52 protein-coding genes and 1 riboswitch (1 of these 53 cut by a window edge) are annotated in these 57,289 nt (G+C 72.0%); of the genes, 20 read left to right on the forward strand and 32 right to left on the reverse strand.

Features of this window, described 5'->3' with window-relative positions; translation table 11 throughout:
• Nucleotides 1–107: 107 nt before the first annotated feature.
• From AB0K02_RS00005 to rsmH, 16 genes are all read right to left on the reverse strand, one after another.
• Nucleotides 108–1,187, reverse strand: coding sequence for a DivIVA domain-containing protein (locus tag AB0K02_RS00005; RefSeq protein WP_365990031.1), 1,080 nt, complete (start codon nt 1,185–1,187; stop codon nt 108–110).
• Nucleotides 1,188–1,236: 49 nt separating this feature from the next.
• The gene (locus tag AB0K02_RS00010; RefSeq protein ID WP_177148724.1) at nt 1,237–1,533 is read right to left on the reverse strand and encodes a YggT family protein; all 297 of its coding nucleotides are present in this window, start codon (nt 1,531–1,533) and stop codon (nt 1,237–1,239) included.
• A gap of 69 nt (nt 1,534–1,602) precedes the next feature.
• Nucleotides 1,603–2,208, reverse strand: coding sequence for a cell division protein SepF (sepF, locus tag AB0K02_RS00015; RefSeq protein ID WP_365990032.1), 606 nt, complete (start codon nt 2,206–2,208; stop codon nt 1,603–1,605).
• A gap of 125 nt (nt 2,209–2,333) precedes the next feature.
• Nucleotides 2,334–3,053 (reverse strand): YggS family pyridoxal phosphate-dependent enzyme, encoded by a 720-nt coding sequence (locus AB0K02_RS00020; RefSeq protein ID WP_365990033.1) that lies wholly within the window; start codon nt 3,051–3,053, stop codon nt 2,334–2,336.
• Complete coding sequence (pgeF, locus tag AB0K02_RS00025; RefSeq protein WP_365990034.1) at nt 3,050–3,847, reverse strand: peptidoglycan editing factor PgeF; 798 nt, start codon at nt 3,845–3,847, stop codon at nt 3,050–3,052. The genes AB0K02_RS00020 and pgeF overlap by 4 nt, the downstream gene beginning before the upstream one ends.
• Nucleotides 3,844–5,043 (reverse strand): cell division protein FtsZ, encoded by a 1,200-nt coding sequence (gene ftsZ / locus AB0K02_RS00030; protein ID WP_365990035.1) that lies wholly within the window; start codon nt 5,041–5,043, stop codon nt 3,844–3,846. Before ftsZ ends, pgeF begins: the two co-directional genes overlap by 4 nt.
• Nucleotides 5,044–5,327: 284 nt before the next feature.
• Entirely contained in the window at nt 5,328–6,143 is an 816-nt protein-coding gene (locus tag AB0K02_RS00035) for an FtsQ-type POTRA domain-containing protein (RefSeq protein ID WP_365990036.1), read from the reverse strand.
• A 13-nt stretch (nt 6,144–6,156) separates the two neighbouring features.
• On the reverse strand, nt 6,157–7,251 hold the full coding sequence (murG, locus tag AB0K02_RS00040; protein WP_365990037.1) for an undecaprenyldiphospho-muramoylpentapeptide beta-N-acetylglucosaminyltransferase: 1,095 nt from the start codon (nt 7,249–7,251) through the stop codon (nt 6,157–6,159).
• A gap of 6 nt (nt 7,252–7,257) precedes the next feature.
• Entirely contained in the window at nt 7,258–8,649 is a 1,392-nt protein-coding gene (ftsW, locus tag AB0K02_RS00045) for a putative lipid II flippase FtsW (RefSeq protein WP_365990038.1), read from the reverse strand.
• A gap of 209 nt (nt 8,650–8,858) precedes the next feature.
• A complete protein-coding gene (gene murD / locus AB0K02_RS00050) occupies nt 8,859–10,286 on the reverse strand; it encodes a UDP-N-acetylmuramoyl-L-alanine--D-glutamate ligase (protein ID WP_365990039.1) in 1,428 nt (475 codons plus the stop codon).
• Nucleotides 10,268–11,338, reverse strand: coding sequence for a phospho-N-acetylmuramoyl-pentapeptide-transferase (gene mraY, locus AB0K02_RS00055; RefSeq protein ID WP_307715951.1), 1,071 nt, complete (start codon nt 11,336–11,338; stop codon nt 10,268–10,270). The genes murD and mraY overlap by 19 nt, the downstream gene beginning before the upstream one ends.
• Nucleotides 11,335–12,762: a UDP-N-acetylmuramoyl-tripeptide--D-alanyl-D-alanine ligase gene (gene murF / locus AB0K02_RS00060; RefSeq protein ID WP_365990040.1), complete on the reverse strand. Its 1,428-nt coding sequence runs from the start codon at nt 12,760–12,762 to the stop codon at nt 11,335–11,337. Before murF ends, mraY begins: the two co-directional genes overlap by 4 nt.
• Nucleotides 12,763–12,766: 4 nt before the next feature.
• Nucleotides 12,767–14,335, reverse strand: coding sequence for a UDP-N-acetylmuramoyl-L-alanyl-D-glutamate--2,6-diaminopimelate ligase (locus AB0K02_RS00065; RefSeq protein WP_365990041.1), 1,569 nt, complete (start codon nt 14,333–14,335; stop codon nt 12,767–12,769).
• A 105-nt stretch (nt 14,336–14,440) separates the two neighbouring features.
• On the reverse strand, nt 14,441–16,396 hold the full coding sequence (locus AB0K02_RS00070; RefSeq protein WP_365990042.1) for a penicillin-binding protein 2: 1,956 nt from the start codon (nt 16,394–16,396) through the stop codon (nt 14,441–14,443).
• 4 nt (nt 16,397–16,400) lie between these two features.
• Nucleotides 16,401–17,012: a septum formation initiator family protein gene (locus AB0K02_RS00075; RefSeq protein ID WP_365990044.1), complete on the reverse strand. Its 612-nt coding sequence runs from the start codon at nt 17,010–17,012 to the stop codon at nt 16,401–16,403.
• Between the two features lie 71 nt (nt 17,013–17,083).
• Nucleotides 17,084–18,040, reverse strand: coding sequence for a 16S rRNA (cytosine(1402)-N(4))-methyltransferase RsmH (gene rsmH, locus AB0K02_RS00080; protein ID WP_365990045.1), 957 nt, complete (start codon nt 18,038–18,040; stop codon nt 17,084–17,086).
• A 281-nt stretch (nt 18,041–18,321) separates the two neighbouring features.
• On the opposite strand from rsmH, the gene AB0K02_RS00085 reads away from it, so the two are divergent.
• The 4 genes from AB0K02_RS00085 to AB0K02_RS00100 all read left to right on the forward strand — a co-directional run bounded on the left by AB0K02_RS00085 (nt 18,322) and on the right by AB0K02_RS00100 (nt 23,999).
• Nucleotides 18,322–18,867, forward strand: a complete 546-nt coding sequence (locus tag AB0K02_RS00085) for a carbonic anhydrase (protein ID WP_365990046.1) — start codon at nt 18,322–18,324, stop codon at nt 18,865–18,867.
• Between the two features lie 199 nt (nt 18,868–19,066).
• The gene (locus tag AB0K02_RS00090; protein WP_365990047.1) at nt 19,067–20,113 is read left to right on the forward strand and encodes a MoxR family ATPase; all 1,047 of its coding nucleotides are present in this window, start codon (nt 19,067–19,069) and stop codon (nt 20,111–20,113) included.
• A complete protein-coding gene (locus tag AB0K02_RS00095) occupies nt 20,113–21,483 on the forward strand; it encodes a DUF58 domain-containing protein (protein WP_365990048.1) in 1,371 nt (456 codons plus the stop codon). The genes AB0K02_RS00090 and AB0K02_RS00095 overlap by 1 nt, the downstream gene beginning before the upstream one ends.
• Entirely contained in the window at nt 21,480–23,999 is a 2,520-nt protein-coding gene (locus tag AB0K02_RS00100) for a DUF3488 and transglutaminase-like domain-containing protein (protein WP_365990049.1), read from the forward strand. Before AB0K02_RS00095 ends, AB0K02_RS00100 begins: the two co-directional genes overlap by 4 nt.
• Before the next feature lie 467 nt (nt 24,000–24,466).
• Here the strand turns inward: AB0K02_RS00100 and AB0K02_RS00105 are convergent, their stop codons facing one another.
• The 3 genes from AB0K02_RS00105 to AB0K02_RS00115 form a co-directional block, all read right to left on the reverse strand.
• Complete coding sequence (locus AB0K02_RS00105) at nt 24,467–24,862, reverse strand: DUF3040 domain-containing protein (protein WP_365990050.1); 396 nt, start codon at nt 24,860–24,862, stop codon at nt 24,467–24,469.
• 246 nt (nt 24,863–25,108) lie between these two features.
• On the reverse strand, nt 25,109–25,897 hold the full coding sequence (locus AB0K02_RS00110) for a methyltransferase domain-containing protein (protein WP_365990051.1): 789 nt from the start codon (nt 25,895–25,897) through the stop codon (nt 25,109–25,111).
• 100 nt (nt 25,898–25,997) lie between these two features.
• A complete protein-coding gene (locus tag AB0K02_RS00115; RefSeq protein WP_365990052.1) occupies nt 25,998–26,579 on the reverse strand; it encodes an SAV_6107 family HEPN domain-containing protein in 582 nt (193 codons plus the stop codon).
• A gap of 176 nt (nt 26,580–26,755) precedes the next feature.
• On the opposite strand from AB0K02_RS00115, the gene AB0K02_RS00120 reads away from it, so the two are divergent.
• The 4 genes from AB0K02_RS00120 (at nt 26,756) to AB0K02_RS00135 (ending at nt 32,649) form a co-directional block, all read left to right on the forward strand.
• Nucleotides 26,756–27,802: an ATP-binding cassette domain-containing protein gene (locus AB0K02_RS00120; RefSeq protein WP_365990053.1), complete on the forward strand. Its 1,047-nt coding sequence runs from the start codon at nt 26,756–26,758 to the stop codon at nt 27,800–27,802.
• Nucleotides 27,774–29,861, forward strand: coding sequence for a YhgE/Pip domain-containing protein (locus AB0K02_RS00125; protein WP_365990054.1), 2,088 nt, complete (start codon nt 27,774–27,776; stop codon nt 29,859–29,861). The genes AB0K02_RS00120 and AB0K02_RS00125 overlap by 29 nt, the downstream gene beginning before the upstream one ends.
• Nucleotides 29,862–29,890: 29 nt before the next feature.
• Nucleotides 29,891–30,505 (forward strand): TetR/AcrR family transcriptional regulator, encoded by a 615-nt coding sequence (locus AB0K02_RS00130; protein WP_307715937.1) that lies wholly within the window; start codon nt 29,891–29,893, stop codon nt 30,503–30,505.
• A gap of 647 nt (nt 30,506–31,152) precedes the next feature.
• The gene (locus tag AB0K02_RS00135) at nt 31,153–32,649 is read left to right on the forward strand and encodes an NAD(P)/FAD-dependent oxidoreductase (RefSeq protein ID WP_365990055.1); all 1,497 of its coding nucleotides are present in this window, start codon (nt 31,153–31,155) and stop codon (nt 32,647–32,649) included.
• 75 nt (nt 32,650–32,724) lie between these two features.
• Here AB0K02_RS00135 and AB0K02_RS00140 read toward each other — a convergent pair whose 3' ends face one another.
• The 6 genes from AB0K02_RS00140 to AB0K02_RS00165 form a co-directional block, all read right to left on the reverse strand.
• A complete protein-coding gene (locus AB0K02_RS00140) occupies nt 32,725–33,573 on the reverse strand; it encodes a hypothetical protein (protein WP_365990056.1) in 849 nt (282 codons plus the stop codon).
• A gap of 51 nt (nt 33,574–33,624) precedes the next feature.
• Nucleotides 33,625–34,542: a methylenetetrahydrofolate reductase [NAD(P)H] gene (gene metF, locus AB0K02_RS00145; protein WP_365990057.1), complete on the reverse strand. Its 918-nt coding sequence runs from the start codon at nt 34,540–34,542 to the stop codon at nt 33,625–33,627.
• Between the two features lie 146 nt (nt 34,543–34,688).
• Complete coding sequence (thiE, locus tag AB0K02_RS00150) at nt 34,689–35,339, reverse strand: thiamine phosphate synthase (protein WP_365990058.1); 651 nt, start codon at nt 35,337–35,339, stop codon at nt 34,689–34,691.
• Nucleotides 35,340–35,475: 136 nt separating this feature from the next.
• Nucleotides 35,476–35,841: an Rv2175c family DNA-binding protein gene (locus AB0K02_RS00155; RefSeq protein ID WP_177152789.1), complete on the reverse strand. Its 366-nt coding sequence runs from the start codon at nt 35,839–35,841 to the stop codon at nt 35,476–35,478.
• A 44-nt stretch (nt 35,842–35,885) separates the two neighbouring features.
• The gene (locus tag AB0K02_RS00160; RefSeq protein ID WP_365990059.1) at nt 35,886–37,115 is read right to left on the reverse strand and encodes an FAD-dependent oxidoreductase; all 1,230 of its coding nucleotides are present in this window, start codon (nt 37,113–37,115) and stop codon (nt 35,886–35,888) included.
• Between the two features lie 9 nt (nt 37,116–37,124).
• On the reverse strand, nt 37,125–37,484 hold the full coding sequence (locus tag AB0K02_RS00165) for a hypothetical protein (RefSeq protein ID WP_365990060.1): 360 nt from the start codon (nt 37,482–37,484) through the stop codon (nt 37,125–37,127).
• An 82-nt stretch (nt 37,485–37,566) separates the two neighbouring features.
• Nucleotides 37,567–37,678: riboswitch (TPP riboswitch) on the forward strand.
• Here AB0K02_RS00165 and thiO point away from each other — a divergent pair.
• The 6 genes from thiO (at nt 37,676) to AB0K02_RS00195 (ending at nt 43,545) form a co-directional block, all read left to right on the forward strand.
• Nucleotides 37,676–38,854 carry a glycine oxidase ThiO gene (gene thiO, locus AB0K02_RS00170; protein WP_365990061.1) on the forward strand — a complete coding sequence of 393 codons (1,179 nt, stop codon included), beginning with the start codon at nt 37,676–37,678 and terminating at the stop codon, nt 38,852–38,854. Its footprint overlaps the riboswitch before it by 3 nt.
• Nucleotides 38,851–39,051, forward strand: coding sequence for a sulfur carrier protein ThiS (thiS, locus tag AB0K02_RS00175; protein ID WP_365990062.1), 201 nt, complete (start codon nt 38,851–38,853; stop codon nt 39,049–39,051). Before thiO ends, thiS begins: the two co-directional genes overlap by 4 nt.
• A gap of 5 nt (nt 39,052–39,056) precedes the next feature.
• The gene (locus AB0K02_RS00180) at nt 39,057–39,851 is read left to right on the forward strand and encodes a thiazole synthase (protein WP_365990063.1); all 795 of its coding nucleotides are present in this window, start codon (nt 39,057–39,059) and stop codon (nt 39,849–39,851) included.
• A gap of 231 nt (nt 39,852–40,082) precedes the next feature.
• Entirely contained in the window at nt 40,083–42,017 is a 1,935-nt protein-coding gene (gene pknB / locus AB0K02_RS00185; protein WP_365990064.1) for a Stk1 family PASTA domain-containing Ser/Thr kinase, read from the forward strand.
• Between the two features lie 5 nt (nt 42,018–42,022).
• Nucleotides 42,023–42,871 (forward strand): deoxyribonuclease IV, encoded by an 849-nt coding sequence (locus AB0K02_RS00190; RefSeq protein ID WP_365990065.1) that lies wholly within the window; start codon nt 42,023–42,025, stop codon nt 42,869–42,871.
• A gap of 92 nt (nt 42,872–42,963) precedes the next feature.
• Nucleotides 42,964–43,545 (forward strand): DUF4396 domain-containing protein, encoded by a 582-nt coding sequence (locus AB0K02_RS00195; RefSeq protein ID WP_365990066.1) that lies wholly within the window; start codon nt 42,964–42,966, stop codon nt 43,543–43,545.
• Between the two features lie 27 nt (nt 43,546–43,572).
• Here the strand turns inward: AB0K02_RS00195 and AB0K02_RS00200 are convergent, their stop codons facing one another.
• A complete protein-coding gene (locus AB0K02_RS00200) occupies nt 43,573–44,205 on the reverse strand; it encodes a sulfite oxidase-like oxidoreductase (RefSeq protein ID WP_365990067.1) in 633 nt (210 codons plus the stop codon).
• Between the two features lie 153 nt (nt 44,206–44,358).
• On the opposite strand from AB0K02_RS00200, the gene bfr reads away from it, so the two are divergent.
• Nucleotides 44,359–44,838 (forward strand): bacterioferritin, encoded by a 480-nt coding sequence (gene bfr, locus AB0K02_RS00205; protein ID WP_365990068.1) that lies wholly within the window; start codon nt 44,359–44,361, stop codon nt 44,836–44,838.
• A 40-nt stretch (nt 44,839–44,878) separates the two neighbouring features.
• Here the strand turns inward: bfr and AB0K02_RS00210 are convergent, their stop codons facing one another.
• Nucleotides 44,879–45,136, reverse strand: coding sequence for a (2Fe-2S)-binding protein (locus tag AB0K02_RS00210; protein ID WP_365990069.1), 258 nt, complete (start codon nt 45,134–45,136; stop codon nt 44,879–44,881).
• Between the two features lie 165 nt (nt 45,137–45,301).
• Complete coding sequence (locus AB0K02_RS00215; RefSeq protein ID WP_365990070.1) at nt 45,302–46,654, reverse strand: class II 3-deoxy-7-phosphoheptulonate synthase; 1,353 nt, start codon at nt 46,652–46,654, stop codon at nt 45,302–45,304.
• Between the two features lie 230 nt (nt 46,655–46,884).
• Here AB0K02_RS00215 and AB0K02_RS00220 point away from each other — a divergent pair, with 230 nt between their 5' ends.
• The 3 genes from AB0K02_RS00220 to AB0K02_RS00230 all read left to right on the forward strand — a co-directional run bounded on the left by AB0K02_RS00220 (nt 46,885) and on the right by AB0K02_RS00230 (nt 51,920).
• A complete protein-coding gene (locus AB0K02_RS00220; protein ID WP_365990071.1) occupies nt 46,885–49,620 on the forward strand; it encodes an N-acetylmuramoyl-L-alanine amidase in 2,736 nt (911 codons plus the stop codon).
• Nucleotides 49,621–49,720: 100 nt separating this feature from the next.
• Nucleotides 49,721–49,780, forward strand: a complete 60-nt coding sequence (locus tag AB0K02_RS00225) for a trp operon leader peptide (RefSeq protein ID WP_177152834.1) — start codon at nt 49,721–49,723, stop codon at nt 49,778–49,780.
• A gap of 97 nt (nt 49,781–49,877) precedes the next feature.
• A complete protein-coding gene (locus AB0K02_RS00230; RefSeq protein ID WP_365990072.1) occupies nt 49,878–51,920 on the forward strand; it encodes an anthranilate synthase family protein in 2,043 nt (680 codons plus the stop codon).
• A gap of 57 nt (nt 51,921–51,977) precedes the next feature.
• On the opposite strand, the gene AB0K02_RS00235 is transcribed toward AB0K02_RS00230, so the two are convergent.
• From AB0K02_RS00235 to AB0K02_RS00250, 4 genes are all read right to left on the reverse strand, one after another.
• Entirely contained in the window at nt 51,978–53,006 is a 1,029-nt protein-coding gene (locus AB0K02_RS00235; RefSeq protein ID WP_365990073.1) for a 6-phosphofructokinase, read from the reverse strand.
• Nucleotides 53,007–53,163: 157 nt separating this feature from the next.
• Nucleotides 53,164–53,838 (reverse strand): response regulator transcription factor, encoded by a 675-nt coding sequence (locus AB0K02_RS00240; RefSeq protein WP_365990074.1) that lies wholly within the window; start codon nt 53,836–53,838, stop codon nt 53,164–53,166.
• Nucleotides 53,835–55,082 carry a DUF5931 domain-containing protein gene (locus tag AB0K02_RS00245; RefSeq protein ID WP_365990075.1) on the reverse strand — a complete coding sequence of 416 codons (1,248 nt, stop codon included), beginning with the start codon at nt 55,080–55,082 and terminating at the stop codon, nt 53,835–53,837. Before AB0K02_RS00245 ends, AB0K02_RS00240 begins: the two co-directional genes overlap by 4 nt.
• Before the next feature lie 32 nt (nt 55,083–55,114).
• Nucleotides 55,115–55,852 (reverse strand): lysophospholipid acyltransferase family protein, encoded by a 738-nt coding sequence (locus AB0K02_RS00250; RefSeq protein WP_365990707.1) that lies wholly within the window; start codon nt 55,850–55,852, stop codon nt 55,115–55,117.
• 207 nt (nt 55,853–56,059) lie between these two features.
• Between AB0K02_RS00250 and AB0K02_RS00255 the strand changes: the two genes are divergently transcribed.
• A complete protein-coding gene (locus tag AB0K02_RS00255) occupies nt 56,060–56,866 on the forward strand; it encodes an alpha/beta fold hydrolase (protein WP_365990076.1) in 807 nt (268 codons plus the stop codon).
• Nucleotides 56,859–57,289: the 5' portion of a hypothetical protein gene (locus AB0K02_RS00260; protein WP_365990077.1), read on the forward strand. The gene runs 133 nt beyond the window's last position; the window shows 431 of its 564 coding nt (coding positions 1–431); its start codon is at nt 56,859–56,861; its stop codon lies off the right edge, out of view. The genes AB0K02_RS00255 and AB0K02_RS00260 overlap by 8 nt, the downstream gene beginning before the upstream one ends.

Consider the following 57,289-nt stretch of genomic DNA (forward strand, 5'->3'; position numbering starts at 1 on the left):
AGTGGACGCCCCCCGCGCACGCACCGGGCCGGGCCCGGAGCGCATACGCACTCCGGGCCCGGCCCCGCAGTCTGCCGACGGCTACGCGCGCTGCGCGCGCGGCCCCGTCAGTTGTCGTCCTCGTCGATCAGGAAGCCGCGCATCGGCGACGGCGCCTGCTGCATCGGCTGCGGCGCCTGCGGCCGCACCGGTGCCATCGGCTGGGTCATCGCCGGCGACATCTGCTGCTGACCGCCGTACGACGGGCCCGACGGCGAGGGGCCGTGGCCGCCCATCGTCTGGTTGCCGCCGTAGGACGGCGCGCTCGCACCGGCCGGAGCCATGGAGGGCGCCGGGGACGGCGGCAGCGACGCGGTCGCCGGAGTGCGCGGCGGCGCCAGCGAGTCGTCGGACTGGGTCTCCAGCTGACGCAGCTGGCTCTCCAGGTACGACTTCAGACGCGTGCGGTACTCGCGCTCGAAGCCCCGCAGGTCCTCGACCTTGCGCTCCAGCGTGGCGCGCGCGGACTCCAGCGAGCCCATCGCGACGCGGTGCTTCTCCTGCGCGTCCCGCTCGAGGGCGTCGGCCTTGGCCCGGGCGTCACGCTCGAGACCCTCGGCGCGCGAACGCGCCTCTCCGACGATCTTGTTGGCCTCGGAACGGGCCTCGGCGATCGCCTGGTCGGCCGTCTGCTGGGCCAGCGAGAGCACGCGCGCGGCGCTGTCGCCGCCGGGACCCTGACCCATCGGACCACCCTGCGGGCCGCCGTGACCCATGGGGCCGCCCATCGGGCCACCCATGGGACCGCCCTGCATCGGACCGGGGCCCATGGGGCCGCCGGGACCCTGCGGGCCGCCGTGGCTGGGACCGGCCGGCAGCTGGGGAGCACCACCGGGCAGCTGGGGGGGACCCATCTGCGGGGGCTGCTGCTGGACCGGCGGTCCGGATATGGCGGCGGGGACGGGAGCGCCCGGACCGCGGCCGTCCTGCGGCTCCGGCGGCTTGCGCATCCCCTGCTGCTGGTTCTGCGCCGCCGCACGGGTCGCCGCGGCCAGCTTGGCGCGCAGGTCCTCGTTCTCGCGGAGCAGGCGGGTCAGTTCGGCCTCGACCTCGTCGAGAAAGGCATCGACCTCGTCCTCGTCGTAGCCTTCTCGGAGGCGGACGGTTGTGAACTGCTTGTTCCGCACGTCCTCGGGGGTCAGCGGCATCTCTTCTTCACCTCTACGTAGTCGTCGGCAGTCGGCAGGACCGTATCGCTCACATCGAGTTCCCCACTCCACGAACGATGGAGATCAGGATGTAGACGATGATCATCAGAACGAAGAAGGACAGGTCGAGTGCCACGCCCCCGAGACGCAACGGCGGGATGAACCGCCGCAGAAGCTTGAGCGGTGGATCGGTGACAGTGTAGGTGGCCTCCAGAACGACCACCATCGCCTTACCGGGTTGCCATGAACGGGCGAACTGGAAGACGTAGTCCATGACAAGCCGGAAGATCAGGACAACGAGGAAGCACATCAGAGCGATGTAGACCACCTGTAGTGCGACGCTCATCCCGCGCTTCCCTCTCCCCTGGATCCCATCTCAGCCGGCCCCTCGGCCGGGTCGTTCCCGGTGTCGTTCTCAGCTCTGGTTGAAGAATCCGCCCTCTGCGATGCGGGCCTTGTCCTCCGCCGTGACATCGACGTTAGCAGGAGACAACAAGAACACCTTCTGCGTGACCCTCTCAATGCTGCCATGGAGACCGAAGACGAGACCCGCGGCAAAGTCGACAAGTCGCTTCGCATCGGTGTCGTCCATCTCCGTCAGATTCATGATCACAGGGGTGCCCTCGCGGAAGTGTTCCCCGATGGTACGGGCCTCGTTGTAGGTCCGCGGGTGCAGCGTGGTGATGCGGTACGGCTCCCGCTCGGACACGACCTTGGGCATGATCACCGGTGCGTTCTTCTCCAGGTTCGGACGTTCGGATGTGATGGATGCCACGGGCGCGATGCGCGCCGGGCGTCCGCTCTCGACGGGCAGCGGCGCGGGCTCGCGCTGGGCGGGCGGCGCCGTCACTCGAACCGGTTCCTCCCGTTCGACCTGGTGCGGGGCCTGGTGCCGCCGGTGCTCCCGCTCCGGCTCCGGCTCGGGTTCGAAGTCGTCATCGGGGTCGAAGCCCCGGCCGTCGTACCCATCGTCCTCCACGAGGCCGAGGTAGACCGCCATCTTGCGCATCGCGCCGGCCATTCTCTGAGTCCTCCGCTCTGTGGTGGATCGGCTTGCGTCACCAAGTGCCCGCGATCCACTGGGTCAGCCCGCTTTGGGCGGAAATGACCATATTTTCTAACTGTGGTCCGACTTGCTTCGCGACGTTACCGGAGCCTGGGTCGGACTCCGAGTACCGCCGTACCGACGCGCACATGTGTCGCTCCGGCCGCCACGGCCTGTTCGAGGTCCGCACTCATGCCTGCTGACACCATGTTCGCAGCCGGATGGGCCACGCGCAGGCCGGATGCGAATTCCATCAGCCGCTCGAACGCCGCCTGTTGCCGTCCCGCGTACGGTCCGGCGAGCGGCGCGACGGTCATCAGTCCGTCGAGCCGCAGTCCTGGTGAGTCCGCGATCGCCGCCGCCAACTCGTCGATGCGGTCCGGCGCGACACCGCCCCGGGCGCCCTGCTGCCCCGACTCGGCGTCCAGCGCCACCTGCACGAGGCAGCCGAGTTCGCGCTCGGCACGCACGGCGGCCGCCGACAGGGCGGAAACGAGCTTGAGCCGGTCGACAGACTGCACGACATCGGCATAACTCGCGACAGAACGGACCTTGTTGGTCTGCAACTGCCCCACGAAGTGCCAGCGCAGGTTCAGATCCGCACAGGCGGCGGCCTTCGGCGCGGCGTCCTGGTCACGGTTCTCCGCCACATGACGCACGCCCAGTTCATGGAGGAGGCGAACATCACTGGCCGGGTAGGTCTTGGTGACCACGATGAGGGTCACCTCCTCCCGCTCGCGGCCGGCGGCCGCACAGGCGGCGGCGATCCGTTCCTCCACCTTCGCGAGATTCGCGGCGAGTTCGGTCCTGCGGTCCGTCATGCCTGTTCCCGGTCCTCTTCTTCCCGGCCCTCGAGCCAGACGTATCCGGCGAGCCGTCCTGTGGTCCGGTCACGGCGGTACGAGTAGTGGTCGCGCGACTCGAGGGTGCAGACCCGCGATCCGCGCAGGTCCTTCACTCCGAGTGCGGTCAGCTGGGCGTGCACCGCGGCGGTGACGTCGACGGCCGGTGTGCCCCAGCTGGTCTCGGACCAGGCGGCGGGTTCCACTTCGGCCACTTCCGCCCGCATCTGCTCGGGTACTTCGTAGCAGCGACCGCATACGGCAGGTCCGGTGCGGGCGATGATCCGTTCCGGTTCGGCACCGAGCGAGACCATCGCCTCGACGGTCGCGGGGACGACGCCGGCGACCGTGCCGGGCCGGCCCGCGTGCGCCGCGCCCACCACACCCGCGACCGGGTCGGCGAGCAGAACGGGCGTGCAGTCGGCGGTGAGCACCGCGAGGGCGAGTCCGCGCCGGGCGGTGACCACACCGTCCACCTTGGGGGCACCTCCCGGGCCGCCAGGCCCAGGGGAAGGGATCTCCGCGTCCCCCCACGGTGCGTCGACCCGGGCCACGTCCCTGCCGTGGACCTGGTTCATCCAGACGACCCCGGCCGGGTCGAGTCCGAGCGCCCTCGCGGCGATCGCGCGGTTGGTCCGCACGGCCTCGGGGTCGTCGCCTACCGCGCCGCCGAGGTTGAGCTCCTCGTACGGAACGGCGCTCACCCCGCCCCACCTGTCGGTGAAGGCGAAGTGCGCGCCGCTCTCGTCTATCGCGTCGTGCTGCACTGTCACTTCAGGAAGTCCGGAACATCCAGCTCTTCGGCCTGGGTGTCGTACGGACGGGCCGAGGGCACCTGCGGCGAGGACGTCGTGAGGTCCTGTGCGACGGGGGCCGGCTCGGCGGGGACCTGGGGCTCCTCGCGTACGGGCACGGTGCCGAGGCCGCTCGCCGGGCGCGAGCTCTCGGTGCGCTGCGGGGCCGCGGGCTCCTCGCGCTTGGCGGACGCGGAGCCGATCACGTTCTCCCGGCGGGCCGGGGGCTGGCCGCCGTCGAAGCCGGCCGCGATGACGGTCACGCGGACCTCGTCGCCCAGCGCGTCGTCGATGACCGCGCCGAAGATGATGTTGGCCTCGGGGTGGGCGGCCTCGCTCACCAGCTGGGCGGCCTCGTTGATCTCGAAGAGGCCGAGGTCGCTGCCGCCGGAGATGGACAGCAGCACGCCGCGGGCGCCGTCGATGGACGCCTCCAGCAGCGGCGAGGAGATCGCCATCTCGGCCGCGGCCACCGCGCGGTCGTCGCCGCGGGCCGAGCCGATGCCCATGAGCGCCGATCCGGCCTCCGACATCACGGACTTGACGTCGGCGAAGTCGAGGTTGATCAGACCGGGCGTGGTGATGAGGTCGGTGATGCCCTGGACACCCGACAGCAGCACCTGGTCCGCGGACTTGAAGGCGTCGAGGACGCTCACCTGGCGGTCCGAGATGGACAGCAGCCGGTCGTTGGGGATGACGATGAGGGTGTCGACCTCTTCGCGGAGCTCGGCGATGCCGTCCTCCGCCTGGTTCGCGCGCCGGCGGCCCTCGAACGTGAAGGGGCGGGTCACGACGCCGATGGTCAGGGCGCCGAGCGAGCGGGCGATGTTGGCCACGACGGGCGCGCCGCCGGTGCCGGTGCCGCCGCCCTCGCCCGCGGTGACGAAGACCATGTCGGCCCCCTTGAGGACCTCCTCGATCTCCTCGCGGTGGTCCTCTGCCGCCTTGCGACCGACTGCCGGGTTGGCTCCGGCGCCGAGGCCTCGGGTGAGTTCACGGCCCACGTCGAGCTTGACGTCGGCGTCGCTCATCAACAGCGCTTGCGCGTCCGTGTTGATGGCGATGAACTCGACGCCCTTGAGACCGACCTCGATCATTCGGTTGATGGCATTGACACCACCGCCGCCGACACCGATGACCTTGATGACTGCGAGGTAGTTCTGCGGTGCTGCCACGTCGAAGGCCTCTCGCCTCGATTTACGTGTCGCCGCCTCGCGAGGCTGCGCTGCGACGACTGATGTCGAATGGGGACGGCCCGACCAGCCTGCTGCCGACCCGAACCCTAACGGTGAAGTTTAGGGTTACCAGTGTGTCTGTTCCCTTGACTCTTCCGAACAGGACACTAAGTCGACAAGTGGCGCGCGTTCAACGAACACGCCGAACCTCCCGTTTTTCTTTTCACCCTATGTGATCACGCTCAGCCATGCCCAACCAGGGTGCTGGCCTGCGCATATGTGCGTCAACTCCCCGATACCGCAGGGGCGGTGGGGGCACTCACGTCGAAGTGCCGCGCGGTGGGCGCTGCTTTCAACAGCGCCGCGAGTGTGCGAGCCTTCGCCTCGCCGTCCTCGGCACTGCCCCACACCACGGTCCGATCCCCCTTGAGCTCAAGGGAGATGTGATCGTACGACCGCACCTCGACGGTGGTCAGGTCGCGGACGACCCGGTCGGGCAGATCGCCCCGGACCCGTACGGCCTCCGCGAGCAGCCGGTCGGCCCCGAAACGCTTCAGGCTCGGAGACGCGGCCGTCGTCAACTCCAGTCGCGGGACACCCCTCGGGGCCTTGTCGACGGTGGCGAACCGGACGCTCTCGGCGTCCACTTCGATGAACTTTCCGCCCTTTTCGAGAACCAGGACCGGTCGCCGCTCGGTCACCTTCAGACCGATTCCGTGCGGCCACGACCGCACGACCTCGACCGCGCCGATACGGGGCAGTTCGCGCAGCAGCCGCGCCTCGACGGCGTCCGTGTCGACGGCGATCAGCGGTGCGCCGATGGGCACCGCCGCCGCCTCCTCCACCTGCCGGGGTGTGAGCACCTGGGTGCCGGTGGTCGACACGTGTTCGGCACGCAGCCACTTCGAGCCGTAGAGGAGCCAGATCGCGCCCCCGACGAGGAGGACGGCGGCGACGGCGACGGCCAGGGCGCGCCGGCCCGGCCTCGGTGACCGGCCGGCGCCGTCGTCCGGGCGGGGCGGGCGGGCCGGTCCCTCGGACCCGGCGGATCCGTCACGGGGGTTTCGCGCACCGCGCTCGGCGGTGGTCGGTCCGGCCACGCTCCCTGCCTTCTCACGCCTGGCGGCGTGCAGCAATCGCCTCGTACACCATGCCGACGAGGAGGTCGTCGGCGTCCCGGCGGCCGAACTCCGCGGCCGCGCGGGACATCTCGTAGAGCCGGTGCGGATCGGCGAGCACCGGGAGGACGTTGCCCTGGACCCACTCGGGGGTCAGCTCGGCGTCGTCGACCAGCAGTCCACCGCCCGCCTTCACCACCGGCTGGGCGTTCAGCCGCTGTTCGCCGTTGCCGATCGGCAGGGGGACGTATGCGGCGGGCAGGCCCACGGCGGAGAGTTCGGCGACGGTCATCGCGCCCGCGCGGCAGAGCATCATGTCGGCCGCGGCGTACGCGAGGTCCATCCGGTCCACGTACGGTACCGGCACATAGGGCGGCATCCCGGGCATGTTGTCCACCTGCGGCAGTTCGTTCTTGGGACCGACCGCGTGGAGGATCTGGATGCCGGAGCGCTGGAGCACCGGAGCGATCTGCTGGATGACCTCGTTGAGGCGCCGGGCGCCCTGCGAGCCGCCGGACACCAGCAGCGTCGGCAGGTTGGGGTCGAGACCGAAGGCGGCGCGGGCCTCGGGCCGCACCCGGGCGCGGTCGAGGGTCGCGATGGAGTGGCGCAGCGGGATGCCGATGTAGCGGGAGTTGCGCAGCTTGCTGTCCGGGGTGGCGACGGCGACCCCCGCGGCGTACCGCGAGCCGATCTTGTTGGCGAGGCCGGGACGGGCGTTGGCCTCGTGGACGACGATCGGCACACCGAGGCGCTTGGCCGCGAGGTAGCCCGGCAGGGCGACGTAGCCGCCGAAGCCGACGACGCAGTCGGCCTTGGTGCGCTCCAGGACCTGCTCGGCCGCCTTGATGGTGCCGCGCAGCCGTCCGGGGACGGTGATCAGCTCGGGGGTGGGCGTGCGCGGCAGCGGAACGGCGGGGATGAGCGCCAACTCGTAGCCGCGCTCGGGGACGAGCCTGGTCTCGAGTCCGCGCTCCGTGCCGAGGGCCGTGATCCCCACGGTCGGGTCCTGCCTGCGCAGGGCGTCCGCGAGGGCGAGCGCGGGCTCGATGTGGCCGGCGGTCCCCCCGCCGGCGAGTACGACATGCACCGAAATTCACCGCTCTCCGGACGGACGCTTCTTGACGCGCCGTCTCATCGACTTCCATCTCACCCCGGGCCTCCGCGTGGCCAGGGCCGCTTTCGCGGCGGGATCCTGTCGCGCGAAGGCGATCAGGAGCCCGACGGCGAACATCGTCGGCAGCAGGGCCGACCCGCCGTAGGAGAACAGCGGGAGCGGAACGCCGGCGATCGGCAGCAGACCGAGCACCGCACCGATGTTGACCACGGCCTGGGCCGTGATCCAGGTGGTCACACCTCCCGCTGCGTACCTCACGAAGGGGTCCTCCGTGCGTCCGGCAACGCGGATACCCGCATAGCCTAGAGCCGCGAACAACGCGAGCACCGACAGCGTCCCCGCGAGGCCCAGTTCCTCCCCGGCGACGGCGAAGATGAAGTCGGTGTGCGGTTCGGGCAGTTGGCCCCATTTTTCCACACTTGCACCGAGACCGGAACCGAACCATCCGCCGGAGGCAAGAGCATAGATGCCGTGCACGGCCTGCCAGCACTCGCCTTTGGGTCCGAGGTCGGTGGCACCGATGCACGCGAGCCGTGACATGCGGTTCTCGTTGGTCCTGATCAGCAGCAGACCGACGAGCACCGCGATGCCGAGCACCCCGGCGAACAGGCGCGTGGGAGCCCCCGCGAGCCACAGCAGGCCGAACAGGACGGCGGTCAGGATGATCGCCGTCCCCATGTCGCCGCCGAGCATGATCAGGCCGAGGAGCAGGAACGCGACGGGGACGAGCGGGACGAGCAGGTGCTTCCACTGGGTCAGCAGCCGCCTCTCCTGCTTGCGGGCGAGCAGGTCGGCGCCCCAGAGGATGAGCGCGAGCTTTCCGAACTCGCTCGGCTGGAGCTGGAAGGGTCCGCCGAGGTAGATCCAGTTCTGGTTGCCGTTGACCGCATGCCCTATCCCGGGCACCTGCACGAGGACCATCAGGAACACGGCGGCCAGCAGCAGCGGGTACGACAGGGCGCGGTGCAGCTTGACGGGCATGCGGGAGGCGAGCAACAGCAGTCCCGCGCCGATGAGGGCGGCGACGAACTGCTTGCGGAAGAAGTACGAGGCGGGCAGGGAGTACTCCAGCGCCTGGATCATGGACGCGGAGTAGACCATGACGAGGCCGAGCACGGTCACGAGAAGGCTGCTGCCGAGGATGAGGTAGTACGCGGTCAGGGGCCGGTCCCAGGCCCGCCGCGCCTGCTCGTACAGCCGTCGCGGGCCGCGGGGTCCGCCGCCGAGGGGCGCCTTGGGGGTGCGGGAGCTCCCGCCCGCCCGCACCAGCCTCGCCCGGGGCGCCTCGGCCCGGCTCCGCAGCGCGACGCCGGCTGCGCCGGCGACGGCGGGGACGGGCCCCGCGAGGCCGGCCCACAACACCGCCGTCATGTGCCGGATCCGCTCCAGGGGCGCGCCCGTGGGGCGGGCGCCGGCTCCACGACGGCCGGCCGGCGCGGCCGAGGCGCGGCCGTCGGCCACGGGGCGGGCGCCGGGAACGCGCGGGGCGCTCCCCCGCGGGGGTACGGACCCGGTCGTGCTGGGCGGCATCGTCGCTGTCCCCTCCAGTCGTGCCCGGCGGCAGCCGGACCTGGCGGCTGTCAGCCGTGCTCGGCGGCGAGTGCGCGGACCGCTTCCGCGAAGGCCTCGCCTCGCTCGTTGTAGTTGGTGAACATGTCCATCGAGGCGCAGGCGGGGGCCAGCAGAACCGTGTCGCCGGGCCGGGCGAGCGAAGCCGCCTCCGCCACCGCCGCGGACATCGCCCCAGTGTCGGTCCGGTCGAGGTCGACGACCGGGACCTGGGGGGCGTGTCGCGCGAGGGCGTCACGGATCAGGGCACGGTCCGCGCCGATCAGCACGACACCGCGGAGGCGAGCCGCCGACCTGGCGACCAGCTCGTCGAACGTGGCGCCCTTGGCAAGCCCCCCGGCGATCCACACGATCGGCTCGTACGCGGCCAGAGACGCTTCCGCGGCATGGGTGTTGGTGGCCTTGGAGTCGTCGACGTACACGACGCCCGCGACGTCCGCCACGCGCTCGATGCGGTGCGCGTCGGGGCGGAAGGCCCGCAGACCGTCGCGTACGGCCGCCGGGGCCACGCCGAAGGCGCGGGCGAGTGCCGCGGCCGCCAGCGCGTTGGCGATGTTGTGCGGCGCGGGCGGGTCGACGTCGGAGACCTCGGCCAGCTCCTGCGCCTGCTTCTGCCGGTTCTCGACGAACGCGCGGTCCACCAGAATGCCGTCCACGACGCCGAGTTGGGACGGCCCCGGCGTGCCCAGCGTGAAGCCGATGGCGCGGCAGCCCTCCTCCACGTCCGCCTCGCGCACCAGGTCCTCGGTCGCCGGGTCGGCGGCGTTGTAGACGCAGGCGACCGTGTTGCCCTCGTAGATCCGGCCCTTGTCGGCGGCGTACGCCTCCATGGAGCCGTGCCAGTCGAGGTGGTCCGGCGCGAGGTTGAGGACCGCGGCGGAGTGCGCGCGCAGCGAGGGCGCCCAGTGGAGCTGGTAGCTGGAGAGTTCGACGGCGAGCACGTCGTACTGCTCGTCGCCGGTCACCACGTCGATGATCGGAGTGCCGATGTTCCCGATGGCGGCGGTCCGCAGACCGGCGGCCGACAGGATGGAGGCGAGCATCCGCGTCGTGGTCGTCTTGCCGTTGGTGCCGGTGACGGCGAGCCACGGCGCCGCGTCCGGGCCGCGCAGCCGCCAGGCGATCTCGACGTCGCCGACGACGTCGACGCCCGCCTTGGCCGCCGCCTCGAAGAGCGGGCTGGAGGGCTTCCAGCCGGGCGAGGTGACCACCAGCTCGGTGCCCTCGGGCAACGTCTCGGCGTCGCCGAGGCGCACCGTGACCCCCAGCTCGGCCAGTTCCGCGGCGCGCGCCCGGTGCGCGTCGCTGTCGCCGCCGTCCACGACGGTGACGGCCGCGCCGAGGCCGGCCAGGGCGCGGGCGGCGCTGATGCCGCTCACCCCGAGGCCGGCGACGGTGATGTTCCTGCCCTGCCACTCGCTCACTTGTCGGCTGCCCATCCGGCGTAGAAGAGGCCCAGACCCACGATGACGCACATGCCCTGGATGATCCAGAAGCGGACCACCACAAGGACTTCGGACCACCCCTTGAGTTCGAAGTGGTGCTGCAGCGGCGCCATCCGGAAGACCCGCTTGCCGGTCATCCGGAAGGAACCGACCTGGATCACCACGGACATGGTGATGAGGACGAACAGTCCGCCGAGGAGGGCGAGCAGGAACTCGGTGCGCGAGCAGATCGCCAGACCCGCGAGCGCGCCGCCGAGCGCGAGCGAGCCGGTGTCGCCCATGAAGATCTTGGCGGGCGAGGTGTTCCACCACAGGAAGCCGAAGCAGGCTCCCATGAGGGCGGAGGCCACGACCGCGAGGTCGAGTGGATCTCGTACCTCGAAACAGGCGTTGGGGTTGGTCAGGGTCTCCGCGTTGGCGCAGGACTCCTGGAACTGCCACAGGCCGATGAAGGTGTACGCGCCGAAGACCATCACCGACGCGCCCGTCGCGAGGCCGTCGAGGCCGTCGGTCAGGTTCACGCCGTTCGACATCGCGAGGATCATGAACAGCGCCCAGACCACGAACAGCACGGGTCCGATGGACCACCCGAAGTCGGTGATGAACGACAGCTTGGTGGAGGCCGGGGTGTTGCCGCGCTTGTCGGCGAACTGGAGCGACAGCACCGCGAAGGCGATGCCGACGATCAGCTGCCCCGCCATCTTCGCCTTGGCCCTCAGACCGAGCGACCGCTGCTTGACGATCTTGATGTAGTCGTCGAGGAAGCCGACGAGGCCCATGCCGGCCATCAGGAAGAGCACGAGGACACCCGAGAAGGTCGGGTCCTCACCGGTGATGACCTTGGCGAGCGCGTACGCGATCAGCGTGGCCAGGATGAAGGAGATGCCGCCCATGGTGGGCGTGCCCTTCTTGCTGCCGTGCGTACGGGGGCCGTCGTCCCGGATGAACTGCCCGTATCCCTTGCGGGCCAGCAGCTTGATCAGCAGCGGGGTCCCGATCAGGGTCAGGAAGAGACCGATGGCTCCCGCGAAGAGGATCTGCCTCATCGGACGGCACCCTCACCCTCGGAGCTGTCGAAGCCCTCGAGCAGAGCCTGTGCGATCCGCTCCAGACCGACCGACCTGGAAGCCTTCACCAGCACGACGTCTCCCGGGCGCAACTCTTTGCGCAACAGGTCGACCGCCGCCTGCGCGTCGGACACGTGCACCGACTCCTCACCCCACGAACCCTCGTTGTATGCGCCCAGTTGCAACCAGGACGCTTCCCTGCCCCCGACCGCGACGAGCTTGCCGACATTGAGCCGGACGGCGAGCCGTCCGACCGCGTCGTGCTCGGCGAGCGCCTCGTCCCCGAGCTCGGCCATCTGCCCGAGCACCGCCCATGTGCGACCTCCCTTTGCCCGTGCGGCTTCGCCCATGGCGGCCAGTGCCCGAAGCGCGGCACGCATGGACTCGGGGTTCGCGTTGTAGGCGTCGTTGACGACCGTCACGCCGTCCGGACGCTCGGTGACCTCCATCCGCCAGCGGGAGAGGGTGCCCGCCTCGGAGAGCGCGAGGGCGATCTCGTCCACAGGCATGCCCAGCTCATGGGCGACGGCGGCCGCGGCGAGCGCGTTCGACACGTGGTGCTCACCGTACAGCCGCATGGTCACGTCACTGCACCCGGTGGGTGTGTGGAGCGTGAAGGAGGGCTGTCCGTGCTCCGTGAGCCGGACATTCTCGGCGCGTACGGCGGCGTCGGCGGCCTCTCCGAAGAGCAGCACACGGGCCTCGGTGCGCGACGCCATGGCGCGGACCAGCGGGTCGTCGGCGTTGAGTACGGCGACGCCGTCCTTCGGCAGGGACTCGACGAGTTCGCCCTTGGCCTGGGCGATCTGCTCGCGGCCGCCGAACTCGCCGATGTGCGCGGTCCCCACGTTGAGGACGAGGCCGATCCGGGGCGGGGTGAGCCCGGTGAGGTACCGGATATGGCCGATTCCGCGCGCCCCCATCTCCAGGACGAGGTGCTGGGTCTCCTCGGTGGCGGTCAGTGCGGTGAGGGGCAGGCCGATCTCGTTGTTGAGGGAGCCCGGGGTCCAGACCGTGGGCGCCTTTCGCTGGAGCACCTGGGCGATCAGGTCCTTGGTGCTCGTCTTGCCGGCGGAGCCGGTCAGCGCGACGACCTGGGTGCCGAGCCGCTCGACCACGGCGCGGGCGAGCGCGCCCAGGGCCCTTTGGACGTCGTCCACGACGATGGCGGGCGCCTGGACCGGACGGGTCGCGAGGACGGCCACCGCACCCGCGTCCACGACCTGGCGCGCGTAGTCGTGTCCGTCGACGCGTTCGCCCACGAAGGCGACGAAGAGGCTGCCGGGCTCGATCTCACGGGAGTCCCGGACGACGGGGCCGGTGACCTGGACGGCCGGATCCGGTATGTCGTACGTCTGCCCGCCGACGATTTCGGCGATCTCGGCGAGGGAGAGGGCGATCACTACTTCATCCCTGACTGTTCTGGATTGCTTCGCGCAGTACCTGGCGGTCGTCGAACGGGCGGACCACTCCGGCGATGTCCTGGCCCTGCTCGTGGCCCTTGCCGGCGACGAGGACGGTGTCGCCGGGCCGGGCACGGGCGACGGCGGCCGCGATGGCCGCGGCACGGTCGGCCTCGACCAGGACGTCGCCGCGCTCGTGGATCGGCACCTCGGCGGCGCCGGCGAGCATGGCGGCCAGGATCGCGAGGGGGTCCTCGGAGCGCGGGTTGTCGGAGGTCAGTACGGCGGTGTCGGCCAGGCGCGCGGCAGCGGCGCCCATCGGTCCGCGCTTGGTCACGTCCCGGTCGCCGCCGCAGCCGAGGACGACGTGCAGCCGGCCCTCGGTGACCTTGCGCAGGGAGCGCAGGACGGATTCGACGGCGTCGGTCTTGTGGGCGTAGTCGACGACGGCGAGATACGGCTGGCCCGCGTCGACACGCTCCAGCCGGCCGGGCACACCGGGCACGGCGGCGATGCCGTCGGCGGCGGTCTGGGGTTCGATTCCGGCCACGGCGAGCGTGACGATCGCCGCGAGCGTGTTGGCGACGTTGAACGGGCCGGGCAGGGGCGCCTGGGCGCGCACCCGCTCGCCCTTCGGGCCGACGACGGTGAACGTCGAACCGATGGCGGTGACGTCGACGTCCTCGGCGCGCCAGTCGGCGTCCGGGTGGCCCTCGGCGGAGAAGGTGGTGACCGGCACGGTCGCCTCCTCGACCAGCCTGCGGCCGTACTCGTCGTCGAGGTTGACGACGCCTTCCCGGCTGCGGCGCGGGGTGAACAGCTGCGCCTTGGCCTGGAAGTAGTCCTCCATGCCGGAGTGGAACTCCATGTGCTCGGGGCTGAGGTTGTTGAAGACGGCGACGTCGAAGACGCAGCCGTCGACGCGGCCGAGCACGAGGGCGTGGCTGGAGACCTCCATGGCGACCGAGTCCACGCCGCGTTCGCGCATGACGGCGAACAGCGCCTGGAGGTCGGTGGCCTCGGGGGTGGTGCGCTCGGACTTGATGCGCTCGTCGCCGATGCGCATCTCGACCGTGCCGATCAGCCCGGTGGCGCGGCCGGCCGCGCGCAGGCCGCCCTCGACGAGGTAGGCCGTGGTGGTCTTGCCGGAGGTGCCGGTGATGCCGATCTGGAGCAGGCCCTCGCCGGGCCGGCCGTAGATCTCGGCGGCGAGTTCGCCCATCCGGCCGCGTGGGTTGTCGGTGACCAGGACCGGCAGTCCGGTGGCCGCGGCGCCTTCGGCGCCCGCCTCGTCGGTGAGGATCGCGGCGGCCCCGAGGTCGGCGGCCTGCGGCGCGAAGTCGGCTCCGTGGAACCGGGCGCCGGGCAGGGCCGCGTACACGTCACCGGGGCGCACCGCCCGCGAGTCGTGGGTGATGCCGGTGATCTCTCCCCGGGCCTGCGTCTGCACGCCCAGCCGGGCGGCCAGATCCCCGAGGTCTGTCGGGCGGGGCCGCGTCGGGCGTGGCGCCCCCGGCTGGTGTTTCGCGGGGTCGTCCTGCTGGGCGGTTCGGTACTGATCAGCGTGTGGCACGGCGGTGAGCGTACCGGGCCCGGGCGGCCCGGGGGAAAAACAGGGGGCGTCCCCGGCTCGGTTCCCGGGTCGTGGGGTGATCGTTGTCACTGGTGGTTCCTCCGGTCACTCGCCGGGGTCGAAGCTCACGGGCAGTCGGGCCGGTGCCTTGCCGGTCGGTGCGACCTGCAGGGTCTTCAGCGCGAACTCCATGACCTTTTGGTAGACGGGGCCGCAGATCTGGCCACCGAAGTAGCTGCCCCTGGTGGGGTTCTGGATGGCGCAGTAGACGGTGATCTCCGGGGCGTCGGCCGGGGCGAAACCGGCGAAGGAGGCGGTGTAGCCCTTGTAGCGGCCGAGTTCGGGGTCGACGCGGTTGGCCGTTCCGGTCTTTCCGGCGACGCGGTATCCGGGGATGCGTGCCTTGGTGCCGGTGCCCTCCTCGTCGTCGACGACGGATTCGAGCATGGTGGCGAGCGTCTTCGCGGTCTTCTCGCTGACCACGCGGGTCTTCTGAGGCTCGGGCGCCGCGGTGAAGTGCCCGTCGGGGCCCCTGGTGCCGCGGACGAGCGTGGGCTCGATGCGTACGCCGCCGTTGGCGATGGTCGAGTAGACGGAGGCGGCCTGCATCGCGTTGATGGACAGGCCCTGGCCGAAGGGGATCGTGTACTGCTGCGAGGTCGACCAGTCGGCGGGCTCGGCGAGGATGCCGGCGGTCTCGCCGGGGTAGCCGAGGCCGCTGGTGCTGCCGATGCCGAACTTGCGCAGGTAGGAGTGGAGCACCTGGTTGGCCTCGCGCTGGGTCTTCCCCAGCTGTCCGGTCGCGAGGATGGTGCCGATGTTGCTGGACTTCGCGAGGACGCCGTTGAGCGTGAGGTACCAGGTGGGGTGGTCGATGTCGTCCTTGAAGAGCCGGTCGCCGCGGTGCAGGCGGTTGGGGACGACGACATGGGTGCCCGGGGTGGCCTTCTTCTCCTCCAGCACGGCGGCCATGGACATGACCTTGGCGGTGGAACCCGGCTCGTACGCGTCCTGGAGGGCGGCGTTGCCCATGGCGGTGGCGTTGGCCTGAGCGAGGTCGTTCGGGTCGAAACCGGGGGCGTTGGCCATGGCGAGGATCTCGCCGGTGCGGGTGTTCTGCACGATCACATAGCCGCGGTCGGCCTTGGACTTGCCGACCTGGTCCTCGATGGCCTTCTGGGCGGCCCACTGGATGTCCCGGTCGATCGTGAGCTCGATGTCCGAGCCGGGGACGGCGGGCACCTCGCGGGAGCCGGCGGTCGGGACGCGCCGGCCGCCGGACTGGACGTAGGTGACCGTGCCGTCCTTGCCCGCGAGCGTCTTGTCGAGCATGGACTCGATGCCACCGCCGCCGCGGCCCTCGCCGTTGACGTAACCCAGTATCCCGGCGGCGAGATCACCGTTCGGGTACACGCGCTTGCTGCTGGGCTCCTGGAAGACTCCCGCCAGGACGTTGGCGCCGCGGCCGCCCCTGCGCTTGTCGGCTGCGGCCTTCTGCGCGTAGACGCTCTTGAGGTCCTTGATCTGGTTCCACACCTGGGGGGTCTGGCGGCGGGCCAGAACGGCGTAGCGTGAGCCGGGCTTTTTGAGCTTCTCGGCCAGCGTGGCGGCGTCGGCCTGGAGGATGGGGGCGAGCAGCGCGGCCGCCTGTTCGGGCGCGTCGGGGGCCTTGCTCTCCTTGGGCGTGAACATCTTGGGGTCCGCGGTGATGTCGTGCGCGTCGACGGAGGTGGCGAGCGCGATCCCGGCCCGGTCGGTGATCTCGCCGCGCTCGGCGGCGAGTGTGTAGCTGAAATAGCGGTTCTTGTCCGCCTTGGCCGCGTAGGCGCTGGCGTCGACGGCCTGTACCTGGAGCAGCCGTACGACGAAGGCCAGCATGACGAGCGTGAGGCCCAGGCTGACCAGCCGCAGCCGGGGCCGGGGGCTGCCCAGCGTGATGGTGCGCGGGGCGGGGCGTGCGCCGCGGGGCGCGGGGCGCCGGGCGGGCCGGCCGGAGGGCGGCCCGGAGGGACGCCGGGCGGGGCCCGGCACGCGCCGCCGCGGGGGCTGCTTGGAGGGCACTGCGTCACCTGCCGGTGGTCGTCGGGGTCGGCTGCGGGGACGTGCGGAACGGATCGGCGGCGGGGGCGGTCCCCTGAGGTGCGCTCTGCGGCGAGGACGGCGCGGGGGACGGTGCGGTCGGTGCGGGCGCGGTCGGTGCGGGCGCGGTCGGGGACGCCGCGGGCGCGGCCGTGGGCGACGCCGAGGGCCCGGCGGAGGGGGCCGCCGTCCCGGGGACCTGCTGCGGCTTGGGATCCGGCGAGGGCAGGGCGGTGGCCTTGCCGGGGACGCCGCGCACCGTGCCGTCCGGGCCGAGGAAGGCGGGGCTGCCGCCGGGGACCATGCCCAGCTCGCGTGCGCGGCGCTCGAGGGCGTCGGGGGCGGAGTAACTGTCGACGTCGCGCTGGAGCGCCTGCTGCTGGTCGGTGAGCTCGGTGGTCTTCTTCTTCAGCTCGCTCAGCTCGAAAGAGCCCTGGCTGAGGGAGGAGTTGAGCATCAGCAGGGTGATCAGCCCGCCGGACAGGAGCAGTACGACCAGGAGGACGAAGGGGGTGCGGGCGGCGGTGCTCGGCCCCGACGGCATCAGCCGCGCGAGTCGCGCGGCCCTCCCTTTCAACTGCCTGGCCGCTGTGCTCAAGGTGTCCTCCGCATCGCTTCCGTGCCGCCGTTCACCCGCGTATGCCGCTCAACCGCGTCTGTGGACCCCGCTCACGCGACGTCCTCGCGGATGCGCTCCGCCGCTCTCAGACGCGCCGGCGCCGCACGGCGGTTCTGGGCGACCTCTTCGTCGGTGGGCAGCTCGGCGCCGCGCGTCAGCAGCTTCAGCCGCGGCTGGTACTCCTCCGGGACGACGGGCAGCCCGGGGGGCGCGGTGTTGGCGGCGCCGGCCGCGAACACCTGCTTGACCAGCCGGTCCTCGAGCGAGTGGTACGACAGGACCGCGATGCGCCCGCCGACGCCGAGCGCGGCGACGGCGGCGGGGACGGCGCGCTCCAGCACGCTCAGCTCACCGTTGACCTCGATGCGCAGGGCCTGGAAGGTGCGCTTGGCCGGATTGCCGCCGGTCCGCTTGGCGGCCTGCGGCAGCGCGTCGCGGATGAGCTCGACGAGCCGGGCGCTGTTGCTGAACGGCTCCTTCTCCCGCTCGCGCACGATCGCGGACACGATCCGCTTGGCCTGCTTCTCCTCGCCGTACGCGCGCAGGATCCGCACGAGCTCGCCGGCCGGGTAGGTGTTGAGCACCTCCGCGGCGCTCATCCCGGTCGTCTGGTCCATGCGCATGTCGAGCGGGGCGTCCTGGGCGTACGCGAAGCCGCGGTCGGCCTCGTCCAGCTGCATGGAGGAGACGCCGAGGTCGAACAGGACGCCGTCGACGCGGCCGACGCCGAGACGGTCGAGGACGCCGGGCAGCTCGTCGTAGACGGCGTGGACCAGGGTGGCGCGGTCACCGAACCGGGCGAGCCGCTCGCCGGACAGCCGCAGGGCCTCCTTGTCCCGGTCCAGGGCGATCAGCCGTACCTCGGGGAACTGCGTCAGCAGGGCCTCGCTGTGTCCGCCGAGGCCGAGGGTGCAGTCGACGGCGACCGCACCGGGCCTCTCCAGGGCCGGGGCCAACAGGTCCAGGCACCGCTGGAGCATCACCGGGACGTGTCGGGTCTGGCTCATGCGCCCTCTCAGGTCCGGCGCGGGCGGGTCAGGGCCGGGCCGTGCGTACGCCGCGCACGCGGGGAAGTGTGGGGAAATGTGCGGATGCCACCGAATGGGCTGGTGACGTCCGTGAACTCCGCGTCACTTTAGTCCACTGGTACGGCCGGTCAATCAACCCCTCCGCGCGTCGCACCTGCCTCGGAGCCACACTTGTGGGTTACCTCACAACAAGGCTCGTTGACGTTCTTTGTCCGGCCTCACAGCGGGCCCGCACCCCCCGTGACCGTTACCTTCGAGCCATGTCGACTTCTGCCAAGCAGTCCCCCGCCGAGGCCGTCCGCACCGGCGGAACCGTCACCGACCGTCTCGTCGAGGCGAACAAGCGCTACGCCGCCGACTTCCGCGACCCCGGAATGGACGCCCGTCCGGTCCTCCAGGTCGCGGTGGTGGCCTGCATGGACGCCCGGCTCGACCTGCACGCCGCGCTCGGCCTGGAGCTCGGCGACTGTCACACCATCCGCAACGCGGGCGGCGTGGTCACCGACGACGTCATCCGCTCGCTCACCATCAGCCAGCGCGCCCTCGGCACCCGCAGCGTGATACTCGTCCACCACACCGGCTGCGGTCTGGAGAGCCTCACCGAGGACTTCCGGGTCGAGCTGGAGGAGGAGGTCGGCCAGCGGCCGGCGTGGGCGGTCGAGTCCTTCCGCGACGTCGACCAGGACGTGCGGCAGTCGATGCAGCGGGTGCGCACGTCGCCGTTCCTGCTGCACAGCGACGACGTCCGCGGCTTCGTCTTCGACGTCACGACGGGTCTGCTCAGGGAGATCGACCCTGCTGAGTGACCGGTCGGCCGCCCGATAAACAGGTCAACCCCGGCATATCCCTCTCAGTTGTCCACAGGCAAGTGACACAACGCGGTGAGGCCAACAAGAATGCGGGTGTGACGCCATCCCGGAACTTTCCGGAGGCGGTGTCCGTGTTTCGGGGTGGGCCGTGCCGTGTCATGCGCACAGGCCCTATGAACGGGCCGAGGAGGGCCGGGTGACGACCTATGACGATCGAGCGAGCCTCACGGATCTGACCACGACGGCGGAGCGTGTCCGCAGGTCGGTGGAGAGCGTGATCGAGGGCAAGCCGGAGGTCGTACGGCTTTCGCTGACAGTGCTGCTCGCCGAGGGGCATCTGCTCATCGAGGATGTCCCCGGCGTGGGCAAGACGATGCTGGCCAAGGCGCTGGCGCGCTCCATCGACTGCTCGGTGCGGCGTATCCAGTTCACGCCCGACCTGCTGCCCTCGGACATCACCGGTGTGTCGATCTTCGACCAGCAGCGGCGCGAGTTCGAGTTCAAGCCGGGCGCGATCTTCGCGCAGATCGTGATCGGCGACGAGATCAACCGCGCCTCGCCCAAGACGCAGTCCGCGCTGCTGGAGTCCATGGAGGAGCGCCAGGTCACCATCGACGGGCACAGCTACGAGCTGCCCGACCCGTTCATGGTGGTCGCCACGCAGAACCCGGTGGAGATGGAGGGCACGTACCCGCTGCCCGAGGCCCAGCGCGACCGCTTCATGGCGCGCGTGTCCATCGGGTACCCGAGCGCGGCCGCCGAGGTGCAGATGCTCGACGTGCACGGCGGTGTCTCACCGCTCGACGACCTCCAGCCGGTGGCGCACGCCCACGACATCGTGAAGCTGATCGAGGCCGTGCGCGCGGTGCACGTCGCCGAGTCCGTCCGCAGGTACGCGGTGGACCTCGTCGCGGCCACCCGCAGCCATCCCGACCTGAGACTGGGCGCGTCGCCGCGCGCCACCCTGCACCTGCTGCGCGCCGCCAAGGCGTCCGCCGCGCTCAGCGGCCGGGAGTACGCCCTGCCGGACGACGTCCAGGCGCTCGCCGTGCAGGTGCTGGCCCACCGTCTGCTGCCCACCGCCCAGGCCCAGCTCAACCGGCGCACCGCCGAGCAGGTCGTCCTGGACATCGTGCAGCGCACCCCCGTGCCCACGACCGGCAGCGCCGACGGCGCGTACGTGACGGGCCCGCAGGGTCAGCGGCCGCTGTACGGGCAGCAGTCCGGCGCGCGGCGGCTGTGATGTCCGCCGCACGTCCCGCCGCTCCCCCGGGCCCAAAGGACGAGGACAAGGGCGGAGTACGGGCCGCGCTCGGCGGGCTCACCACGCGCGGCCGCTCCTTCCTCGCCGCCGGAGTGGCCGCAGCGGCCTGCGCGTACGTGCTGGGCCAGAGCGATCTGCTGCGGGTCGGGCTGCTCCTGGCCGCCCTCCCGCTGATCTGCGTCGCCGTGCTCTACCGCACCCGCTACCGGGTCGCGGCGAGCCGCCGGCTGTCCCCCTCGCGGGTCCCGGCCGGCGCGGAGGCGCGCGTGCATCTGCGCATGGACAACGTCTCGCGGATGCCGACGGGCCTGCTGATGCTGCAGGACCACGTGCCGTACGTGCTCGGCCCCCGGCCCCGGTTCGTGCTGGACCGGGTCGAGGCGGGCGGCCGCCGCGAGGTGTCCTACCGGGTGCGGTCCGACCTGCGGGGCCGCTATCCGCTCGGCCCGCTCCAGCTGCGCCTGAGCGACCCGTTCGGCATGTGCGAACTGAGCCGTTCCTTCAGCGCGTTCGACACCCTCACCGTCATCCCGCGCACCGAGGTGCTGCCGGCCGTGCGGCTGGCCGGCGAGGCGTCCGGCTACGGCGACGGCCGACAGCGCACCCTGGCGCTGGCCGGTGACGACGACATCATCCCGCGTGCCTACCGCTACGGGGACGACCTGCGCCGGGTCCACTGGCGCTCGACCGCGCGCTACGGCGAGCTGATGGTCCGGCGCGAGGAGCAGCCGCAGCGCGCCAGGTGCACGGTCCTGCTGGACACCCGTCGGATCGCCTACCAGGGCGGGGGCCCCGACTCGGCCTTCGAGTGGGCCGTCTCGGGAGCCGCGTCCGCGCTGGTGCACCTCCTGGAGCGCGGCTTCGCGGTCCGGCTGCTGACGGACACGGGCAGCTCTGTGCCGGGCGCCGGAGCCGAGGGCTTCGCCGGCTCCCAGGAGTCCGCGGACTCCGCCGGACTGATGCTCGACACGCTCGCGGTCGTCGACCACTCCGACGGGGCCGGTCTGTCCCGCGCGATCGACGTCCTGCGCGGCGGCGACAGCGGCGGCAACGAAGGGCTGCTCGTCGCCTTCTTCGGCGACCTCGACGAGGAACAGGCGGCGCTCGCCGCCCGGATGCGGCAGCGCAGCGGCGCCGCGGTCGCGTTCGTCCTGGACAGCCGGACATGGGTGACCGGCGGGACGGTGACGGGCACGGTCGACGAGCGGCTGCGGCAGTTGCGCGAGGCGGGCTGGACGGCGCTGGCCGTGGGGCCGGGCACACCGCTGACCGATCTGTGGCAGCAGGCGGGCCGGGAGCGCACCCAGGCTCCCGGTGGTACGAACGGCTTCTCGGAGGGTTGGTCATGAGCGGTCGGGCGAGGCTCGCCCTGTGCTCCTACGCCGCCACGCTGATGGCGGCGGGAGCGCTGCTGCCGCTGGTCGATCCGGCCGGCTGGATGCTGCAGGCGGCTCTCCTGCTGGCGCTGCAGAGCGGCGTGGGCGCGCTGGCCCGGCGGGTGCCGCTGGCCGGAGCGCTGACGGTCTGCGTGCAGACGCTGGTCACCCTGCTGGCGCTCACCGTGGTGTTCGTCCGCGAGGCGGCGATCCTCTGGCTGGTTCCGGGTCCGGAGGCGTTCGCCCGGTTCGCGGACCTGTTCGGCGCGGGCTACGACGACGTGAGCCGGTACGCGATCCCCGCCCCGGCCACCGACGGTATCCGGCTGATGCTCATCGGCGGGGTGCTGGTGATCGGTCTCGCGGTCGACGCGCTGGCCGTCACGTACCGCAGCGCGGCCCCGGCCGGGCTGCCGCTGCTCGCGCTCTACACGGTCGCGGCGGGTCTGTCCGACGGCGGTGCGGGCTGGCTCTGGTTCCTGCTGGCGGCCTCCGGCTATCTGCTGCTCCTGCTGGCCGAGGGCCGCGACAGGCTCTCCCAGTGGGGGCGTGTGTTCGGCGGACCCCCGCCGAACCGGGCGCGGCCGGGCGGCCCGTTGGAGTCCGGCGGGACGGCCCACGCCCCGGTCCGCACCGGTCGGCGCATCGGCGTGGTCGCGCTGGGCGTGGCCCTCGTCGTACCGGCCGCGCTGCCCGCTCTGGACGGCGGCCTGTTCGACGGGACGGGCAGCGGTGGCGGCCGGGGCGGGAGCGGCGGTGGCACGATCTCCGCGGTCAACCCGCTCGTCTCGCTGCAGAACAGCCTCAACCAGCCGCAGGACCGCGAGGTCCTGCGCTACCGCACCAACGCCCCCGACACCCGGGGCATGTACCTGCGCATCGTCGCCCTGGACCGCTTCGACGGCACCGCGTGGCGCTCCTCCGAGCGCAAGGTGCAGGGCGTGCCGGATCGGCTGCCGGAGCCGGACGGGCTCAGTCCTGCGGTCGGTGTCACCGAGATCAGGACGAACCTGTCGGCGGCGGGTTCGTACAAGCAGAGCTGGCTGCCGATGCCCTATCCGGCGACGAAGGTGGCCATCGACGGGCGCTGGCGTTACGAGCCGGCCGGGCGGACCCTGGTCGGCGACCGCGGCCAGACGACGGGCGGCGTGCAGTACTCGGTGAACAGCCTGGTCGTACGGCCCACCCGGGAGCAGCTCGCGCAGGCGATGGCGCCGCCGTCGGACCTGAAGCGCGAGTACACCCAGGTGCCCGACGTCCTGCCGGAGTCGGTCAGGGAGACCGCGCTGCAGGTGACCAGGGGCTCCGCCAACGACTTCGAGCGGGCGACGAAGCTCCAGGAGTGGTTCTCCGAGGACGGCGGCTTCACGTACAACACGCAGGCCCGCTCGGGCACCGGCGTCGCCGCGATCAGCCGCTTCCTTAAGCAGAAGGAGGGCTTCTGCGTCCACTTCTCGTTCTCGATGGCCGCGATGGCCCGGACGCTGGGCATCCCGGCGCGGGTCGCGGTGGGCTTCACGCCGGGCAGCCCGCAGTCCGACGGCACGATGTCCGTCGGTCTGCGCGACGCGCACGCCTGGCCCGAGCTGTACTTCGAGGGTGTGGGCTGGACCCGGTTCGAGCCCACCCCGAGCCGCGGCTCGGTGCCGGAGTACGCGCAGGAGCAGGCGCCGTCGGGCGGTGCCACCGACCCTGCGCGGCCGGAGGCCGGTGACACCGCCGCGCCCTCGGCGCAGCCGGTCGCCCCGGACGCCTGCCCGGAGCACGAGCGCCGCCTCGGCGAGTGCGGGGCAGCCGCGCCGCGCGACATCGAGCAGCAGACGGACGAGGGTTTCCCGTGGCAGGCGGTGCTTCTCACGGGCCTGGGCATGGTCGCCGTGCTGGTCCTGCTCCTGCTGCCGCTGCTGTGGCGGATCACCACGCGGACGCGGCGGCTGAGCGGGATGGGCCAGGCACCGCCGAAGTCCGGCGCCACGTCGGGCTCGAAGTCCGGGCGGAAGGGCGCCGGGGCCGTCGATCCCCTCGGTGAAGGTGCTCCCGCTCCCGCGAGCGCCGGCTCCATGGCGCCGGTGGACGATCCGGCGGGGACGCTGGCGGTCTGGCAGGAGATCACGGACACGGCCTGGGACCTCGGCATCCTGCCCGACGAGTCGCAGACGCCGCGGAAGGCCGCTGCCCGGATCGTCCGGCTGGGCAAACTGACCGACGAGCCCGCGGCGGCGATGCACCGCACGGCCCGGGCGCTCGAACAGGTCCTGTACGCCCCCGTTCCGCGCCCGGCCACGGGACTCGCGGACGACGCCCACCTCATCCGCGACGGCCTGCGGGCGGGCGTGAACCGGCGGACCCGGCTGCGGGCGCTGCTGCTGCCCCGGTCGTCGGTCCGCGTGCTCTGGGCGCTGTCGGCCCGCTGGGAGTCCCTCCGCCCGCGGTTCGCCCTCCCCGACTGGCTGACGCGCTTCCCCCGCCCGACCCGGCAACGGGGCTGAGCCCGCCCCTCGGGGCGGGCAGGTCCTCGGCTGGCGAGGCGGCTTCGAGCCACCGAGGGCCGAGCCGGGGGGCGGGCGCGCGGTTTCGCCCCGCGAGGGCCGGGCCCGGGAGCGGGCGCGCGGTTTCGCGCCCGCGAGCGCCGGCCGGGGTGCGATGCCGGCTCGGACCGGGCCGGACCATGGGCGGCGCGGGGCTTTCGGGTCCCCTGAGGTCGGGAGCGGGCGCGCGGTTTCGCGCCCGCGAGGGCCGGCCGGGGTCCGGTGCCGGCTCCGGCCGGGGCCGGACCATGGGCAGCGCGGGGCTTTCGGGCCCCCTGAGCCCCCGGGCAGCGGCTGCGGCTGCGGGCCGGAGCCGGCCATCGGCGGCCGGGTCAGGACGGGCCCGGCGGAACACGTGGACGCACAGGTGAGGGGCGACGCTCCACGCGTCGCCCCTCAATCGTGCGTGCGGGTCCGGCAGCGCCGGATCACTGGCCTTGTTGCTCGTCCCGGCGGCGCTGCCACCGCTGTTCGATCCTGTCCATCATCGACCTTCGCGGGTGGGACTGCCGACGTCCGGCCGAACCTCCGGAAGCCTGCTGCTCGCCCGGCTTCGGCGCCTTGCGCCACCCGGTGACCGCGAGAACCGCGCAGCCGAGCATCACGAGGAAACCCACGACGCTGACCCAGATCTGCTGCGCGACCATTCCGGCCATGAGGAGCGCGATACCCACCAGGAAGCCTGCGACTGCCTGGTAGACCCGTCGCCGGGTGTACGTACGCAGCCCGCTTCCCTCGAGCGCTGTAGCGAACTTGGGATCTTCGGCGTACAGCGCTCGCTCCATCTGCTCGAGCATTCGCTGCTCGTGCTCCGAGAGCGGCACGGAGTCCTCCTCGTCGTCGGTCGCGGGGGCGACCGGTATGCGGCCCTTTCAGGATAGGCAGGGATTCGCCCCCGTGAAACCCGCCCTCTCACCAAACCAGTCCGGGCCGCCATGCCGATCGAAGTCACTGAGGCGTTGATTCCCCAACCTCCGATCCGTCATGCCGGACGGTGTCCCCCGATCATACGGGGCGAAGCCCTCGATCGGGGGGTCACCGGCGTAGTCCGTCTGCGGCTGCGCCGCTGATCAGCCCCGCTTCTCTCCCAGGACGTGGAGCTGGGTGGCCACCGAGTGGAAGGCAGCGAGCTCGGCGGCCGCCTCCTCCAGCTTCAGGAGCGCTTCCAGGGCCCCGGGCTCCGTGTCCACCAGGACCCCGGGGACCAGGTCGGCGAAGATCCGCACACCGTGGACGGCGGAGACCTCCGCCCCGGCACCGGCGACCAGTTCGGTGAGCTGATCGGCGGTGAACCGGCGCGGCACCGGGTCGCCCGCACCCCAGCGCCCGTTGGGGTCGCTCAGGGCCTGGCGCGCCTCGGTGAAGTGACCGGCCAGCGCCCGGGCCAGGACCGCCCCGCCGAGCCCGGCGGCGAGCAGGCTGATCGCACCGCCCGGACGCAGGGCGTCCACAGCGTTGCGCACACCCTCGGCCGGGTCGTCCACGTACTCCAGGACCCCGTGGCACAGCACGGCGTCGAAGCTGCCGCGCTCGACGACGTCGAACACGCCGTGGACGTCTCCCTGGACGCCGCGCACCCGGTCGGCGACGCCGGCCTCGGCCACCCTGCGCTCCAGGGCGAACAGCGCGTTCGGGCTGGGGTCGACGACGGTGACACGGTGGCCGAGGCGGGCCAGGGGCACCGCGAACTTACCGGTGCCGCCGCCGGTGTCGAGGACGTCCAGGGAGTCCGAACCGGCCGCCTTGACGCGTTGGTCGATGGCGTCCTTGAGGACTTCCCACACCACGGCGGTGCGGAGCGAGGCGCGGGAGGGTCGCGGTGGGGTCTCCCCACCGGAGGCAGGGGAAGGGTCCGGCACGGCAGTTGGCTCCTCGGGCGATGTGCTGGTGAGACGCCGTCCACCCTATTGCCTCCACCGGTCCCGCAGCGCTCCGTCCCGGCTCACAGCTCCTCCCGGCTCACGACTCCTCCCGGCCGGTCCCGCCGCTCGCACCGGGCCGGTGCGCCGCCTGTGACCGCTGATGCGGGTGCTCCGGCCTCGGCTGGGGCAGCACCGGCTGCAGCACCAGCAGCCGCTCGACGAGGCGCAGGAACATCGCGGCGTCGCGCATCAGGTCGTCGGCGTCCCGGGCGCTCGCCGCGCCCCGTATCCCTGCCTCGGCCCGGGCCCGGCGCTCCGCCCCCGAGGCGAAGAGCAGGCTCCACTCGGCCAGCTCGGGCGCTATCTCCGGCAGGACCTCCCAGGCACTGCGGATGCGCTGCCGGCGGCGGGGGTTGGTCTCCGGCCGGCCGCGGGCGGCGAGCACGGCGGCGGCGGTGCGCAGCGCGGCGAGGTGGGCTGTGGCGTAGCGCTCGTTCGGCACGTCCAGGACGGCGGCCTCCTCGAGACCGGCGCGCGCCTGGGCGAGCAGGTCGAGGGCGGCGGGCGGCGCCGAGGCCCGTCGCTGGACGGGGTGGACGTCGTGGGCGGGACCGGTCAGTGAGGGGGCAGGGCCGGTGGCGCGGCGCCGGGACGCGGCAGCTGCGGAGTGGCTGGCCATGACGAGCCTCCTGTCGTCGGGTGACGGCGCTGTGGCCGTATGTGTCCATCGTGAGGGCCACCACTGACAATCGCCCTGACCTGCGACTTTGCCCCGATCCCGGGTTCGGGGTAACTTCTGTACTGACCAGTCAGTTCAAAGAAGAGGCGGCAGTGGGCGAAAAGGGGGTGGGGGCCGTGGAGAGCCCGCACGGGGCGGCGGTGGCGGCCGACGGGTTCGGACTCGAGGGGCCGCGCGGCTGGGCCTTCCGCGCGGTCGGCTTCGAGGCCGCGCCCGGGTCGCTCGTCGCGATCCACGGTCCGTCGGGCTCGGGGCGCACGTGCCTGCTGCTCGCACTCACCGGCCGGATGCGCCCCTCCGAGGGCCGTGCCGAGGTCGGAGGGCTGGAGCTGCCGCGCAGGATGGCGTCCGTCCGGCGGATCAGCGCGCTCGGACCTGTGCCGGGCGTCAGCGATCTGGATCCGGCACTGACCGTCGCCGAGCACCTCCGCGAGCGCGCCCTGCTGCAGCGCCGCTTCGACGGCTCGCTGCGCGCGCTGCTGCGTCCGCGCGCCGAACGCGCCGCCGAGACGCGCGCTCGTATCGACCGCGCCCTGGAGGCGGCCGGGCTGGATGTGGCCGCGCTCCCCAAGCAGGAGCGGACGGCCGTGCGCGACCTGGAACGGCTGGAGGAGCTGCGTCTGTCCGTCGCGCTCGCCCTGATCGGCCGCCCGCGGCTGCTCGCCGTCGACGACATGGACCTCAAGCTCTCGGACGCCGACCGCGCGGAGGCATGGGCGCTGCTGCGCGGCGTCGCCGAGGGCGGCACCACCGTGCTGGCGGTGTGCAGCCAGGCCCCCGAGGACGCGACCGTCGTCCGCCTGACGCCGGCGCGGGACGGGGACGGGGACGGGGACAGGGCTGACGCGGGCGAGACCACGGCCGAGAAGCCCTCGCCCACTCCCCGCGCAAAGCGCCCCGCCGCTGCCGACGGCTCCCACGAGGCCACCGGGGCCGCCGGGGCCACCGACGCCAGCGGGGCCACCGACGCCACCGCGCCGGCCCACGCCGCCGGTCCGGCCGACCGGGCCCCGGCCGCCGACGCCGGCGAGCCCGCCGAGGCCATGCCCGCCGGCGAGGACCCGAAGGCCATTCACGCCGCCGAAGCCACGCCTCGCGGCGATCACCAGGACACGACCGAGGAGGGGGCGGCCGATGCGCTCGCCGAAACTGGCCGCGCTTGAGCTGAGGCGCTTCGGCAGGGGAAAGCTGCCGCGCGCCGCTCTCGTCGCCGTACTGCTGCTGCCGCTGCTGTACGGAGCGCTGTACCTGTGGTCCTTCTGGGACCCCTACAGCCGTCTCGACAAGATCCCGGTCGCCCTCGTCAACGACGACAGGGGTGCGACCGCCGGCGGCAAGGAGATCCGTGCCGGTGACGAGATCACCGAGGGGCTGCGCGACAGCGCGGTCTTCGAGTGGCACGAGGTGAGCGACACCGAGGCCCGCGACGGCGTCGAGAACGGCACGTACTACCTCTCGCTCACCATGCCCGAGGACTTCAGCGAGCGGATCGCCTCCAGCTCGGGCGACTCCCCCGAGACGGGCGCGCTCCGGGTCCGTACGAACGACGCCAACAACTACATCGTCGGGCAGATCTCCCGGACGGTGTTCTCCGAGGTGCGCACGGCCGCGTCGACGAACGCCTCACGCGGCTTCCTGGACCGCATCTTCATCTCGTTCTCCGACATCCACGACGCCACCGCGGAGGCGGCGAAGGGCGCCGACAAGCTCAAGGACGGGGTCGGCAAGGCGAAGAAGGGCTCGAAGGACCTCGCCGACGGCCTCGAGAGCGCGAAGGCGGGCAGCGGGAAGCTGGCGAGCGGCATCACGAAGCTGGACAAGGGCGCCGGCGAGCTGGAGACCGGTTCCCGGCAGGTGGCGGCCGGCACCCAGGAGCTGGCCGACAAGGTCAACCGCATCGCCACCGACGTCCGTCCGTACCTGAAGGACAACGGCAGGACGATCGGTCACACCGCCCGGCTGGTGGCGGACTCCTCACGCGCGGTGCGCCACAACCTCGACCTCCTGGCGAAGAACGCCCCGGAGAAGGCCCGGCTCGCCCACAGGTCGGCCGACGAGCTGAGCGAGATGTACCGCACGCGCTGCGAGGAGAACCTGCTCCCCGACCCCGGCTTCTGCCCCGCCCTCAAGCGCGCCGAGGTCACCGCGGCCGACGTGGCCGCGATCGCCGACGACGTGAACGCGCTCGTCGCGGACAACAACGGCGATCTGAAGGTGATGACCGGTCACCTCAGGAAGCTCGAGAAGCAGGCGGACGACCTCGCGGCCCGCTCGCCGAAGCTGGACGAGGACCTGGAGTACGCCGTCGGCAAGATCAACGAGCTCAACAGGGGCGCGCACAAGGTGGCCCGCGGGGCGGACCAACTGCACACCGGCCTGACCAGTGCGAAGACCGGTTCCACGGATCTCGACGCGGGCGTCGGCCGGCTCAACAAGGGTGCGGGCGCTCTGGACGGGGGGCTGTTCCGGCTGTCCGGCGGCTCGAAGGAACTGGCCGGCGGGCTCCACGACGGCGTCGGCAGGATCCCGGACTACGACGAGAAGGACCGCGACCGGCGTACCGAGGTCATGGCCGACCCGGTCCAGCTGGCCGCCCGGTCGCTGCACGAGGCGCCCAACTACGGCACCGGCTTCGCGCCCTACTTCATCCCGCTGTCCCTGTGGGTGGGATCGATGGTCGCGTACATGATCATCCAGCCGTTGAACCGGCGGGCACTCGCCGCGGGCGCGTCCGCCTGGCGGATCGCGCTGGCCGGCTGGCTTCCGGTGGCCGCGATCGGTCTGCTCCAGGTCGCCGCCCTGATGTCCGTGCTGCGCTGGGGACTCGGGCTGCGAGCCGCGCAGGCCGCGGGCACCGTCGCCTTCCTGGCGCTGGTCACCTGCTGCTTCGCCGCGATCATCCAGTGGCTCAACGCCCGCTTCGGCGCGGCGGGCCGGATCCTCGTTCTCGCGGTGCTGATGCTCCAGCTGACCAGCGCGGGCGGCACCTATCCGGTACAGACGAGTCCGGCGTTCTTCAACGCCGTCCACCCCTTCCTGCCCATGAGCTACGTCGTGGAGGCGCTGCGCCGGCTCATCACGGGCGGCGGTCTCGGCCCGGTCTGGCAGGCGAGCGTCGTGCTCGCCGCCTTCACGGCGGGAGCGCTCGCGCTCACCGCGGTCTCCGCCCGGCGCAAGCAGGTGTGGACACTCGACCGCCTGCACCCGGAGCTGAGTCTGTGACGGCGGTGCGACCTGTGAGAATCGACGCCATGGACAGCACGAGCACCAGACGCCGGGCGACGCGTGCCAAGCTCTACGAGGCCGCCGTGACCCTCATCGCGGAGCAGGGGTTCTCCGCCACCACGGTGGACGAGATCGCCGAGCGCGCCGGGGTCGCCAAGGGCACGGTGTACTACAACTTCAAGAGCAAGACCGAGCTCTTCGAGGAGCTGCTCCGCTTCGGTGTCGGCCTGCTGACCTCCTCGCTTCAGCGGGCGGCGGACGAGACGGCCGAGCGCGGCGGCACCAAGGTCGAGGCGCTGGACGCGATGATCAGGGCCGGTCTGGTGTTCATCGACCGCTACCCGGCCTTCACCCAGCTGTACGTGGCCGAGCTGTGGCGCACCAACCGGGCCTGGCAGTCCACCCTGCTCGTCGTCCGGCAGGAGGCCGTGGCCGTCGTCGAGAGGGTGCTGCGGGAGGGCGTCGAGGCCGGCGAGTTGAGCGACGAGATCGACGTCCCGCTCACGGCCGCCGCTCTGGTCGGGATGGTGCTGGTGGCGGCGCTCGACTGGCAGGCGTTCCAGCGGGAGCGGTCGCTCGACGACGTGCACGGGGCGCTGTCGCTGCTGCTGCACGGACGGGTGAGCGGACGACGCGACTGAACGCGAGGGCCCGGGCCGGATGTTCCGGCCCGGGCCCTCGCACAGTCCCCCGTGTCCCCCGGTTCCCCCGTTCCCCCTGCCCCCGTTTCCTCCCCGTTTCCCCTGTTCCCCCGTGGCCCGGAGAGTCCGTCCCCCGTCGTTCCCCTGTGGTCGTGGACTCTCCGGCGTTCTCCCCGTTCCGGCAGGGGTGCCGCGCCGCTCCGAAGCCCCGTGTCGCCGGTGCCGGCGCCGCGCCCCTCCCGTGGTCCCCACTCTTCCGTCCGCGCAGGTGGGAACCCATCCGCGCGGCTACTCATCTCGGCACCTAGGTACGGATACTCAGCCCTGTGTGCTCACCCCCATCCCGCACCGCCTCGGCCTGGTGACGATCGCGTCCGTGTCCGTACTCCCCCTCGTCTTCACCAGCGGCTGGGCCAGCGGGATCAACTCGTCTTCACCAGCGGCTGGGCCAGCGGGATCAGCGGTCGCCGCCGCGATCGTCGCGGGGACGCTGCTCGTGCCGGGCATCCTCACGGTGGCCTTCCCGGCCACGAGGATCCGCCGCTTCCCGCGGCGCCGGGCGCCAGGAGGAGCGGCGCATGGCCGCCGCGGGCGTGATCCACAGGCCACGGGAATGAGCGTCAGCGGCGGTCGATAAAGTCGGCCGCATGGCACGAATTGCGGTGATCGGCGCCGGCATGGGCGCGATGGCGGCTGCCGCCCGGCTGGCCACGGCAGGCCACCGGGTGACGGTGTACGAGCGGTCGGCGACACACGGGGGGTCGGTGGGCCGCCTCGAGCGCGACGGCTTCGCCTTCGACACCGGGCCCGGTCTGCTCCACCTGCCCGCCGTGTGGCGGGATCTGTTCGTCAAGACGGGCAAGGAGCCGCTGGAGCGGTGCGTCGAGCTGATCCAGGTCGATCCCGCGAGCCGGCACGTCTTCCCCGACGGCACGGACGTGTCCCTGCCGAACGCCTCGCGGTCCGGCATCGTCTCCGCGCTCGACGCGGCCCTGGGGTCCGGTGCCGGTGAGCGCTGGGGCGAGTTCCTCGGGCGGGCCCGCGAGACATGGGAGCTTTCACGTCGGCCGCTGCTCGAGGAGCCGCTGCCCGCCGACCCCTCGCCGCTCTCCCGGGATCCCTATCCGGCGCTGCGTCGCGGCCTGTTGCGGCGTCCGGCCCGCACGCTCGGCGAGATCGGCGGGCGGGAGCTGCGCGATCCGCGCCTGGCGGCGCTCCTGGGCAGCCATGCGGTGGCCTACGGGCTGGACCCGCGCACCGCGCCGGCGTCGGCCGCCGTCCTGCCGTACATGGAGCAGACCTTCGGCTCGTGGTACGTGAAGGGCGGCCTGCGCGCGCTCGCGGACGCCGTGTACGAGCGGTGCCTGGCCCGGAAGGTGGAGTTCGTCTTCGGGGCGGCGGTGACCGGCGTGCTGGAGAAGGACGGCCGGGCGGCGGGTGTGGAGCTTGCACCGGGCGGCCCTGTCGAGGCGGACGTGGTGGTCTGCGGTGCTCTGCTGCCGTCCCTGTTCGAGGGGCACGCCGGGGAGCCGAGCCGCCGGGAGCAGCGGCCGCACTGGCAGTCGCGGGTGCGGACCGGGCGGGTGACCGTACATCTGGCCCTGCGGGGGGGCCGTGAGGCTGCTGCCGTGCACCGCACCGTGGTGCACGCGCCGGACCCGGCCGCCGAGTGGGACGCGATCGCGGCCGGGCGCACGGCACCCCACCCCACGGTGACGGTCCTGCGGCCCGACGACCCGCTGCTGCGGCCGGACGGCGACCACGAGACGGTCACGCTGGTCTCCACCGTGCCGAACGGCCTGCACGGCGGGCAGTCCTGGGCCGAGGCCGCCGAGCAGGCCGCTGACCGGATGGTCGCGGCGGCCGCGACCGCGGTGCCGGACCTGCGGGGGCGAATCCTGTGGCGCAAGGTGCGCAGCCCCGAGGACACCCGGCACGACACGGGCACGGACCGGATCCCGGCCCCGGCGCTCGCGGGCGCGTCCGGCGCCTTCCTGCCCGTGGCGAACGCCGCGCGGCTGCCCGGCCTGTACGTCGCCGGGGGCTGGGCGCACCCGGGCGGCGGGCTGGCGCACGCGGGGATGTCGGGGGCGCTGGTGGCCGGGCTGATCGTGGAGGGCGCGGAGTTCCGCGGTTCCCAGTGAGACGGGCGTGAGACGGGCGTGAGACGCGCGTGGGACGGGCCGGACTGACCGCCGGCCCGTGGCCGTGCGGGCGGCTCAGTAGCGGTACTGCTGCTCGTCGTGGCCGGATCCAGCCTCGTAGCCGTACGGCGACGGCTGTTCCTGTGGCATCGGAGGGATCTGCTGGTCGCCGTCGCGCTGCTGGGGCACCCAGACCCCGCCCGCCGGCGTGTCGCCGTACTGCTGCGCGTACGGGTCGGCGTACGGATGCTGCGTTCCGTAGGTGTCGTAGCCGCCGTAGGAGGCCGCGTACTGCTGTCCGCTGCCGTAGGGGTCGGCGTAGGCGGGGTACGGCTGGCCGGATCCGTAGTCGTAGGGGCTTGCGTCGGCCGGCTGCCGGGGCTGCCCCTGGTCGCCGTAGGCGTCGTACGCCCCGTAGCCGGTGGGGGCCGCGCCGTACGCGGCGTAGGGCTGATGCGGTTCCTGTTCCTGCTGCCGGGCAGCGTAGGCGTCCTCGGTGTATATGCCGTACTGACCGGTCTCGTCAGGCAGCGGCTGGGGTTCGTAGACCTCGGGCGCCTCGGGGGCGTGCGGCGGCTCGGAGGACTCGTAGGAGAGGTCCGAGACCTCCAGCGTCGGCTCCCGCTCGGCCTCCGCGGGGGCGGACCTGCGGCGCCTGCTGACCCCCGGGCTGCCGCCCAGCGCCCACCCCGTGGAGAAGCCGCGCCGGAAGGAGAGGGTGACGTACGTCTGGCCGACGGCGAAGGCGGCCGCGCCGAGCGCGATCACCACGACGGAGGGCAGCAGCACGCCGACGACGACGCCGAGGAACCCTCCGAAGGCCAGAACGCGCCAGCGCAGTCGCGCCTTGTACTGCAGCAGCACCTCACCGAGCAGCCACAGCGCGACGATGCCGAACGCGATGTAGAGGACCGTCCAGCCCATGCCCGTCCCCCTCCTGCGGCCGCCGCCCGGGGTTGTGGCGGGTATGGCCGGTCACGACTGCTGGTGCAGTCCGAGATTCTCGTGGATCTCGAGCGTCGCCGTGGAGTTGTTGAGCGTGATGAAGTGCAGTCCCGGGACATCCTCGGACAGCAGCCGTGCGCAGAACTCCGTCGCGAACTCGATGCCAATGGAGCGTACAGCGGCCGGATCGTCCTTGACCGAGAGGATCCGGTCCCGGAGTGAGTCGGGGAAGGCGGCGGTGCTCAGCTGCGGGAGCCGCTCCAGCTGCTTCACGCTGGTCACGGGCATGACCTCGGGGATGATCGGGGTCTCGCAGCCCGCCGCGGCAAGGCGGTCACGGAGGCGGAAATAGTTTTCGGGCTCGAAGAACATCTGTGTGATGGCGTAGTCGGCGCCCGCGCGGCACTTGTCGACGAAGTGCCGGATGTCCGTGTCCCAGTCGGTGGAACGCGGGTGCATCTCCGGGAAGGCCGCGACCCCGACGCAGAAGTCGCCGGACTCCTTGATGAGCCGCACCAGCTCGGCGGCGTACATCACGCCCTCGGGGTGCTTGCCCCACTCGCCCATCGGGTCGCCGGGCGGGTCGCCCCGCAGCGCGAGGATGTTGCGGATGCCCGCGTCGGCGAACTGGCCGATCATGTTGCGCAGTTCGGCGACGGAGTGGCCGACGGCGGTCAGGTGGGCGACCGGGGTGAGGGTGGAGTCGGCGGCGATCTTCTGCGTGGCCTTCACGGTGCCGGCGCGGGTGGACCCGCCGGCGCCGTAGGTGACGGAGACGAAGTCGGGCGCGACCGCCTCGACCCTGCGCAGCGCGTTCCAGAGGTTCCTCTCGCCCTTGTCCGTCTTGGGCGAGAAGAACTCGAAGGAGTACGTCGTCTCGCCTGTCGCGAGCATGTCGCGCACGGTGCGCGCGCGATCCGTCCTTGTGGAAGCAGTGCCGAGGGCCATACGGGCAGGTTAGCCAGGCCTGGCGGGTCACCCAACCAGATCAGGGGATTTTGTCGCCTTTTGCCTGTCTCGTGTCCATACTCTGGACACCCGTGAGACACCGTGGCGGCACCGGCGGCCCGCCGCGCCCGTGTCAGTCCGCCCGCTCAGGCGCTGCGCTCCCTGATCCGCTTCGCCAGACCGGCGGCCGCCGCGGCCGGATCGTCGGCCTCCGTGATCGCCCGTACGACGACGACCCTGCGCGCCCCCGCGTCCAGCACCTCGTCCAGGTTGGACGCGTCGATGCCGCCGATCGCGAACCAGGGCCGGTCGCTCCCGAGCGAGGCCGCGTAGCGCACGAGACCGAGGCCGGGGGCGAAGCGGCCCGGCTTGGTGGGGGTGGGCCAGCAGGGGCCGGTGCAGAAGTAGTCGACGCCGGGCTCGGCGGCGGCCGCGTCCACCTCGGCCTCGGCGTGCGTCGAGCGGCCGATGAGCACCCGCTCGCCCAGAATCGCCCGCGCGGCGGGAACGGGCAGGTCGCCCTGGCCCAGGTGCAGCACGTCCGAGCCGATGGCGTGGGCCACGTCCGCCCGGTCGTTGACCGCGAGGAGCTTGCCGTGGCGCCGGCAGGCGTCGGCGAAGACCCGGAGGTGCTCCAGCTCCTCGCCCGCCTCCATGCCCTTGTCGCGCAGCTGGACGATGTCGACGCCGCCGGCGAGCACGGCGTCCAGGAACTCCGCCAGGTCGCCCTGGCGCTTCCGGGCGTCCGTGCACAGGTACAGGCGGGCGTCGCCGAGCAGTTCGCGAGCCGTGGACATGGTGCTTCCCCCCGCAGGATGGGTGATGAGCGGCGCGCGGGTACGGGCGGGGGCCGTGCGGCTCCCGCCCGTACCCGCGCGCTCCGATGGTTCGGGACGAGGCCGTCCTGTCAGGACGGGGACGTCGGGACGGACGTCAGACGGCGAGCGCCTGAGCCCGGCGCTTGACCTCCGTGCCGCGATTCTCGCTCAGGGCCTGCGCCGGGGTGCCCGGCAGGGTCGGGTCGGGAGTGAACAGCCACTCCAGCATCTCTTCGTCGGTGAAGCCGTCGTCCCGCAGCAGCGTCAGGGTCCCGGAGAGGCCCTTGACCACCTTGTTGCCGTCGATGAAGGCGGCAGGCACCTGCAGTGTCCTGTTCTCACCACGGCGGACGGCGATGAGCTGGCCCTCCTTGACCAGCTGCCGCACGCGCGTCACCTCGACATCGAGCATTTCCGCGATGTCGGGCAGGTGGAGCCAGGCGGGGACGAGAGCATCGATCTTTGCGTCAATCTCGGTCACAGGAACAAGCCTGCCATCTGCGACTGACAGCCGGTAGCCGACGCCTACGCGGTCGCCGCCTTCAGGGGGACGGACGGGTCGGCGGCCAGGGCCGGGTCCAGCCGCGCGCCGGACGCCACGAGCCTGCGGCCCTGTGCCAGGTCACGCGGCCTGTCGACGGCGAGCAGCGCGACCAGCACGCCCTCGCGCAGCCACAGCACCGACCACTGGGCGTCCACGGCCGGGGCGCCGCGCCACAGCAGCGTGTCGCCCGCCGGATGATGGCCCGCGTACTGCACGAAACGTCCGAACTGCTCCGACCAGAAGTACGGCACCGGGTCGTAGACCGGGGCGGCCCCGAGGATGCCGGCCGCGACCGTACGCGGACCCTGCAGGGCGTTGTCCCAGTGGTGCACGAGCAGCCGCGTGCCGTAGCGGCCCGAGGGGTAGGAGGCGCAGTCCCCCACGGCGTAGACGTCGGGCGCGGAGGTGCGCAGGTGCCGGTCGGCGACGATCGCGCCGTCGGGGCCGAGCTCGATGCCGCTGCCGGCGAGGGCGGCGGTCGCGGGCCTGGCGCCGATGCCGACGACGACGGCCCCGGCCGCGATCCTGCGCCCCGATCCGGCCAGCACCACCGTGCCCGGCTCGACGGCGGCCACCTGCTCGCCGGTGAGCAGCTCGGCACCCGCCTCGGCGTACCAGCGGGCCATGGGCGCCGCGACCTCGGCGGGCAGGGAGCCGGCCAGCGGACGGTCGGCCGCCTCCACGACGGTCACCGCGCAGCCCGCCTCGCGCGCGGCGGTCGCGAACTCCGCGCCGATCCACCCCGCCCCGACCACCACGATGTCGTGCTGCCGCGCGAGGACGGGCCGCAGCCGGGCCGCGTCGTCGAGCGTGCGCAGCAGATGGACGCCCGGGACACCAGCGGTCCCGGGCAGGGCGACGGGCTCGGCTCCGGTGGCGAGGACGAGGACGTCGTACGGGACGGGTCCGGCGGCGGTGTCCACCTCGTGCGCCCCGGGGCGTACGCCGGTCACCTCGCAGCCGAGCCGCAGGTCGACGCCGAGCGCGTCGAAGTCGATGTCGAACGCGGAGCCCTCCGCCGTGCCGAGCAGGATCGCCTTGGAGAGCGGCGGCCGGTCGTACGGCTGGTGCGGTTCGGCGCCGATGAGGGTGACCGGTCCGGTGAAGCCCTGTTCGCGCAGGGCGACCGCGGTCTGCACCCCGGCCATGCCCGCGCCGACCACGACGACGCGCCGTCCGTCCCCTGCCTGCTCCTGCGTGTGCTCGCTCACCGGACCACCTTAGGCTTCTGACGGTCCCTCAGGCAGCAGCTGCTCGACGACGCTGGTCCCGCTGCCCTCCTGCGACTCCCACTCCCAGGCCTCCTCCAGGCGCACCCGCCCGTCGGGGAGTTCGACGACGGTGGACAGGCAGTGGCCGCTGGAGGTCGCGCCGTCCGTCTTCAACTGGACATAACGGAAGTCCAGCCGGTCCCCCACGCGCGTGCCCACGAGGTGGCCGCGCACCACGTCGCCGCCTTCGTACTCGGCCCAGATCCGCCCCCGCTCCTCGTGGTAGAGGAACCGGGTGCGGGTGCCGACCTGGCCCGGGGCCTGGTCCGCCACCGGCGCGAGCACCAGTCCGTCGAGCGATATCGCCACTGCGTCCACCTCCTGCACACCCGCGCCGGGGGACGGCGGCTCCCTTACTGCGCGCCTGGGCGTGGGGTTAGGGTGGCCACCGTAAGGCACTCGCGGGAGCCCGGACGCACCGGGCTGAGAGGGAGGCTGGCGGCCTCCGACCGTACGAACCTGATCCGGGTCATGCCGGCGAAGGGAGGGGCTGGACGCCCATGTCTCGTACACCAGACGCACCCGACGTCCTCGTCGTCGGGGGCGGGATCATCGGCCTGGTCACGGCCTGGCGTGCGGCGCAGCGCGGGCTGCGCGTGACCGTCGTCGATCCGGAGCCCGGCGGCGGGGCCGCGCGGGTCGCGGCCGGCATGCTGGCCGCCGTCACCGAACTCCACTACGGCGAGCAGACACTGCTCGGTCTGAACCTCGCATCGGCCCGGCGCTACCCCGCGTTCGCCGCCGAGCTGGAGGAGGCGAGCGGACTGTCGGTGGGCTACCGCGCGTGCGGCACACTCGCCGTCGCCCTCGACACCGACGACCGCGCGCACCTGCGGGAACTGCACGCCCTGCAACGCCGTTCGGGCCTGGAGTCGGAGTGGCTGACCGGTCGCGAGTGCCGCCGCCTGGAGCCCATGCTCGCGCCGGTGGTGCGCGGCGGCCTGCGCGTCGACGGGGACCACCAGGTGGATCCGCGGCGGCTCGCCACGGCACTGGTCGTCGCCTGCGAGCGGGCCGGGGTCGGCTTCCGTCGCGCCTGGGCGGAGCGGCTGCTGGTCGTGGACGACCGCGCCACGGGCGCGGTCCTGGACGACGGAACGGAACTCGCCGCCGACCAGGTCGTGCTGGCGGGCGGCAGCCTGAGCGGCCGCCTCGGCGGGGTGCCCGACGACGTCCTGCCTCCCGTACGGCCCGTGAAGGGTCAGGTCCTGCGGCTGACGGTGCCCGGCCCGTACGCGCCCTTCCTGTCCCGCACGGTGCGGGCGGTGGTGCGCGGCAGCCAGGTGTACCTGGTGCCGCGCGAGAACGGCGAGCTCGTGGTCGGCGCGACCAGCGAGGAGCTGGGCTGGGACACGACCGTCACCGCCGGCGGCGTGTACGAACTGCTGCGGGACGCGCACGAACTGGTGCCCGGCATCACCGAACTGCCGCTGACCGAGACGCGCTCCGGGCTGCGCCCCGGCTCCCCGGACAACGCGCCGATGCTCGGATTCACCGAGCTGCCGGGGCTGTTGCTCGCGACCGGCCACTACCGCAACGGCGTGCTCCTCACGCCCGTGACCGGCGACGTGCTCGCCGACGCGCTCACCAGCGGTCGGGTACCGGAGTTCGCCGACCCGTTCAGCCCCCGCCGGTTCGCCCGCGCCGGCGCACGCGTACGTCAGGAGCAGCCCGCATGAACGTCTCCGTCAACGGCGAGACACGCGAGCTCGCCGACCGCGCCACCCTGGACACCGTGGTGGCGGCCCTCACCACGGCCCCCTCGGGTGTGGCCGCCGCCGTCAACGAGACCGTCGTCCCGCGCAGCCAGTGGGCGGACACCCGGCTCGGCGACGGCGACCGTGTCGAGATCCTCACCGCCGTGCAGGGAGGCTGAGCGCCGTGGCCGACGACCGTCTCACCATCGGCGGCACCACCTTCACCTCGCGACTGATCATGGGTACGGGCGGGGCGCCGAGCCTCGACGTACTGGAACGCGCGTTGATCGCGAGCGGCACGGAACTCACCACGGTCGCGATGCGGCGTCTCGACCCGACCGTGCAGGGGTCCGTCCTGTCCGTCCTGACCGGACTGGGCATCCAGGTCCTGCCGAACACGGCCGGCTGTTTCACCGCCGGTGAGGCCGTGCTGACGGCGAGGCTCGCGCGGGAGGCGCTGGGCACGGACTGGATCAAGCTGGAGGTCGTCGCGGACGAGCGCACGCTGCTGCCGGACGGCGTGGAACTGCTGGAGGCGGCCGAGACGCTGGTCGACGACGGTTTCACGGTCCTGCCGTACACCAACGACGACCCGGTGCTGGCGCGGAAGCTGGAGGACGTGGGCTGCGCGGCGATCATGCCGCTGGGCTCGCCGATCGGGTCCGGGCTCGGCATCCGCAACCCGCACAACTTCCAGCTGATCACGGAGCAGGCGGGCGTACCGGTGATCCTGGACGCGGGCGCGGGCACGGCGTCGGACGCGGCGCTGGCGATGGAGCTGGGATGCGCGGCGGTGATGCTGGCGTCGGCGGTGACCCGGGCGCAGGAGCCGGTGCTCATGGCGGAGGCGATGCGTCACGCGGTGGAGGCCGGCCGCCTCGCACACCGGGCGGGCCGCATCCCCCGCCGCCATTTCGCGGAGGCGTCGTCGCCGACGGAGGGCCGGGCGCTGCTGGACCCGGAGCGCCCCGCGTTCTGACCCCGTCGGAGCGGTGGGGCCGCCGCACGGCTGTGTCCTCACCCGAACCGGGTCTCCCCCGCCCCCGCCCCTGTGGCTGCCGGCCGTACCTCGACGGCCGCCGGGCCGGGCACGGGAGCGGGGTCTGCCCCGGGAGCACGTCCCCCGCAGGTTCACGACAACCGTCACAGGTGCGCTGCAAGCGGTTCCGGGGCGGGCGGAGCGAACGGTCCGGCCTCGTAGAATCGCCGGGTGGACACGACCCTCTCAGACCCCCTCGTCGGGCAGGTGCTCGACGGCCGCTATCGCGTCGACGCGCGTATCGCCGTCGGCGGCATGGCCACGGTCTACCGGGCCGTCGACACCCGGCTCGACCGGGTCCTCGCGCTCAAGGTGATGCACCCCGACCTCGCCACCGACGCGACGTTCGTGGAGCGGTTCATCCGCGAGGCGAAGTCCGTGGCCCGGCTGGCGCACCCCAATGTGGTCGGGGTCTTCGACCAGGGGGCCGAGGGCGCGTACGTCTATCTGGCGATGGAGTACGTCGCCGGGTGCACCCTGCGCGACGTCCTGCGCGAGCGCGGCGCGCTCCAGCCCCGGGCAGCCCTCGACATCCTGGAGCCCGTGCTCGCCGCGCTCGGCGCCGCGCACCGGGCCGGTTTCGTCCACCGGGACATGAAGCCCGAGAACGTCCTGATAGGCGACGACGGCCGGGTCAAGGTCGCCGACTTCGGGCTGGTCCGCGCGGTCGGCTCGGTCACCAACACCTCCGGCACCGTGCTGGGCACCGTCTCGTACCTCGCGCCCGAGCAGATCGAGTACGGCACGGCCGACACCCGCGCCGACGTGTACGCCTGCGGTGTCGTGCTGTACGAGATGCTCACGGGCGGCAAGCCGCACTCCGGCGACACCCCCGCCCAGGTGCTCTACCAGCACCTGAACGAGGACGTCCCCGCTCCCTCCGCCCTTGTGCCCGGTCTCGCGGTCGAGCTGGACGACCTCGTGGCGAGCGCGACCGCCCGCAACCCCGACATCCGGCCGCACGACGCGGTCGCCCTCCTGGCGCAGGCCCGTGAGGCGCGTGCCGCACTCGATGACGAGCAGCTGGACGCGGTGCCGCCGAAGGCCCGCGGCGAGAACGCCCCCGCGGACACCGCCCCGGACGACGCGCCCACGGACGTGATCCTCCGCGCGCTGCCCCGCGAGCAGCCCAAGGTCCATCACACCGCGCGGCTGACCATGCCGCCGCCCTCCTCACGGCCGCCCGAGAGGCGGCCCGGTCCCGCCCGGGGCCCGCTCGCCCGCCGCGGCGTGTTCGCCCTGATCGTCGCCGTCGTCGCGTTCCTCGGCATCGGCGCGGGCGTCTGGTACATCAACTCCGGCCAGTTCACCCGCGTCCCGGCGGTGATCGGCAAGACGGAGAAGGACGCCCGCCGGCAGCTCGACCGGGCCGGTCTCGAAGCGGGCAAGGTCCGCCACGACTTCAGCGAGACGGTCCCCCGCGGCTCGGTGATCGACAGCGATCCCGCCACGGGCGAGCGCATCCGCGGCAACGGCTCGGTCACGCTGATCGTCTCGCGCGGCCCGAGGATCGTGCAGGTGCCGGATGTCGTCGGCAGGCCGCTCGCCGAGGCCGAGCGCGAGCTGCGCGCGGCGGGCCTGGCACCGGGTGTGGTGACCAGGAAGTTCGACGACAGCGTGCCCCGGGGCTCGGTGATCGGCACCGATCCCGAGGCGGGCAGCAGCCGCAGCCCGGACACCGCGGTGTCGCTCGTGGTCAGCAAGGGCGCGCCGATCGACGTCCCGGACGTCACCGGGGAGTCCGTTCAGGACGCCACCGCCGAGCTCGAAGAAGCCGGTCTCAAGGTGAAGGTGGCCGCCCAGCGGATCAACTCGCCGCACGAGGCGGGTGCGGTCGCGCGGCAGTCCGCCGCGGAGGGCACACGGCTCGCCGCCGGTGACACGATCACGCTCACGGTGTCCAAGGGACCGCGGCTGGTCGAGGTTCCGGACGTGGTGGGCGACAGCGTCGACGACGCCACCGCGGCTCTGGAGGCGGCGGGCTTCGTGGTGGACGTGAAGAAGAACTTCCCGTTCCTCGGCGAGACGGTCGAGAGCCAGTCGGTGGCGGGCGGCGACGAGGCCCCTGAGGGCAGCACGATCACCATCAAGATCAAGGGACTCTAGTGCTCATGCGCAACCCCGTCGGCGGCCACGTCCCGGTGGCCGGCGGCCTGGCCACGACCGGCCTGGCCTACGCGCGGGAACTGGAGGCGGAGGCCGTGCAGGTCTTCGTCGCCAATCCGCGGGGCTGGGCGACGCCCGTCGGAAATCCCGCGCAGGACGAGAAGTTCCGCGCGGAGTGCGTTGCCGACGGTCTCTCGGCCTGGGTGCACGCCCCGTATCTGATCAATTTCGGCTCGCACACCGAGGCAACCGTCGAGCAGTCGGTGATCTCGCTGCGTCACTCGCTGCGCCGGGCGCGGCAGATCGGTGCCCCGGGTGTCGTCGTGCACACGGGTTCGGCGACCGGGGGACGCAGCCGCGAGGTGGCCCTGGCGCAGGTGCGGGAGCGGATGCTGCCGCTGCTGGACGAGCTGACGCACGAGGACGACCCGTGTCTGCTGCTGGAGTCCACGGCGGGCCAGGGTTCGTCGCTCTGCTACCTGGCCTCGGACTTCGGGCCCTACTTCGAGGCGCTCGACGCACACCCCCGGCTGGGGATCTGCCTGGACACCTGCCACATCTTCGCGGCGGGGCACGATCTGGCCGCCCCGCAGGGTGTGGCGCGGACGCTGGACGAGCTCGTCGCGACGGTCGGGGAGGGCCGGCTGAAGCTGATCCATGCCAATGACTCGAAGGACGTGGTGGGGGCGCACAGGGACCGTCACGCGAACATCGGCGCGGGACACATCGGCGAGGAGCCGTTCCGCGAGCTCATGGCCCATCCCGCCACCGAGGGCGTCCCGCTGATCATCGAGACACCGGGCGGCAAGGAGGGGCACGCGGCGGACGTGGCACTGCTGAAGAAACTCCGCTGACGGATCTTCGGCGAGCCATTGAGGAATACCCCTGGGGGGTATACGGTTCTTGCTGTCGGCAGGAACCGCTACCTGACGTTGGGGGCATCGCCATGCAGCACGAGACGCACGCACAGCACACAGGGCACGACCACGCGGCCCACGACCGGGCCGCCCCGGCTCCGCACGGCGGCCACCACGACCACGCCGCCCACCCCGGGCACGACCACCCCGCCCACTCCCACCACGGCGGCGGCAAGGTCAGCTGGTCCATGGCGGCCAAGGCCACGCTGCACTGCCTGACGGGGTGCGCCATCGGCGAGGTGCTCGGCATGATCATCGGCACCGCCCTGGGCTGGGGCAACGCCCCCACCATGGCGCTGGCCATCGTCCTGGCCTTCTTCTTCGGCTACTCACTCACCCTGTGGGCCGTGGTGCGCGCGGGCGTGGGCCTGAAGACCGCGATCGGCGTGGCGCTGGCCGCCGACACGCTGTCCATCACCGTCATGGAGGTCGTCGACAACGGCGTCCTGCTGCTGGTGCCCGGCGCGATGGACGCCCACCTGGCGGACGGACTGTTCTGGGGCGCGCTCGCCTTCGCGTTCCTGATCGCCTTCCTGGTCACGACGCCCGTGAACAAGTGGATGATCGGCCGGGGCAAGGGTCACGCGGTGGTCCACCAGTACCACCACTGACGCCGCCGCCCCCGCAGCCCGGAGTCCTCAGAACTCGGGGCCGTCTCCCGGTTCCTCCTGGTAGGAGTAGCGCTGCTCCTTCCAGGGGTCGCCGACGTTGTGGTAGCCGCGCTCCTCCCAGAAGCCGCGGCGGTCGGCGGTCATGTACTCCACGCCGCGGACCCATTTGGGCCCCTTCCAGGCGTACAGGTGCGGCACGACGAGCCGCAGCGGGAAGCCGTGTTCGGCGGTGAGGAGCTCACCGTCCTTGTGCGTGGCGAAGATCGTGCGTTCCGCGACGAAGTCGGACAGCCGCAGATTCGCGCTGAAGCCGTACTCGGCCCAGACCATGACATGGGTGACGGCAGGCGCCGGCGGGGCGAGCTCCACGATCGTACGGGCCGGCACACCCCCCCATTCGGCCGCCACCATGCTGAACTTCGTCACGCAGTGCAGATCGCCCACGACGGTGGAGAAGGGCAGCGCCGAGAACTCCTCGTGGTTCCAGCAGTGCTTGTCGCCGTCCGCGGTGGCGCCGAAGACCCTGAACTCCCAGCGGTCCGGCTTGAACTTGGGGACGGGGCCGTAGTGGGTGACCGGCCAGCCGCGCTGCAGTCGCTGCCCCGGCGGAAGCTCGGACTCCTCTGGTGCGCGGTATTCCCGGCTCTCCGGCTGACCCATGCCTCCAATGGTGACAGACCGGGAGGGGTGGTCATGACCAGGTCTGGGCCGATTCGGGCAACTCCTACTAAGGAGGCACTTACTGGACGGCCCCCTGCCACGGTGCAAGGATGCGCGCACCTGCCAGTCATACGCGCGGAAGGAGCCTCTGCGATGCAGGGCGACCCCGAGGTCATCGAGTTTCTCAACGAGCAGCTGACTGCCGAATTGACCGCGATCAACCAGTACTTCCTGCATGCGAAGATGCAGGAGAACTTCGGTTGGACGAAGCTCGCCAAGTACACCCGGGCCGAGTCCTTCGACGAGATGAAGCACGCCGAGGTCCTCACCGACCGCATCCTCTTCCTGGAGGGCCTGCCGAACTACCAGCGCCTGTTCCACGTACGGATCGGGCAGTCGGTCACCGAGATGTTCCAGGCCGACCGGCAGGTCGAGGTGGAGGCGATCGACCGCCTCAGGCGGGGCATCGAGGTCATGCGCACCAAGGGCGACATCACCTCGGCGAACATCTTCGAGTCGATCCTCGCGGACGAGGAACACCACATCGACTACCTCGACACCCAGCTGGAGCTGGTCGAGAAGCTCGGCGAGGCGCTTTACATCGCCCAGCTGATCGAGCAGCCGGACAGCTGAGTCCCGCCTCCGCGCGCCCCCGGGCGCGGGCCCGGCAGGCTCAGGCGGCCTCGTCGAGAGCGGGACGGGTCCCGGGCGCCGGATCGGCGGCCAGCACGGCGGCACTGCTGCCGTTCTCCAGCAGCTCGCGGCGGGGGCACGCCCCGCGGCCGAGCAGCCCCTGGATCCGGCGCACGCACGAACCGCAGTCCGTCCCGGCCTTGGACACGGACGCTATCTGGCGGGGGGTGCAGGCACCGGCCTCCGCGTGTTCCTTGACCTGCTTCTCCGTTATGCCGAAGCACGAGCAGACGTACACGCGGTTCACCTCCCGGGAGATCGACGGGATCGATAAGGACTGCCATCCCGATTGATCGGTGAGGCTAACCTAACCTTACCCGCCGCCCGCGGGTCGCAAAAGCCCGGGATACGACGGTGGGGCGCGGATCACATCGATCCGCGCCCCACCGTCTTCGGGCCGTCACTACTGGTCGCGGTACATCTCCGCCACCAGGAACGCCAGGTCCAGGGACTGGCTGCGGTTGAGCCGCGGGTCGCAGGCCGTCTCGTAGCGCTGGTGCAGGTCGTCGACGAAGATCTCGTCGCCGCCGCCCACGCACTCGGTGACGTCGTCACCGGTGAGCTCGACATGGATGCCGCCCGGGTGGGTGCCGAGCGCCTTGTGCACCTCGAAGAAGCCCTTGACCTCGTCGAGCACGTCGTCGAAGCGGCGGGTCTTGTGGCCGGACGCCGCCTCGAAGGTGTTGCCGTGCATCGGGTCGGTCACCCAGGCCACGGTCGCGCCCGACGCGGTCACCTTCTCGACCAGCTCCGGGAGCTTGTCGCGGACCTTGTCGGCGCCCATGCGGACGATGAACGTCAGCCGGCCGGGCTCGCGCTCCGGGTCCAGGCGGTCGATGTACGTCAGCGCCTCGTCGACCGTCGTCGTCGGGCCGAGCTTGATGCCGATCGGGTTGCGGATCTTCGACGCGAACTCGATGTGCGCCCCGTCCAGCTGGCGGGTGCGCTCACCGATCCAGACCATGTGGCCCGAGGTGTCGTACAGCTGTCCCGTCCGGGAGTCGACCCTGGTCAGCGCCGACTCGTAGTCCAGCAGCAGCGCCTCGTGGGAGGCGTAGAACTCGACCGTGCGGAATTCCGCCGGGTCGGTGCCGCACGCCTTCATGAAGTTCAGCGCGTTGTCGATCTCGCGGGCGAGCTGCTCGTAGCGCTGACCCGACGGCGACGACTTCACGAAGTCCTGGTTCCAGGCGTGCACCTGGCGCAGGTCGGCGTAGCCGCCGGTGGTGAAGGCGCGCACCAGGTTCAGCGTCGACGCGGACGCCTGGTACATGCGCTTGAGCCGCTCCGGGTCCGGGACCCGGGCCGCCTCGGTGAAGTCGAAGCCGTTGACGGAGTCGCCCCGGTAGGTGGGCAGGGTGACACCGTCGCGGGTCTCGGTCGGCTTGGAGCGCGGCTTGGAGTACTGGCCGGCGATCCGGCCGACCTTGACGACCGGCACGGAGGCGGCGTACGTCAGCACGGCGCCCATCTGGAGCAGGGTCTTGAGCTTGTTACGGATGTGGTCGGCGGACACGGCGTCGAAGGCCTCGGCGCAGTCGCCACCCTGGAGCAGGAACGCCTCGCCCTTGGCGACGGCTCCCATCCGGGCGCGCAGCTGGTCGCACTCGCCCGCGAAGACGAGCGGCGGATACGACTCGAGGTCCGCGATCACATCGCGCAGAGCCTCGGCATCGGGGTACTCGGGCTGCTGCGCCGCGGGCAGGTTTCGCCAGGTGTTGCCACCGCTAGCGGTGGTCTTAGCGTTCACGGTCACGCCGTCAACAGTACGGGGTCGTGAGCGCTGTCCATGTCGCCGCTCAGCAGATGAGACGCCACCCCTGGGCCATCGTTGTCATGCCCCGGTGTTAGCCTCAAGCGCTTGCGACCCGGCGGGGAGCCGCGGTCGCCGTCACTTCCGAGCCCGCAGGGGTGGGCCTTGAACTGGGGTGGGGCGTGAATCCGAGACATCGGAGAAACCGTAAGAAGCGATCGATCCTGTACGGAGTGGCCGCCGCCGTCGTGGCGTCGGCCGTCGCCGGCACGGTCGCCGTCGCGTCGCCGGATCTGCTGGGCGGAGGCGGCGACACGGCGGCAGCGGCACCGGGGGGACAGCTGCAGGCGGAGTTCGCGCAGGCCGCCGAGGAGTTCGACGTTCCCCAGAGCGTGCTGATGGCGGTCTCGTACCGTCAGACGCGCTGGGAGTCGCACCGCGGCGAGCCGAGCGTCACCGGCGCGTACAACGTCATGGGGCTGACCAGTGTCCAGCCGGGGGACGTCGAGCAGCACGACGACAAGGAGCGCCTGGCGCACCTGAACGCGAGCGGCAACCCGGAGATCGAGAAGACCTTCGACGCCGAGAAGGCGCTGGCGGCCCTGCCGAAGGAGACGGTCGACACCGACGACCCCCGTCTGCACACGCTGGATGAGGCCGCCGAGCTGATCGACAGCTCCGAGGAGTCCGTGAAGGCGGACGCCGGCGAGAGCATCCGGGCGGGCGCCGCGCTGCTCGCCGAGTACCAGAAGGAGGCCACGGGCGACCTGCCCGAGGAGGCCGACGAGTGGTACGCGGCTGTGGCGCGCTACAGCCAGTCGCCCGACAAGAAGGGCGCCGACCTGTTCGCGAAGCGCGTCTTCGAGTCGATCCGGAAGGGTGAGCAGAGGCTCACGACGGACGGCCAGCAGGTCACTCTGCCGGCCGACCCGACCGTGAATCCGGTCAAGCCGTCGAAGCTGCCGCTGGCGACGACCGTGAGCACGACGGCGACTCCGACGCCCGAGTGCCCGGCCGGCCTGAACTGCAACTACATCCCTGCCGAGGTCCCGAGCACCGGCCAGCGCAACTACACGCTGGCGAGCCGCCCGGCGAACGGCTTCGACGTCCGCCGGATCGTCGTCCACGACACCGAGGGCAGCTACGCCGGCACCATCAGCGCTTTCCAGAGCTCCACGGCCAGGGGCAGTGCGCACTACCTGATCCGTGCCTCCGACGGTCTGGTCACCCAGATGGTCGAGAACAAGAACATCGCCTGGCACGCGGGCAACTGGACCGCGAACATGCACGACATCGGCGTCGAGCACGAGGGCTACGCCATCAAGGCGGGCAGCTGGTACACCGAGCCCCAGTACGAGTCCTCCGCGGCCCTGGTGAAGTTCCTGGCGGGCAAGTACGGCGTCCCGATCGACCGTGAGCACATCATCGGCCACGACGAGGTGCCGGGACAGCTGGACGCCAAGGTCGCCGGCATGCACTGGGACGCCGGTCCGTACTGGGACTGGAACCACTACATGTCGCTGCTGGGCGCGCCCACCGGCGCCGGCGGCGCGGGCGGACCGCTCAAGGCCGGCCAGCTGGTGCGTGTCGTGCCGCCGTTCACCACGGCGAACCAGCCCACGCTGACCTACGGCGGCGCGTCCAAGCCGGTCGACCCCCGCCCGTCGAACTTCCTCTACCTCTACACGTCGCCGTCCACGTCCTCGGCCACGATCACCGACCCCTACTTCCCCACGTACCTGTGGTCCGAAGGACCGAACTGGGCGAACAAGGTCGTCGCCGGCGGCACCTACGTCGTCGCCGATGCGCAGAACGACTGGACCGCGATCTGGTACGCCGGAAAGAAGGCGTGGTTCCGCAACCCCGGCGGCCAGTACACGGCGCCTGTCACCGGTGGAACGCTCGTGAAGCCCATCACCGGGGCCAAGCTGTACGGGCGGTCCTTCCCCGAGGCGTCGGCCTACTCCGGTACCGGTCAGACGGCCCCGACGGACAACCCCGACTACCTGTCCAAGTACACGGTCGCGACCGGCCAGGCGTACGCGAAGGCGGGCGACGCGGTCCTCGGTGACGACTACTTCGGTTCCTCGCAGGTCCGGGTCGTCGGCAAGACGGACATCTACATCCCGATCCGCTACAACCACCGCCTGGCCTGGGTGAGGTCGACCGAGGTCACCGAGGCCGCGCCCACCGCTCCCGACGCCGGCACCACCCGCTTCAACCTGCTGGGCCGTGACTCCGGCGGCTCGCTGTACCAGTACCAGGGCACGGGCAGCACCTCGCCGCCCTTCTACTCCCGCTACCGGATCGGCGGCGGCTGGCAGGGCTACACCGCGATCACCGACCTCGGCCCGCTCCGCGCCGACGGCACCGGTGACATGGTCGCCCGGGACAGCTCGGGCTACCTCTGGTACTACAAGGGCAGCGGCAACAAGAACCAGCCGTTCCAGGCCCGCATCAAGGTCGGACCCGGCTGGAACATGTTCAACATGCTCGTCGGGTCGAAGGACCTCGACGGCGACGGCATCAGCGACATGGTGGGCCGTGAGCCCACCGGCGCCCTGTGGTTCTACAAGGGCACCGGTACGCCGTCCGCTCCCTTCGCCCCTCGCACCAAGGTGGGCGACGGCTGGCAGACCTACAGCCTGCTCATCGCCACCGGGGACCTGAACAAGGACGGCAAGGCCGACGCGGTCGGCCGGGACAAGTCCGGTTACCTGTGGTTCTACAAGGGCACGGGCAACGCGGCCGCTCCGTTCGCGGCACGCGTCAAGGTCGGCGGCGGCTGGAACATGTTCAACACGCTGAACGCCACCGGGGACCTGAACAAGGACGGCATCGCCGACATGGTGGGCCGTGAGCCCTCCGGCGCCCTGTGGTTCTACCGGGGCACCGGCGACCCGGCCGCCCCGTTCGCCGCCCGTTCGGCGGTCGGCAACGGCTGGCAGATCTACAACCTGCTGGTCTGACCCGTACGCCATCCGCAGGCACCTCCGCCCGCGGCGCGGCGGCCGTCCTCATCGTGGGACGAGCCGCGGCGCCGCGGGCGGATGCGTTAGGGTCGGCGTCATGTTCGCGCAGCAGATCCAGAACTGGTGGTGGACCGCACATCGGCGGCCCACCTCCTGATCGCGCGCAGCACCGGATCGAGAAGGCCGCCCGAGGGGCGGCCTTCGGCGTTTGCGGACCAGCGGCCGTTCCTCTCCCACCCGGAAGGAACCCCCGCATGACCGACAGCCTCGTCAGCCGGCTCCTGGACGACGACTGCCCGCCGTTCGCCCTGCTGCACCGCCGTACGCCCGGTCGCGACCACCGCACCGTCGAGGTGCTGATCGGGGACGTCCACGACGTCGAGCGCCTCGCCCACCTCCCCGGGGGCGAGCGCCCCGCACTCGCGCTGGTCCCCTTCCGGCAGATCGCGGAACGCGGCTTCGACGTACGCGACGACGGGACGCCGCTCACCGTGCTGGTCGCCGACGAGAGCCACGAGTTCGCGCTGGAGGAGGTCCTGGCGGCGCTCCCCGCGCACTCCGTACGGGTCGAGGGCGAGGCCTTCGACGTCGGCGACGAGGAGTACGCGGACATCGTGCGCCGCGTGATCCAGGACGAGATCGGGCAGGGCCAGGGCGCGAACTTCGTGATCCGCCGCACCTTCACCGGACGGATCCCCGGCTTCTCGCGCGCCGACGCCCTGGCCCTGTTCCGGCGTCTGCTGGCCGGTGAGCGGGGCGCGTACTGGACCTTCGTCGTCCACACGGGCACCCGGACCCTGGTGGGCGCGAGTCCGGAGGTGCATGTGCGGATGACCGGCGAGGGGGGCGAGCGCGAAGCGCTCTCGTTTGAGGGTGGTGGTGGGAGCGGGGCGGGCGGGACGGTCGTGATGAATCCGATCAGCGGCACGTTCCGGTATCCGCCCGAGGGCCCGAGCGCCGAGGCGCTGCTCGCCTTCCTCGACGACCGCAAGGAGCGCGAGGAGCTGTCGATGGTCGTCGACGAGGAGCTGAAGATGATGTGCACCGTCGGCGACATGGGCGGTGTCGTCGTGGGGCCGCGGCTCAAGGAGATGGCCCATCTCGCCCATACCGAGTACGAGTTGCGGGGGCGTTCCTCCCTCGATGTGCGCGAGGTGCTGAAGGAGACGATGTTCGCGGCGACGGTCACGGGTTCGCCGGTGCAGAACGCGTGCCGGGTCATCGAGCGCCACGAAGTGGGCGGCCGCGGGTACTACGCGGGCGCGCTGGCGCTGATCGGCCGGGACGGGACGGGCGCGCAGACCCTCGACTCGCCGATCCTGATCCGCACCGCCGACATCGACCCGCAGGGAGCTCTGCGGGTCCCGGTCGGGGCCACGCTCGTGCGGCACTCGGACCCGCTGGGCGAGGTGGCCGAGACGCACGCCAAGGCGGCGGCCGTGCTGGCCGCCCTGGGGGCGGTGCCGGGACGCGCCGAGGAACCGGCCGCGCGGCCCCGGCTCGCCGACGACCCGCGCGTAAGGGCGGCGCTGGACGCCCGGCGGGCGGACCTGGCGCCGTTCTGGCTGCGGATGCAGGAGGGGATCTCCCCTGCTCGCGGCACTCGGGCACGCTCCGCGCGGCTGTCCGGGCACGCCCTGGTCGTGGACGGCGAGGACACGTTCACGTCGATGCTGGCGCACCTGCTGCGTTCGTCGGGCCTGGAGGTGTCGGTGCGCCGGTACGACGAGCCGGGCCTGCGGGAGCGGGCGCTCGCTCACGCGGGGCCGGTGGTGCTGGGGCCGGGCCCCGGTGATCCCGCCGACGCCGCCGACCCGAAGATGCGGCTGCTGCGCCGGCTCACCGCCGATCTGCTGCGCGGGCACCGGGGCGGGCCCGCCCCTCGCCCGACCACCGCCCCTCATCGAGGTCCTTCGGACCACACCTTCCTGCTCGGGGTGTGCCTCGGGCACGAGCTGATCGCGGCCGAGCTGGGTCTGGACATCGTCCGCAAGGACGAGCCGTACCAGGGCGCTCAGGAACGGATCGACTTCTACGGACGGCAGGAGACGGTCGGCTTCTACAACAGCTTCACCGCGCGCTGCGACGCGGCGGGCGCGGCGGCCCTGCTCGCGGACCGCGGGGTGGAGGTCGCCAGGGACACGGCGACGGGGGACGTGCACGCCCTGCGAGGACCGCGGTTCGCGTCGGTGCAGTTCCATCCGGAGTCGGTGCTGACGCTCGACGGCGTCTCCCTCGTCACCGAACTTCTCTCGGCGGTCCCGGCCCGCCCCGCCCACCCGGCGCGCCTGGTATGAGCGGCCGGCGGCGCCGCGGGGACGTGTCCGTCCTCGCGGCGCCCGGCCCGGCGGGGCTCAGCCGAAGAAGACGCCGACCTCCTCGTAGAGCGCCGGGTCAACCGTCTTGAGCTTGGCGGTCGCCTCGGCGATCGGCACCCGCACGATGTCGGTGCCGCGCAGCGCGACCATCTTTCCGTAGTCCCCGTCCCGCACCGCGTCGATGGCGTGCAGCCCGAACCGGGTGGCGAGCCAGCGGTCGAAGGCGCTCGGGGTGCCGCCGCGCTGGACGTGGCCGAGGACCGTGGTGCGGGCCTCCTTGCCCGTACGGCTCTCGATCTCCTTCGCCAGCCACTCCCCCACGCCGGAGAGCCGGACGTGGCCGAAGGAGTCGAGCGTGCCGTCCTTGAGGACCGCGTCGCCGTCCTTGGGCATGGCGCCCTCGGCGACGACCACGATGGGGGCGTAACTGGCCCGGAAGCGCGAGGTCACCCAGGCGCAGACCTGGTCGACGTCGAAGCGCTGCTCGGGGATGAGGATGACGTTCGCCCCGCCGGCGAGTCCGGAGTGCAGGGCGATCCAGCCCGCGTGCCGGCCCATCACCTCGACCACCAGGACGCGCATGTGGGATTCGGCCGTGGTGTGCAGCCGGTCGATGGCCTCGGTGGCGATGCCGACGGCCGTGTCGAACCCGAAGGTGTAGTCGGTGGCGGACAGGTCGTTGTCGATGGTCTTGGGCACGCCGACGCACTTGACGCCGTACTCCTCGTACAGCCGGGCCGCGACGCCGAGCGTGTCCTCGCCGCCGATCGCGACGAGCGCGTCGACCTCGTGCTTGGCGAGGTTCTCCTTGATACGGCGGATGCCGCTCTCCTCCTTGAGCGGGTTGGTGCGCGAAGAGCCGAGGACGGTGCCGCCGCGGGGCAGGATGCCCCGGACGGAGGGGATGTCGAGCGGGATGAGATCGCCTTCGAGCGGTCCGCGCCAGCCGTCGCGGTAGCCGACGAACTCGTACGCGTACTCCTGGACGCCCTTGCGGACGAGGCCGCGGATGACCGCGTTGAGGCCGGGGCAGTCGCCGCCTCCGGTCAGTACTCCGACACGCATGGAACTTCCCTTCGCCTGGGATGGGCCCTAGGACCGTCACGCTAATGGTGATCCAGGTCACTCAGGGATGGGGCGAACGGTCAATTCCCGGGCTTCTCGGGGACCTTGAGCACGGGCATTCACTCGTACGGGTACCACGGCGGAGGGTGACGGTGACTCAGGCGTCGTCGAGACCGGCCTCGATCGCGTACCGCACGAGCTCCACGCGGTTGTGCAACTGGAGCTTGCCGAGGGTGTTCTGCACGTGGTTCTGCACCGTGCGGTGCGAGATGACGAGGCGTTCGGCGATCTGCTTGTACGACAGCCCCTTGGCGACCAGCCTGAGCACCTCGGTCTCCCGGTCGGTCAGCTGCGGGGCCTTCGGGGCGTCGGCGCTCAGTGAGGGGGCGGGCTCGGAGGCGAGGCGGCGGTACTCGCCGAGGACGAGGCCGGCGAGGCCCGGCGTGAAGACGGGGTCGCCCGCGGCGGTGCGGCCCACGGCGTCCGTCAGCTCCTCGGTGCTCGCCGACTTCAGCAGGTAGCCGGTGGCGCCGGACTTGACCGCCTCGAGGACGTCGGCGTGCTCTCCGCTCGCGGACAGCACCAGCACCCGCAGCCCGGGCAGTGCCGCGACGAGCTCCTTGCACACCTGTACGCCGGGCAGCTCGGGCAGGTTGAGGTCGAGGACGAGGACGTCGGGAGCGGCGGCCTTGGCGCGGCGCACGGCCTGCGCGCCGTCCCCGGCCGTGGCGACCACGTCGAACCCGGCCGCCGCCAGATCGCGTGCGACCGCGTCCCGCCACATCGGATGGTCGTCGACGACCATCACCTTGATCGGCTGCTCTCCGGTCATCTCTCCGCCTTCCCCCGTGGGATTCTCAACTCGACTTCCGTGCCCTGCCCCGGGACCGTGACCAGTTCGGCCGATCCGCCCAGGTCCCGCAGCCGGCCGCGGATGGACAGGGCCACTCCCATCCGCCCCTCCCCCTCGGCCTGCGCGAGCCTGCCCTCGGGGATGCCGGGGCCGTCGTCCCGGACCGTGACGATCACCTCGTCCGGCCAGTCCTCGACCAGGATCCACGCCTGGGCGTCCGCGCCGGCGTGCCGGCGCACATTGTCCAGAGCGGCGCCCGCGGCTGCCGCCACCTCCGCCGCCGCGTGGGCGGGAAGCAGCACCGGGGCGCCCGGCTCCGAGAGCGTCACGCGCGAGCTCACGAAGGAAGCGAGCAGCGTCCGCACGTCGCACGGCTCGTCCGGGTCCTCGGGGAGGCGGCCTGCCAGGGCGGTGCGGGCGTCGCCCGGCGCCGCGTCGGATGCGGGACCGGCGCTCGCCTTCGCCGCCGTCCCGTCCGCCACGGAACGCGGCGTCGGGAGCAGCCCGCCCGCGACCAGGCTGCGCAGGGCGACCTCCTGCTCACCCGCCATCCGGCCGAGCTCCGCGGCCTCGCCGCCGAGCGCGGTCCCGCGCCGCTGCACCATCGCCAGCACCTGCAGCACGCTGTCGTGGATGTCGCGTGCCAGCCGTTCGCGCTCACGGGTCGCGGCCTCGATCTCCAGGGCGCGGGCGAGGGTGCGCTCGGAGGCGCGGGCGACCTCGACGACGTAGCCGATGGCGATGGAGGCGACCCAGACGAGCAGCACGTTGTGGAAGGTGTCCCGGCTGGGCTCGCCGCGCTCGATGATGTTGGCCACGGCGACCAGCGAGGAGGCGAAACCGGCCCAGCGCCAGCCGCCCTTGATGGCGAAGGCGAGGACGGAGCCCGCCGTCCATATCGACGGCAGCGTGGGGCCGTCCTGCGTCTGAGCCTGTGCGTCGGCCAGCGGGGTGAGCAGGATGCCGGTCAGCGCCAGGGTGAGATCCGCGATCAGGAATCCGCGCGTGCAGCGGGCCGCGTTGGACACCTTGGGCAGGGTGGCGAGGGTCCAGACGACCATCACGGCGAGGAAGCCGACCGCGACGGCGGGACGCTCGAACTTGTCCTGCTGGAACACGAACAGCAGCACCGCGTAGACCATCGTCAGGACGCGGTAGCCGGCCAGCGCACGCCACAGCGGCAGCTCGACCGACATCCGTACGACGCGCTCGCGCCCGGCCATCTCCCCCACCCCCCGAAGCAGCGTCCGGTCGGCTAGGCCGCCGGACGCCGCGCCTTCTCGGCCTTCTCCGCCTCGGCCCTGGCGGCCTTCTCGGCCTTCTCCGCGTCGGCGATCTGCCGCTTGGCGGCCGTCGCGTAGATGTCGACGTACTCCTGGCCGGACAGCTTCATGATCTCGTACATGACCTCGTCGGTCACCGAGCGCAGGATGAAGCGGTCGCCGTCCATGCCGTGGTACCGGCTGAAGTCCAGCGGCCTGCCGATCCGGATGCCCGGGCGCATCAGCTTGGGAACGATCTTGCCGGGCGGCTGGATCTTCTCCGTGTCGATCATCGCGACGGGGATCACGGGCGCGCCGGTCGCCAGCGCCACGCGGGCGAGCCCGCCGGGCTTGCCGCGGTAGAGCCGGCCGTCCGGGGAGCGGGTGCCCTCCGGGTAGATGCCGAACAGACCGCCGGACTCGATGACGTCGATCCCGGCCTTGATCGCCGCCTCGCCCGCACCGCGGGCGCCTGAGCGGTCGACGGGGAGCTGGCCGACGCCCTTGAAGAAGGCGGCGGTCAGCCTGCCCTTGACGCCGGGCGAGGTGAAGTACTCCGCCTTGGCGATGAAGGTGACCTTGCGGTCGAGCACGGCGGGAAGGAAGAACGAGTCCGAGAAGGACAAGTGGTTGCTCGCGAGGATCGCGGGGCCCTCGGCCGGAATGTTCTCCAGGCCCTCCACCCAGGGCCTGAAGGCGAGCTTCAGCGATCCCCCGATGGAGAACTTCATGGCTCCGTAGATCAACTCGAAATCCTCCCGTGTGCTCTCGAACAGACCTTAACCCGTGGCGACCCCTCCCCCCGCCGTTCCGGCGCCGCTCGCACGGTGACGGCCCTGGTCGGTGTCGGTCCGGTCGCGTACCGTGAAGTAGACCTTCGGGCCTCACACGCGCCCCTCGTCCCACTCATGTGCACACCTCACGAACAGGAGACCCCGGTGCCGGTCCTTCCTGGAGCCGAGCCTTTCCGCCACGAAGGCGGCGAGGTCGGCGTCCTCCTCTGTCACGGATTCACCGGGTGCCCGCAGTCGCTGCGCCCCTGGGCCGAGTATCTGGCGGAGCGGGGGCTCACGGTGTCCCTGCCGCTGCTGCCGGGGCACGGCACACGCTGGCAGGACATGCAGGTGACCGGCTGGCAGGACTGGTACGCGGAGGTGGACCGCGAGCTGCGCTCCCTGCTGGAGCGGTGCGGCCGCGTCTTCGTCTTCGGCCTCTCGATGGGCGGCGCGCTCACCCTGCGCCTGGCCGCCAAGCACGGGGACGCCGTCCGGGGCATCGCGCTGGTCAACCCGGCGAACAAGGTGCACGGCGCGATGGCGTCGCTGCTGCCCGTGGTGCGCCACCTCGTACCGTCCACGAAGGGCCTGACCAGCGACATCGCGAAGCCGGGCGTGGTGGAGGTGGGGTACGACCGGGTGCCGCTGCACGCCGCGCACTCGGTCCGGCAGTTCTTCCAGCTCGTGGACGGCGAGCTGCCGCAGGTCACGCAGCCGCTGCTGCTGATGCACAGCCCCGACGACCATGTGGTGCCGGCCGCGGACTCGGCGCGGATCCTGAGCCGCGTCTCGTCGATCGACGTCACGGAGATCCTGCTGGAACAGAGCTACCACGTGGCGACGTTGGACCATGATGCGGAGCGGATCTTCGAGGAGAGTTACGCGTTCATCGGCCGGCTCGCTCCGGAGGCCGGGACCACGGGGTCCCCCGCGACGGAGTCCCTGGGAGGGAGCACGACCGGTGGCTGAGCAGCACGATGCGGACCGCGAGCCGCAGCCGATAGACGAGGAGGCCGCGTGGGCGGCCATCGTCGCCGGGTACGGCGAGGAGCCGGCGGACCCGCCGGGCGCCAAGCCCTTCAAGTCCGTCGAGGACCTGGCGGGCCTGGAGAGCGGGGTGAACGAGTCGCCGTCGTCACGGCCGCCGGAGGACTCCGCCGACGACAAGCCCGCGCTGGGCAGCTCGATCACGTTCGCGCCGGGGGTCGGAGGAGGTGGCCCGCGCGACTACCAGGTCTCCGAGCCGAGCGACGACGACTTCGACGAGAGCGACGAGGGCCACTTCGTCCCGCCGGAGCCGCCGCCGCTTCCGGAGGCGGACGTCACGGCGAAGTTCGCGTGGCTGGCGGTGGTGGGCGGCCCGGTGCTGATGCTCGTGGCGGTCCTGCTGCA

The sequence above is a fragment of the Streptomyces sp. NPDC049597 genome (assembly GCF_040675505.1).
Taxonomy (GTDB): domain Bacteria; phylum Actinomycetota; class Actinomycetes; order Streptomycetales; family Streptomycetaceae; genus Streptomyces.

Excerpts from the sequence above, each read along its gene's own strand:
- AB0K02_RS00135 (WP_365990055.1), top strand. The coding sequence starts at position 31,153 with ATGGCACGAATTGCGGTGATCGGCGCCGGCATGGGCGCGATGGCGGCT.
- AB0K02_RS00095 (WP_365990048.1), top strand. The coding sequence starts at position 20,113 with ATGTCCGCCGCACGTCCCGCCGCTCCCCCGGGCCCAAAGGACGAGGAC.
- metF (WP_365990057.1), bottom strand. The coding sequence starts at position 34,542 with ATGGCCCTCGGCACTGCTTCCACAAGGACGGATCGCGCGCGCACCGTG.
- AB0K02_RS00200 (WP_365990067.1), bottom strand. The coding sequence starts at position 44,205 with ATGGGTCAGCCGGAGAGCCGGGAATACCGCGCACCAGAGGAGTCCGAG.
- AB0K02_RS00115 (WP_365990052.1), bottom strand. The coding sequence starts at position 26,579 with ATGGCCAGCCACTCCGCAGCTGCCGCGTCCCGGCGCCGCGCCACCGGC.
- AB0K02_RS00020 (WP_365990033.1), bottom strand. The coding sequence starts at position 3,053 with ATGACGGACCGCAGGACCGAACTCGCCGCGAATCTCGCGAAGGTGGAG.
- AB0K02_RS00245 (WP_365990075.1), bottom strand. The coding sequence starts at position 55,082 with ATGGCCGGGCGCGAGCGCGTCGTACGGATGTCGGTCGAGCTGCCGCTG.
- thiS (WP_365990062.1), top strand. The coding sequence starts at position 38,851 with ATGAACGTCTCCGTCAACGGCGAGACACGCGAGCTCGCCGACCGCGCC.
- sepF (WP_365990032.1), bottom strand. The coding sequence starts at position 2,208 with ATGGCCGGCGCGATGCGCAAGATGGCGGTCTACCTCGGCCTCGTGGAG.
- rsmH (WP_365990045.1), bottom strand. The coding sequence starts at position 18,040 with ATGAGCCAGACCCGACACGTCCCGGTGATGCTCCAGCGGTGCCTGGAC.
- thiE (WP_365990058.1), bottom strand. The coding sequence starts at position 35,339 with ATGTCCACGGCTCGCGAACTGCTCGGCGACGCCCGCCTGTACCTGTGC.
- AB0K02_RS00005 (WP_365990031.1), bottom strand. The coding sequence starts at position 1,187 with ATGCCGCTGACCCCCGAGGACGTGCGGAACAAGCAGTTCACAACCGTC.
- AB0K02_RS00235 (WP_365990073.1), bottom strand. The coding sequence starts at position 53,006 with ATGCGTGTCGGAGTACTGACCGGAGGCGGCGACTGCCCCGGCCTCAAC.
- AB0K02_RS00130 (WP_307715937.1), top strand. The coding sequence starts at position 29,891 with ATGGACAGCACGAGCACCAGACGCCGGGCGACGCGTGCCAAGCTCTAC.
- ftsW (WP_365990038.1), bottom strand. The coding sequence starts at position 8,649 with ATGACGGCGGTGTTGTGGGCCGGCCTCGCGGGGCCCGTCCCCGCCGTC.
- AB0K02_RS00085 (WP_365990046.1), top strand. The coding sequence starts at position 18,322 with ATGTCGACTTCTGCCAAGCAGTCCCCCGCCGAGGCCGTCCGCACCGGC.
- AB0K02_RS00125 (WP_365990054.1), top strand. The coding sequence starts at position 27,774 with ATGCGCTCGCCGAAACTGGCCGCGCTTGAGCTGAGGCGCTTCGGCAGG.
- AB0K02_RS00190 (WP_365990065.1), top strand. The coding sequence starts at position 42,023 with ATGCGCAACCCCGTCGGCGGCCACGTCCCGGTGGCCGGCGGCCTGGCC.
- AB0K02_RS00195 (WP_365990066.1), top strand. The coding sequence starts at position 42,964 with ATGCAGCACGAGACGCACGCACAGCACACAGGGCACGACCACGCGGCC.
- bfr (WP_365990068.1), top strand. The coding sequence starts at position 44,359 with ATGCAGGGCGACCCCGAGGTCATCGAGTTTCTCAACGAGCAGCTGACT.
- mraY (WP_307715951.1), bottom strand. The coding sequence starts at position 11,338 with ATGAGGCAGATCCTCTTCGCGGGAGCCATCGGTCTCTTCCTGACCCTG.
- AB0K02_RS00010 (WP_177148724.1), bottom strand. The coding sequence starts at position 1,533 with ATGAGCGTCGCACTACAGGTGGTCTACATCGCTCTGATGTGCTTCCTC.
- AB0K02_RS00230 (WP_365990072.1), top strand. The coding sequence starts at position 49,878 with ATGACCGACAGCCTCGTCAGCCGGCTCCTGGACGACGACTGCCCGCCG.
- AB0K02_RS00140 (WP_365990056.1), bottom strand. The coding sequence starts at position 33,573 with ATGGGCTGGACGGTCCTCTACATCGCGTTCGGCATCGTCGCGCTGTGG.
- thiO (WP_365990061.1), top strand. The coding sequence starts at position 37,676 with ATGTCTCGTACACCAGACGCACCCGACGTCCTCGTCGTCGGGGGCGGG.
- AB0K02_RS00250 (WP_365990707.1), bottom strand. The coding sequence starts at position 55,852 with ATGAAGTTCTCCATCGGGGGATCGCTGAAGCTCGCCTTCAGGCCCTGG.
- murD (WP_365990039.1), bottom strand. The coding sequence starts at position 10,286 with ATGGGCAGCCGACAAGTGAGCGAGTGGCAGGGCAGGAACATCACCGTC.
- AB0K02_RS00100 (WP_365990049.1), top strand. The coding sequence starts at position 21,480 with ATGAGCGGTCGGGCGAGGCTCGCCCTGTGCTCCTACGCCGCCACGCTG.
- AB0K02_RS00240 (WP_365990074.1), bottom strand. The coding sequence starts at position 53,838 with ATGACCGGAGAGCAGCCGATCAAGGTGATGGTCGTCGACGACCATCCG.